General features: G+C 72.5%; 41 protein-coding genes (1 of these 41 only partly in view). 15 read left to right on the top strand and 26 right to left on the bottom strand.

The genetic code is table 11. The features are described 5' to 3' along the window. The first annotated feature begins 143 nt into the window (after positions 1 to 143). On the top strand, positions 144 to 1,490 hold the full coding sequence (locus ACWCXC_RS22980; RefSeq protein ID WP_450890401.1) for a tetratricopeptide repeat protein: 1,347 nt from the start codon (positions 144 to 146) through the stop codon (positions 1,488 to 1,490). A 201-nt stretch (positions 1,491 to 1,691) separates the two neighbouring features. On the opposite strand, the gene ACWCXC_RS22975 is transcribed toward ACWCXC_RS22980, so the two are convergent. Next, the gene (locus ACWCXC_RS22975; RefSeq protein WP_450682660.1) at positions 1,692 to 3,254 is read right to left on the bottom strand and encodes a glycoside hydrolase family 53 protein; all 1,563 of its coding nucleotides are present in this window, start codon (positions 3,252 to 3,254) and stop codon (positions 1,692 to 1,694) included. 59 nt (positions 3,255 to 3,313) lie between these two features. Further along, positions 3,314 to 5,359 (bottom strand): beta-galactosidase, encoded by a 2,046-nt coding sequence (locus tag ACWCXC_RS22970; RefSeq protein ID WP_450682659.1) that lies wholly within the window; start codon positions 5,357 to 5,359, stop codon positions 3,314 to 3,316. Positions 5,360 to 5,540: 181 nt separating this feature from the next. Between ACWCXC_RS22970 and ACWCXC_RS22965 the strand changes: the two genes are divergently transcribed. The 4 genes from ACWCXC_RS22965 to ACWCXC_RS22950 are packed head-to-tail and all read left to right on the top strand — an operon-like array spanning position 5,541 to position 9,725. Beyond that, entirely contained in the window at positions 5,541 to 6,863 is a 1,323-nt protein-coding gene (locus tag ACWCXC_RS22965; protein ID WP_450682658.1) for an ABC transporter substrate-binding protein, read from the top strand. After that, on the top strand, positions 6,860 to 7,786 hold the full coding sequence (locus ACWCXC_RS22960; protein ID WP_450890400.1) for a carbohydrate ABC transporter permease: 927 nt from the start codon (positions 6,860 to 6,862) through the stop codon (positions 7,784 to 7,786). Before ACWCXC_RS22965 ends, ACWCXC_RS22960 begins: the two co-directional genes overlap by 4 nt. Continuing rightward, positions 7,783 to 8,649, top strand: a complete 867-nt coding sequence (locus ACWCXC_RS22955) for a carbohydrate ABC transporter permease (RefSeq protein ID WP_450682656.1) — start codon at positions 7,783 to 7,785, stop codon at positions 8,647 to 8,649. Before ACWCXC_RS22960 ends, ACWCXC_RS22955 begins: the two co-directional genes overlap by 4 nt. A gap of 41 nt (positions 8,650 to 8,690) precedes the next feature. Further along, positions 8,691 to 9,725 carry a LacI family DNA-binding transcriptional regulator gene (locus ACWCXC_RS22950; protein WP_450890399.1) on the top strand — a complete coding sequence of 345 codons (1,035 nt, stop codon included), beginning with the start codon at positions 8,691 to 8,693 and terminating at the stop codon, positions 9,723 to 9,725. Between the two features lie 66 nt (positions 9,726 to 9,791). On the opposite strand, the gene ACWCXC_RS22945 is transcribed toward ACWCXC_RS22950, so the two are convergent. Continuing rightward, positions 9,792 to 10,865 (bottom strand): alkene reductase, encoded by a 1,074-nt coding sequence (locus ACWCXC_RS22945; RefSeq protein ID WP_450890398.1) that lies wholly within the window; start codon positions 10,863 to 10,865, stop codon positions 9,792 to 9,794. A gap of 230 nt (positions 10,866 to 11,095) precedes the next feature. On the opposite strand from ACWCXC_RS22945, the gene ACWCXC_RS22940 reads away from it, so the two are divergent. Beyond that, complete coding sequence (locus ACWCXC_RS22940) at positions 11,096 to 11,581, top strand: MarR family winged helix-turn-helix transcriptional regulator (RefSeq protein ID WP_450682653.1); 486 nt, start codon at positions 11,096 to 11,098, stop codon at positions 11,579 to 11,581. Positions 11,582 to 11,600: 19 nt separating this feature from the next. On the opposite strand, the gene ACWCXC_RS22935 is transcribed toward ACWCXC_RS22940, so the two are convergent. The 9 genes from ACWCXC_RS22935 to ACWCXC_RS22895 form a co-directional block, all read right to left on the bottom strand. Further along, entirely contained in the window at positions 11,601 to 12,665 is a 1,065-nt protein-coding gene (locus ACWCXC_RS22935) for an aminotransferase class V-fold PLP-dependent enzyme (RefSeq protein WP_450890397.1), read from the bottom strand. Between the two features lie 233 nt (positions 12,666 to 12,898). Continuing rightward, positions 12,899 to 13,618, bottom strand: coding sequence for a DsbA family oxidoreductase (locus ACWCXC_RS22930; protein ID WP_450682651.1), 720 nt, complete (start codon positions 13,616 to 13,618; stop codon positions 12,899 to 12,901). Positions 13,619 to 13,736: 118 nt separating this feature from the next. Further along, entirely contained in the window at positions 13,737 to 14,456 is a 720-nt protein-coding gene (locus ACWCXC_RS22925; protein ID WP_450890396.1) for a hypothetical protein, read from the bottom strand. 104 nt (positions 14,457 to 14,560) lie between these two features. Then, the gene (locus tag ACWCXC_RS22920) at positions 14,561 to 17,146 is read right to left on the bottom strand and encodes a Tox-REase-5 domain-containing protein (protein WP_450890395.1); all 2,586 of its coding nucleotides are present in this window, start codon (positions 17,144 to 17,146) and stop codon (positions 14,561 to 14,563) included. A 146-nt stretch (positions 17,147 to 17,292) separates the two neighbouring features. Continuing rightward, the gene (locus tag ACWCXC_RS22915) at positions 17,293 to 17,862 is read right to left on the bottom strand and encodes an N-acetyltransferase family protein (RefSeq protein ID WP_450890394.1); all 570 of its coding nucleotides are present in this window, start codon (positions 17,860 to 17,862) and stop codon (positions 17,293 to 17,295) included. Between the two features lie 14 nt (positions 17,863 to 17,876). Continuing rightward, the gene (locus tag ACWCXC_RS22910; protein ID WP_450890393.1) at positions 17,877 to 18,665 is read right to left on the bottom strand and encodes an NAD-dependent epimerase/dehydratase family protein; all 789 of its coding nucleotides are present in this window, start codon (positions 18,663 to 18,665) and stop codon (positions 17,877 to 17,879) included. A gap of 76 nt (positions 18,666 to 18,741) precedes the next feature. Then, positions 18,742 to 19,578, bottom strand: a complete 837-nt coding sequence (locus tag ACWCXC_RS22905) for an alpha/beta fold hydrolase (protein ID WP_450890392.1) — start codon at positions 19,576 to 19,578, stop codon at positions 18,742 to 18,744. A 122-nt stretch (positions 19,579 to 19,700) separates the two neighbouring features. Next, positions 19,701 to 20,210, bottom strand: coding sequence for a DinB family protein (locus ACWCXC_RS22900; RefSeq protein WP_450682712.1), 510 nt, complete (start codon positions 20,208 to 20,210; stop codon positions 19,701 to 19,703). Positions 20,211 to 20,403: 193 nt separating this feature from the next. Next, a complete protein-coding gene (locus ACWCXC_RS22895; protein ID WP_450890391.1) occupies positions 20,404 to 21,420 on the bottom strand; it encodes an AraC family transcriptional regulator in 1,017 nt (338 codons plus the stop codon). Positions 21,421 to 21,522: 102 nt separating this feature from the next. On the opposite strand from ACWCXC_RS22895, the gene ACWCXC_RS22890 reads away from it, so the two are divergent. Then, complete coding sequence (locus ACWCXC_RS22890; RefSeq protein ID WP_450890390.1) at positions 21,523 to 22,545, top strand: zinc-dependent alcohol dehydrogenase family protein; 1,023 nt, start codon at positions 21,523 to 21,525, stop codon at positions 22,543 to 22,545. A gap of 21 nt (positions 22,546 to 22,566) precedes the next feature. Here the strand turns inward: ACWCXC_RS22890 and ACWCXC_RS22885 are convergent, their stop codons facing one another. Next, the gene (locus ACWCXC_RS22885; RefSeq protein ID WP_450682643.1) at positions 22,567 to 23,181 is read right to left on the bottom strand and encodes a DUF1349 domain-containing protein; all 615 of its coding nucleotides are present in this window, start codon (positions 23,179 to 23,181) and stop codon (positions 22,567 to 22,569) included. Further along, a complete protein-coding gene (locus ACWCXC_RS22880; RefSeq protein WP_450682642.1) occupies positions 23,178 to 24,698 on the bottom strand; it encodes an aldehyde dehydrogenase (NADP(+)) in 1,521 nt (506 codons plus the stop codon). The genes ACWCXC_RS22885 and ACWCXC_RS22880 overlap by 4 nt, the downstream gene beginning before the upstream one ends. Before the next feature lie 155 nt (positions 24,699 to 24,853). Between ACWCXC_RS22880 and ACWCXC_RS22875 the strand changes: the two genes are divergently transcribed. The 8 genes from ACWCXC_RS22875 to ACWCXC_RS22840 all read left to right on the top strand — a co-directional run bounded on the left by ACWCXC_RS22875 (position 24,854) and on the right by ACWCXC_RS22840 (position 33,375). Next, positions 24,854 to 25,627, top strand: coding sequence for an IclR family transcriptional regulator (locus ACWCXC_RS22875; protein ID WP_450890389.1), 774 nt, complete (start codon positions 24,854 to 24,856; stop codon positions 25,625 to 25,627). 390 nt (positions 25,628 to 26,017) lie between these two features. Then, positions 26,018 to 27,298 carry a phosphatase PAP2 family protein gene (locus ACWCXC_RS22870; RefSeq protein WP_450682711.1) on the top strand — a complete coding sequence of 427 codons (1,281 nt, stop codon included), beginning with the start codon at positions 26,018 to 26,020 and terminating at the stop codon, positions 27,296 to 27,298. Between the two features lie 91 nt (positions 27,299 to 27,389). Then, entirely contained in the window at positions 27,390 to 28,406 is a 1,017-nt protein-coding gene (locus ACWCXC_RS22865; RefSeq protein ID WP_450682640.1) for a hypothetical protein, read from the top strand. Then, positions 28,403 to 29,665, top strand: a complete 1,263-nt coding sequence (locus ACWCXC_RS22860) for a sensor histidine kinase (protein ID WP_450890388.1) — start codon at positions 28,403 to 28,405, stop codon at positions 29,663 to 29,665. The genes ACWCXC_RS22865 and ACWCXC_RS22860 overlap by 4 nt, the downstream gene beginning before the upstream one ends. Further along, a complete protein-coding gene (locus ACWCXC_RS22855) occupies positions 29,665 to 30,351 on the top strand; it encodes a response regulator (RefSeq protein WP_450890387.1) in 687 nt (228 codons plus the stop codon). The genes ACWCXC_RS22860 and ACWCXC_RS22855 overlap by 1 nt, the downstream gene beginning before the upstream one ends. Positions 30,352 to 30,446: 95 nt before the next feature. Continuing rightward, entirely contained in the window at positions 30,447 to 31,895 is a 1,449-nt protein-coding gene (locus tag ACWCXC_RS22850) for a peptidoglycan D,D-transpeptidase FtsI family protein (RefSeq protein WP_450890386.1), read from the top strand. A 173-nt stretch (positions 31,896 to 32,068) separates the two neighbouring features. Further along, on the top strand, positions 32,069 to 32,644 hold the full coding sequence (locus ACWCXC_RS22845) for a SigE family RNA polymerase sigma factor (protein WP_450890385.1): 576 nt from the start codon (positions 32,069 to 32,071) through the stop codon (positions 32,642 to 32,644). Beyond that, positions 32,641 to 33,375 carry a hypothetical protein gene (locus ACWCXC_RS22840; protein WP_450890384.1) on the top strand — a complete coding sequence of 245 codons (735 nt, stop codon included), beginning with the start codon at positions 32,641 to 32,643 and terminating at the stop codon, positions 33,373 to 33,375. Before ACWCXC_RS22845 ends, ACWCXC_RS22840 begins: the two co-directional genes overlap by 4 nt. Positions 33,376 to 33,444: 69 nt before the next feature. Here ACWCXC_RS22840 and ACWCXC_RS22835 read toward each other — a convergent pair whose 3' ends face one another. The 12 genes from ACWCXC_RS22835 to ACWCXC_RS22780 all read right to left on the bottom strand — a co-directional run. Next, a complete protein-coding gene (locus ACWCXC_RS22835; protein WP_450682634.1) occupies positions 33,445 to 34,551 on the bottom strand; it encodes a pectinesterase family protein in 1,107 nt (368 codons plus the stop codon). A gap of 131 nt (positions 34,552 to 34,682) precedes the next feature. Further along, the gene (locus ACWCXC_RS22830) at positions 34,683 to 36,023 is read right to left on the bottom strand and encodes a pectate lyase family protein (protein ID WP_450890383.1); all 1,341 of its coding nucleotides are present in this window, start codon (positions 36,021 to 36,023) and stop codon (positions 34,683 to 34,685) included. Positions 36,024 to 36,101: 78 nt separating this feature from the next. Next, positions 36,102 to 36,938 carry a rhamnogalacturonan acetylesterase gene (locus tag ACWCXC_RS22825; protein ID WP_450890382.1) on the bottom strand — a complete coding sequence of 279 codons (837 nt, stop codon included), beginning with the start codon at positions 36,936 to 36,938 and terminating at the stop codon, positions 36,102 to 36,104. A 161-nt stretch (positions 36,939 to 37,099) separates the two neighbouring features. Continuing rightward, the gene (locus ACWCXC_RS22820; RefSeq protein ID WP_450890381.1) at positions 37,100 to 38,434 is read right to left on the bottom strand and encodes an ABC transporter substrate-binding protein; all 1,335 of its coding nucleotides are present in this window, start codon (positions 38,432 to 38,434) and stop codon (positions 37,100 to 37,102) included. A 96-nt stretch (positions 38,435 to 38,530) separates the two neighbouring features. Continuing rightward, entirely contained in the window at positions 38,531 to 40,090 is a 1,560-nt protein-coding gene (locus ACWCXC_RS22815; protein WP_450890380.1) for a family 43 glycosylhydrolase, read from the bottom strand. Beyond that, the gene (locus tag ACWCXC_RS22810; RefSeq protein ID WP_450682629.1) at positions 40,087 to 40,920 is read right to left on the bottom strand and encodes a DUF6807 domain-containing protein; all 834 of its coding nucleotides are present in this window, start codon (positions 40,918 to 40,920) and stop codon (positions 40,087 to 40,089) included. Before ACWCXC_RS22810 ends, ACWCXC_RS22815 begins: the two co-directional genes overlap by 4 nt. Next, on the bottom strand, positions 40,917 to 42,101 hold the full coding sequence (locus ACWCXC_RS22805; RefSeq protein ID WP_450682628.1) for a Gfo/Idh/MocA family protein: 1,185 nt from the start codon (positions 42,099 to 42,101) through the stop codon (positions 40,917 to 40,919). Before ACWCXC_RS22805 ends, ACWCXC_RS22810 begins: the two co-directional genes overlap by 4 nt. A 5-nt stretch (positions 42,102 to 42,106) precedes the next feature. After that, positions 42,107 to 43,027: a carbohydrate ABC transporter permease gene (locus ACWCXC_RS22800; RefSeq protein ID WP_450682627.1), complete on the bottom strand. Its 921-nt coding sequence runs from the start codon at positions 43,025 to 43,027 to the stop codon at positions 42,107 to 42,109. Next, the gene (locus tag ACWCXC_RS22795) at positions 43,024 to 43,953 is read right to left on the bottom strand and encodes a carbohydrate ABC transporter permease (RefSeq protein WP_450682626.1); all 930 of its coding nucleotides are present in this window, start codon (positions 43,951 to 43,953) and stop codon (positions 43,024 to 43,026) included. The genes ACWCXC_RS22800 and ACWCXC_RS22795 overlap by 4 nt, the downstream gene beginning before the upstream one ends. A gap of 179 nt (positions 43,954 to 44,132) precedes the next feature. Further along, positions 44,133 to 45,860 carry an L-arabinonate dehydratase gene (araD, locus tag ACWCXC_RS22790; protein WP_450890379.1) on the bottom strand — a complete coding sequence of 576 codons (1,728 nt, stop codon included), beginning with the start codon at positions 45,858 to 45,860 and terminating at the stop codon, positions 44,133 to 44,135. After that, on the bottom strand, positions 45,857 to 46,759 hold the full coding sequence (locus ACWCXC_RS22785; protein WP_450682624.1) for a dihydrodipicolinate synthase family protein: 903 nt from the start codon (positions 46,757 to 46,759) through the stop codon (positions 45,857 to 45,859). The genes araD and ACWCXC_RS22785 overlap by 4 nt, the downstream gene beginning before the upstream one ends. Positions 46,760 to 46,788: 29 nt before the next feature. Then, positions 46,789 to 47,033, bottom strand: the end of a protein-coding gene (locus ACWCXC_RS22780; protein ID WP_450682623.1) for a GntR family transcriptional regulator. 412 nt of this gene lie beyond the right edge of the window; the window shows 245 of its 657 coding nt (coding positions 413–657); the start codon falls outside the window, past its right edge; the stop codon is at positions 46,789 to 46,791.

The raw sequence follows: 47,033 nt of genomic DNA, 5'->3' as shown, positions 1-47,033 counted from the left end.
CTGGGAGCGGCGAGACGACATCCACGAAGCCTTCCTCGGCCTCGCCACCTGCCTCATCACACACCGGCACGTGAAACGCCTTTGTTAGGACCTCTAAGAGCGTTAAGCGATTAACGCGACCGTGCAAGGGGAGTTGAACGACCGTGGGCACCAGTGAGCCGAACACTGCGCTAGAGCGTCTGTTCCGTGAGACCGGCTGGACGCTGCGCCAGTGCGCACAAGCGATCAACCGGGTTGGTACCGAACGGGAAACCCCCAAGCAGTACCGCGCACCGTCCGTTCACCAATGGATGAGCGGAAGCGTCCCGCGCGAGGATGCCCGGTCGCTGATCTTGGAAGCGTTCGCCCGGAAGTTGGGGCGGCCCGTCACTCATGCTGAAGCCGGCTTCCCAGTCCCGGAGAGCAGAACGGAGGCGGCACCCTCCAGCACGGTTGACGGGATCATTGATCTTGGAAGGCTGGACATGGACCCTTCCCGCCGTAGCGTGCTAAGCGCAGCGCTGTTCTCTGTCGCGTTGACCGTTCCGGAGTGGCCGGACGTAGTGGGGCGGATGGAAGCTGCCCAGAGAGGTATGCGTACTCGTATCGGCATGTCCGACGTTCAGACGGTGGCTGCGATGACGGAACAGCTTTCGTCCATGGACGATCAGTTCGGGGGGCGCACTGCTCGCCCATTGGCCGCAACGTTCCTTGTGAACACGGTCGCTCCGTTCCTACGGACGCCCGGCCCCGAAGACGTGCGGAAGGCCATGATGTCCGCGGCATCTGACCTCTGTTACCTCACGGGGTACATGGCCGTAGATGAGGGGCTGCACGGACTCGCGCAGCGCTACTACCTCCAAGCGCTACAGCTTGCGGGAGCGTCGGAAGATCATCTGACCTTCTGCACGACGCTGCGCGGCATGAGCGTCCAAGCCGTTGACCTAGGTCAAGGCCCCATCGCAATGCGACTTGCCGACGCTGCGGCGGCATCCTCGCCACAAGCTGGACCGCGAATGCGCGCCTTCCTCGCCGGGCAGCAAGCACATGCCGCCGCACAGATCGGCGATCGGCGGTCTGCGCGCATGTACTTGCAGGAGGCCGAAATAGCGATGGACAAGGCGGAATCGCGAGGCAAGGTGTTCGGTTCGTATGACCCTGCCGCGCTCAACTACCACACCGGGCAGGTGCGCTTCGAGCTGGGCGACGTGCATGGCGCGGTTGCCGCCTTGGAGGAATCGGACCGACTCCGATACAGCATCTATCGGCGGACGCGTGTCAAGGAACGCGCGATCCTCGCCGAGCGTCAATTGGCCGTTGGTCATCTTGAAGCGGCTTGCCATACGTGGGGGCTCGCACTAGACGACTATCCACTTGTCAATTCGGGCCGAATCGACAAGCGCATGTCGGACATGTTCAACCTGATCAGCCCGCACGTACGGAATCACGCCGCGCATGCGTTGTACGAACGCGCTCGGACCGTCGTGCGCCCCGACCTGATCCCGGCCTAGCAAGGCCCCCGCCCTCCCCGTCGGAGTGGCGGGGGCTCAGCCCGTACTACGCGGCGAGTCCGTACCGGCGGAACGCTGCGACCGCGAGCAGCGGGGACCGCCCGAGTTCGGGCGTGCGGTCCACCAGGTAGACGCCCCACGCTCCGCGTCGTCCGGGATCTTGCACATGCTCAGCCATACGCCCCGCAGGCGTAGCGTCCGCTACCGGTGGGAGAACCAGGAGGCGGCCGGCAGCAGTTTCGCGTCGTAGCCGAACAGGGCCTGGTTCTCCCAGGCGTTGCCCGACGCGGGGTCGGCCGGGTCCCAGCCGCTGCCGGCGACGGCGGTCCAGGCCGGCTCCCAGTAGACCGCGCCCAGTCCCCGGCCGCCGGGCACGGCCTCGACGACGTTCAGGACGTCGCGGAGGTTGGCGGCCTGCCCGGCCGGGGTGGCGGGATAGCCGCTGACCAGCTGGCCGGCGGTGGCGATGTTGTTCTCCAGCCCGTCGGCGTCGGCGAGGGTGTGGGCGTAGGCGGTCTCGGCGACCAGCACCGGCTTCCCGTAGCGGGCGGCGGCGTCGTCCAGGTTGGTCTGGAGGTCGGAGAGCGGCCCGTGCCAGTAGCCGTAGTACGAGAGCGCGACGACGTCGAAGGGCACCCCGTACGCGACGGCGTTGTCGAACCACCAGCGGGTGCCCGCGTTGTCGCCGCCCTTGGCGAGGTGCAGGGCCACCTTCGTACCCGAGGAGACGGCCTTGGCCGCGTTCGCGCCGGAGGTGAGCAGTCCGGCGAGCTGGGACCAGTGGTCGGTGGAGCCCTCGGGCCAGAGCATCCCGGCATTGATCTCGTTGCCGATCTGGACCATGTCGGCGGTGGTGCCCTGCGCCTTGAGGGCGTTCAGCACGTCGTACGTGTGGGTGTAGACGTCGGTGCGCAGCTGCGCGTAGCCGTGTCCGGCCCAGGCGGCGGGCTTGGTCTGCTTGCCGGGGTCGGCCCAGCTGTCGGAGTAGTGGAAGTCGACGAGGACCTTCATGCCGAGGGCCTTGGCGCGCTTGGCCATGGCCAGGACGTGGGCCTTGTCGTTGTAGCCGTCGGCCGGGTTCACCCACACCTTGAGGCGGACGTAGTTCATCCCGGCGGAGCGCAGCAGGCCCATCGCGTCGCCGGCGGTGCCGCTCGCGGAGCGGTAGGCGGCGCCGTGGGCCTCGTTCTTCGGGAGGGTGGAGAGGTCGCCTCCCTTGACGGTGAGGCCGGTGGAGCCGGGGGCGAAGGCGATGTCGTCGAAGTTGGCCCACTCCCCCGCGTGGGCGTCGGAGTTGAGGCTGAGGGTGCAGGCACCTCCGGTCACCTTCACGGAGGTGGTGAGGCGGATCCAGGCGCCGTTGGGGGTGGGCGGCAGATCGGTGCGCTGTTCGGCGCCGCCGCAGTTGCGCAGGGCGAGGTAGGCGGCGTTCTGGCCGCCGCTGGACCGCACCCAGGCGCTCAGGGTGTACGTGCCGTCGGTGAGGCCGGTGAGGTACTGGTACGTCTCCACCTTGTAGGCGGAGGCGGACCAGTGGCTGAGCCGGGTGCTGCCTCCGTGGCCGCCTGCCTCGGTGAAGGAGGCGGCGTTCTGCCCGGTGGCGGAGTACGTCGACCAGCCGGTGCTGCCGGACTCGAAGCCGGTGTTGACGGGGGTGGGGGTGGCCGCGTGGGCGGGGAGGGCCGGGAGTGCGGCCAGCAGGAGGCCGGAGAGCGAGGCCGCCAGCACCCCCGCTCTCCTTCTGCCGTGCGTCGTTCCGTACATCGTCGATGTCCCTTCGACTGTTGCGCGGGGGATGCGGGGGTGGTGCGGGTGGTGCGTCCTCAGCCGTGGAGGCGGACCACGCGGACGCCGCCCGCCGGGACGGCGAGGCGTCCGGTGGCCGGCTCTCCGGTGAGGAGTTCGGTGCCGGGGGCGTCGAGGGGCACCTTGGCCTCGCTCCCGGTGTGGTTGATCAGGAAGAGGTAGGTGCCGGCCTCGCCGGTGCGGGTGACCGCCTCGACGTCGTGCGGGATCCCGGTGCGGGGGGCGATGCCGGCGTCCTCGCAGACGCGGTCGAGGACGGCGTCCAGGCCCTCGGCGGTCGGCCGGGTGGAGACGTACCAGGCGGTGCCCTCGCCGAGGCGGTGGCGGGTGACGGCGGGCCGTCCCGCCGGGATGCCGTCGGCGTAGGACCACATGGTCTCGGCGCCGCGCGGGACCACCACGTCCGTCCAGAGGTCGGCGGTCAGCTCCGGGCCCCCGGGGGCGCCCTCGGGCGTGATCAGCCGGACCGTCTCGCCCTCCCCGAGCGGGGAGAACTCCTCGACGGTCAGCCCCAGCACGTCGCGCAGCGCCCCCGGGTACGGACCGGGGTGCACGGCGTCGTTGGTGTCGACGATGCCGGAGAAGTACGAGACGACGAGGGTGCCGCCGCCCTCCACGTACCGGCGCAGATTGCGGCCGGTCTCCTCGGTGGCGAGGTAGAGGGCCGGGACGACGACCAGGGGGTGGCCGGAGAGGTCGGCGTCCGGGTGGGCGAAGTCGACGGTGAGGTGCCGGTCGTAGAGCGCGGCGTAGTAGGCGTCGGCGCGCTCGCGGGCGTCGTGGGCCTGGCTGGGCCGCCACTCCAGGGACTGCGCCCACCAGGACTGCCAGTCCCAGACCATGGCCGCGTCCGCGACGGTCCGGGTGGTGCGGATCTCGTTCAGCAGTCCGAGGTCGGCGCCCAGCCGGGAGACCTCGCGCCAGATCCGGGAGTCCGTTCCGGCGTGCGGGACCATCGCGGAGTGGAACTTCTCGGCGCCCTGCCGGGACTGCCGCCACTGGAAGAACATCGCGCCCTCGGAGCCGCGGGCCACGTGCGCCAGGCTGTTGCGGGCCATCTCGCCGGGGCGCTTGGCGGGGTTGCGGGGCTGCCAGTTGACGCCGCTGGTGGAGTGCTCCAGGAGCAGCCAGGGGGCGCCGCCGGCGACCGAGCGGGTGAGGTCGGCGGCCATGGCGAGGTTGACGTGGGTGCGGCGGCCGTCGGTGATCAGGTAGTGGTCGTTGGTGACGAGGTCGACCTCGCGGCCCCAGGCCCAGTAGTCCACCGAGTCGCACTGGCTGAGCGCGGTCATGAAGTTGGTGGTGACCGGGATGCCGGGGGCCAGGCGGTGCAGCAGGTCCCGTTCGGCGCGGAAGTTCTCGCGCATGGTGGCGTCGGCGAAGCGCGCGTAGTCGAGGTGCTGGGCGGGGTTGCCGACGGTCGGGGTGGTGCGCGGCGGGTCGATCTCGTCGAGGCTGCGGTAGCGCTGGCCCCAGAACGCGGTGCCCCAGGCCGCGTTGACCGCCTCGACGGAGCCGTGCCGGCCGGCCAGCCAGCGGCGGAAGCCGGCCGCGCACCGGTCGCAGTAGCAGGCGCTGACCGGGACGCCGTACTCGTTGTGGACGTGCCAGAGGGCGAGGGCCGGGTGGTCCGCGTAGCGGCGGGCGAGTTGTTCGGTGATGTTCGCCGCGGCGGCCCGGTAGTCGGGGTTGCTGTGGCAGATCGCGCCGCGTGAGCCGAAGGCGTACCGGGTGCCGTCCCGGTCGACGGGGAGCGCCTCGGGGTGGGCGCGGTAGAACCAGGCGGGCGGGGCGACGGTGGGGGTGCCGAGGTCGGCCCGGACACCGTTGGCGTGCAGCAGGTCCAGGAGGCGGTCGAGCCAGCCGAAGTCGTAGCGGCCGGGGTCGGGTTCCAGCAGGGCCCAGGAGAAGATCCCGACGCTGACCATGGTGACGCCGGCCTCCCGCATGAGGCGCATGTCCTCGTGCCAGACCTCCTCGGGCCACTGCTCGGGGTTGTAGTCGCCCCCGAAGGCCAGCTGGTGCAGACCCTGCGGAGCGGTCGCGCGAGGGGTGTGCGGCATGGGTGTCTCCTGGGCTCTTTGGTACAACGTCTGGGAACGTGCACAGACCGTCTCGGCGGCACAGACCCAACATAACCGCACAGCAACAACCATTGACAAGTGTCGGTTTCGTTTCTCTACTGTGAACGCTCACAGCGCACATCAGGCGCTGCACCCTCGCTTCTCGTCAGGGGAGACCTCCATGAAGTACCGCATCGTCGCGGCCTGCGCGGCCGCCTCGCTCGCCGCCACCGCCCTGCTCACGGGCTGCGGCTCGTCGGACGACGACGGCAGCGGCGAAGGACCGGCCGCCTCCGGCCCCGTCTCGCTCACCTACTGGGCCTGGGCCCCCGGCCTGGACAAGGTCGCGGACCTCTGGAACAAGGGCGAGGGCAAGAAGGCCGGCATCACCGTCACGGTGAAGAAGCAGGCCAGCGGCGACGACCTGGTCACCAAGATCATCACCGCGGCGAAGGCGCACAAGGCCCCCGACCTGGTGCAGGCGGAGTACCAGGCGCTGCCCACCCTGGTCTCCAACGATGTGCTGGCCGACATATCCAAGGAGGCCGGCGACGCGAAGGACGCGTTCGCCGAGGGCGTCTGGCAGCAGGCGACGCTGGGCTCGGACGCCCTGTACGCGCTGCCGCAGGACTCCGGCCCGCTGATGTTCTACTACCGCAAGGACCTGTTCGAGCGGTACGGGCTGACCGTGCCCACCACCTGGGAGGCGTTCGCCGAGACCGCCCGCGCGCTGAAGAAGAAGGCCCCGGACAAGGACCTCACCACCTTCTCCTCCAACGACTCCGGGCTCTTCGCGGGCCTGGCCCAGCAGGCCGGGGCGCAGTGGTGGACCACCTCCGGTGACACGTGGAAGGTCGCCATCGACGACCCGGCCACCCGCAAGGTCTCGGACTTCTGGGGCGGCCTCGTCAAGGAGGGCGCCATCGACAACCAGCCGATGTACACCCCGGCCTGGAACAAGGCGCTCAACACCGGCAAGCAGATCGCCTGGGTCAGCGCCGTCTGGGCGCCCGGCACCCTGAACACCGCCGCCCCGGACACCGCGGGCAAGTGGGCCATGGCCCCGCTCCCCCAGTGGACGGCCGGCGAGAACGTCACCGGCAGCTGGGGCGGCTCCTCCACCGCCGTCACCAACGACTCGAAGCACAAGGAGGCGGCGGCCACCTTCGCGAAGTGGCTGAACACCGACTCCGCCGCGCTCGCCGCCCTGGTCAAGGAGAGCGGCATCTACCCCGCCGCCACCGCCGCCCAGACCGGCGGCGCGCTCGCGAAGCCCCCGGCCTACTTCTCCAACCAGCCGGACTTCTACACCGAGGCCGCGAAGATCGCCAAGGGCACCGCCCCCGCCGCCTGGGGCCCGAACGTGAACGTCGCGTACACCGCGTTCAAGGACAACTTCGCCACCGCCGCCAAGAACCGGTCGGCCTTCGGCCCCGCGCTCACCGCGATGCAGGACGCCACCGTCGCCGACCTGAAGAAGCAGGGCTTCGGAGTCTCCGAGTGACACGCGCACGCCGCCGGAAGCCGTACGGGGTCAAGAGCGCCCCGTACGCCTTCCTGATCCCCGCCACCCTGCTCTTCCTGCTCTTCTTCGCGCTGCCCATCGGCTACGCCCTCTACCTCAGCCTGCGCAGGACCGAGGTCAGCGGACTGGGCCTCGGCAGGGGCGCGCGCCAGGAGGTCTGGGCCGGGCTCGCCAACTACCGCCAGGCGCTCTCCGACTCCGAACTGCTGCACGGCGCGCTGCGCATCCTCGGCTACGGCGCGATCGTCGTCCCCGTCATGCTGGGCCTCGCCCTGCTCTTCGCGCTGCTCCTGGACACCGAACGGATCCGGCTGCGCGGCTTCACCCGGCTGGCGATCTTCCTGCCCTACGCCATCCCCGGCGTGGTCGCGGCCCTGATGTGGGGCTTCCTCTACCTGCCGGACGTCAGCCCGTTCCACTTCCTGCTCGACCGGGCCGGCCTGCCGCGACCCGATCTGCTCGACGGCGGCCCGCTCTACCTCGCGCTCGCCAACATCGCGGTCTGGGGCGGCACCGGCTTCAACATGATCGTCATCTACACCTCGCTGCGCGCCATCCCCGCCGAGATCTTCGAGGCGGCCCGGCTGGACGGCTGCTCGCAGCTCCAGATCGCCCTGCGGATCAAGATCCCGATGGTCGCGCCATCGCTGGTGCTGACCTTCTTCTTCTCGATCATCGCGACGCTCCAGGTGTTCAGCGAGCCGACGACGCTGAAGCCGCTCACCAACTCCCTCTCCACCACCTGGAGTCCGCTGATGAAGGTCTACCAGGACGCGTTCGTCACCAACGACATCTACGCGGCGGCCGCCCAGGCGGTCATCATCGCCTTCGTCACCCTGGCCCTGTCCTTCGGCTTCCTCAAGGCCGCCAACTCCCGTACGAAGCAGGGGGACGCCTCGTGACCACGACGCACCCGGGAGGGCCCGTGACGGCCCGCCGCCGGTTCGCCCCCGTGCCCACGGCGGCGCTGCTGCTGGGCGCCCTGTACTGCCTGCTGCCGGTGGTCTGGATCCTCGTCGCCTCGACCAAGTCCGGCGGCGAGCTGTTCTCCACCTTCACCTTCCTGCCCGGCTCCGGCTTCGCGGACAACCTCGCCGACCTCTCGGCGTACCGGGACGGGGTCTACTGGAGGTGGATGGCCAACTCGGCCCTGTACGCCGGCGTCGGCGCCCTGCTGTCCACCGCCGTCTCCGCGGTCTCCGGCTACGCGCTCGCGATGTACCGCTTCCGGGGCCGGGAGACGATCTTCAACATCCTGCTCGCCGGGGTGCTGATGCCCCCGGTGATCCTCGCCGTCCCGCAGTACCTGCTGATGGCGAAGGCCGACCTCACCGACTCCGCCCTGTCGGTGATGCTGCCCGTGATCCTCTCGCCGTACGGCGTCTATCTGGCCCGGATCTACGCGGCGGCGGCCGTGCCGGGCGACGTCGTCGAGGCCGGCCGGATGGACGGCGGCGGGGAGTGGCGGATCTTCCGCACCATCGCGCTGCCGATGATGGTGCCGGGGCTGGTGACCGTCTTCCTCTTCCAGTTCGTCGCGATCTGGAACAACTTCCTGCTGCCGTACATCATGCTCGGCGACGACGAGAAGTTCCCGGTCACGCTGGGACTGTTCACCCTGCTCCAGCAGGGCGCGTCCACCCCCGCCCTCTATACGCTGGTGATCACGGGGGCGCTGCTGGCGATCGTCCCGCTGATCGCCCTGTTCCTGGTCATCCAGCGGTTCTGGAGCCTCGACCTGCTCTCCGGGGCCGTAAAGTCCTGACGGGCCCCGCCAGGACGTCACTTGATGAAAGATCACGCACCATGAGCCGCACAGAACAGACCGGATCGGGACGCCGACGGCCGCCGACCATCCATGACGTGGCACGGGAGGCCGGGGTCTCCCGGGGCACGGTCTCCCGAGTGCTGAACGGCGGCCACAACGTCAGCCCGGCGGCCCTCGACGCGGTGAACGCGGCGATCCGCAGGACCGGCTACACCGTGAACCGGCACGCCAGGTCGCTCATCACGGGCCGCTCCGACTCGGTGGCGTTCCTGCTCACCGAACCCCAGGAGCGGTTCTTCGAGGACCCGAACTTCAATGTGCTGCTGCGCGGCTGCACCAGCGCGCTCGCCGCGCACGACATCCCGCTGCTGCTGATGATCGCGGGCACGGAGGCCGAACGCCGCCGGAACATGCGCTACATCGCCGGCCATGTGGACGGGGTACTGCTGGTCTCCAGCCACTCCGGCGACCCGGTCGCCACCCAGCTCCACGAGGCGGGCGTCCCCCTGGTCGCCTGCGGCAAACCGCTCGGGCAGGGGTCGAAGGTCAGCTATGTGGCGGCCGACGACCGGGACGGCGCCCGGGACATGGTGCGTTTCCTGTACGCGTCGGGGCGCCGCCGGATCGGTACGGTCAGCGGCCCGCTGGACACCCCGGGCGGGGTGGAACGGCTCGCGGGCTACCGCGAGACGCTGGCCGAATGCGGGCTGCCCGCCGACGACGCGCTGATCGTACCGGGCGACTACAGCCGGGCGGGCGGGGAGGCGGCGGCAGCGCTGCTGCTGGAGCGGGCACCGGACGTGGACGCGGTGTTCGTGGCCTCGGACCTGATGGCGCAGGGCGTCCTCGCGGCGCTGGAGAAGGCCGGCCGCAGCGTCCCCGACGACGTGGCGGTGGGCGGTTTCGACGACTCCCCCGCGGCGCTCGCCTCCCGGCCCGCCCTGACGACCATCCGCCAGCCGTGGGACCGGATCAGCTCCGAGATGGTACGGGTGCTGCTGGCCCAGATCGGCGGGGAGGACCCGGCCGCGGTGATACTGCCGACGGAACTGGTCCGGCGCGCGTCGGCGTGACCGGCGGCCGGCCGCGCGGCGGTCCGGCCGGAGCGCGGGCCGCCGCACACCGGCCGCTGGCCGCCCTCAGACGCCGCCGAGCACCGGGTAGTCGGTGTATCCGCGGTGGTCGCCCCCGTACATGGTGGCGCGGTCCGGGGTGTTGAAGGGGCCGCCGGCCCGCAGCCGCTCCGGCAGGTCGGGGTTGGCCAGGAACAGCGCGCCGTAGGAGACGAGATCGGCCACACCCTCCTCGACCAGGGCGAGTTCCCCGGGGCCGGTCGGGCCGTCGCTCGCCGGGTTGAGGACGAGCGTCCCGCCGAACTCCTTGCGCAGCGTCTCGGTGAGCACCCGGTCGCCGGGCTTCGTCTCGACGAGGTGCAGATAGGCGAGCCCGAGCGGTTCGAGCGCCCGCACCAGGGCCTCGTACGCGGCCTCGGGGGCGGGCTCGTCGATGTCGTTGTACGGGTTGCCGGGCGAGAGGCGGATCGCGGTGCGGTGGGCGCCGATCTCGTCGGCGACGGCCCGCACGGCCTCCAGGGCGAAGCGGATCCGGGCCTCAGTCGATCCGCCCCAGTGGTCGGTGCGCCGGTTGGAGCCCGGCGCCAGGAACTGGTGGATGAGATAGCCGTTGGCGCCGTGCAGTTCCACCCCGTCGAATCCGGCGTCGATCGCGCCCCGGGCGGCGGAGGCGAAGTCGGCGACGGTGGCGCGGACCTCCGCGTCGGTCAGGGCGTGCGGGGTCACGAAGTCCTTGGGGCCCTCCGGGGTGAAGACCTGTCCGGTGGCTGCGACGGCGGAGGGGCCGACCGGGACGAGGCCGTCGGGCAGCAGGTCCGGGTGGCCGATGCGGCCGGCGTGCATGATCTGGGCGAAGATCCGCCCGCCCTTCGCGTGCACGGCGTCGGTGACGGCGCGCCAGCCCGCGATCTGGCCGGCGCTGTGCAGGCCCGGGGTGGAGGGGTAGCCCTGGCCGACCGGGGAGGGCTGGACGCCCTCGGTGATGAGCAGCCCGGCCGAGGCGCGCTGGGCGTAGTACTCCGCCATCAGGGCCGTGGGTATCCCGCCCTCCCCCGCCCGGCTGCGGGTCATCGGCGCGAGGGCGATGCGGTTGGCCAGCGGGGTGCCGGCCAGGTCGAGCGCGTCGAACGCGGTGGTCATGAGAAGCCCCCAGGAGAAAACGGACACGACAGGAAACGGACACGACGGAACACGCGATATGTGGTCGGCCAACAAAAAGTATGTGGTCGGCCAACGATCTGCGACGCGTGCCACTGTAGCCTATTAATTGGCCGGCCAAGGTAAAGTTGGCGGACCGCCCGGGGCCGGGAGCGCCGGCCGTCCGGGGCCCGGCCCGCAGCCCGCCCGCACCCCCGTCCGAGGAGCCCGCGATGACCTCCGATCCCGCCTGTAGCCACCTGCCCGGCGCCGCCCGGGGCGGCCCGGTCAGCCATGCCGTGTCGCGGGTCGCGCGGCTGCACCGGATCGCGGCGGGCAAGCTGCTCAAGGCCACCGGCCTCTACCCCGGCCAGGAGTACCTGATGATGTGCCTCTGGGACACCGGCGCGGTGAGGCAGTCCGAGGTGATCAAGGCGGTCGACCTGGACCCCTCCACGGTCACCAAGATGCTCCAGCGCCTCGAACAGGCCGGGCATGTGCGCCGCAGCCCCGACCCGGCCGACCGCAGGGCCGTCCTGGTCGAGGCCACGGACAGCAGCTGCGCCCTGCTCTCCGACGTCGAGCGGGCCTGGACGAATCTGGAGGAGCACACCCTGGCGGGCCTGGACGCGGACGAGCGTACGGAACTGGCGCGGCTGCTCGCCAAGGTCGAGGAGAACCTCTGCCGCGAGACGGCGGACTGTCCCGAGACGCCCTGACCGCCCGTCGCGGAGCGGATCAGCGGCCGGCGAGCACCCGCAGGGCCAGGTCCACGTGGGCCTCGGTGTTGTAGAGGTGGAAGGCCGCGCGCAGATGGCCCGCGCGGTCCGAGACCATGACCCCCGCGCGTTCCAGTTCCGCCGCCCGGCCGCCGAGTCCGGGCACCGCCACGACGGCCGTCTCCCCCGGCACCGGCTTGTGCCCCAGCCCCTCCAGCCCGTCGCGGAACCGGGCCGCGAGCGCGGTGGCGTGCGCGTGCAGCGCCTCGACCCCGATCTCGTTCACCAGGTCCAGCGACCGCGCCGCGCCGTGGTACGGCAGGAAGGCGGGCGGCTCGTCGTAGCGGCGCGCGTCCGGGGCGAGCGTGGCGAGCGGCGCGTACATGCTGTCCCACCCGTCGGCGGCGGCGGGCCACCCCGCGAAGACGGGCGGCAGGGACTCCTGCGCCTCGCGGGTGACGGTCAGGAAGGACGTTCCGCGCGGGCAGAGAAGGAACTTGAACCCGGCGGTGACGGTGTAGTCGTACGCCCCCGCGTCGAGCGGGAGCCAGCCGGCGGACTGGGTGGCGTCCAGCAGCGTACGGGCCCCGTGGGCGGCCGCGGCGGCCCGGACGGCGGCGAGATCCGCGAGCCGGCCGTCGGCGGACTGCACCGAGGAGAAGGCGACCAGCGCGGTACGCGGCCGTACCGCCTCGGCAAGCCGCTCCAGCGGGACGACCCGCAGATCGAGGTCGCCCCGGACCGCGAACGGACTGGTGACCGAGGAGAACTCCCCCTCGGGTACGAGGACTTCGGCTCCGGTCGACAGCGAGCACGCGATCAGCCCCACGTGGACCGCCACCGAACTGCCGGCCGCCACCCGGCCCGCGTCCACCCCGGCGATCCGCGCGAACCCCTCCCGGGCCCGGTCCACCGCCTCGAAGTCGCCCGCCCCGGCCCTGCGGCCGGTGGCGTTCTCCTCGGCGAGCGCCTTCACGGCGTCGACGGCACGGCGCGGCAGCAGCCCGCAGGAGGAGGTGTTGAGGTAGGCGGTCTCCGGCGCGAACTCGGCGGCTGCCGCACGGCTGAGCGAAGAGATCATCATGAGCCCAGCGTGAGGCCCCCTCCCCCCGCCGTCAACGACGCGACCGGCGCGGGGGCGGGACGAGGCGGGCGGCGCGGGGGCGAGGCGCGGGACCAGGGTTTGGCGTGGCGCCGGGGGTGCCGCCGGGGCGGAGGCTGGAGCGAGGCGTGGGGCCGGGGTGCCTGTGGTGCGGAGGCGGGGGCGCGTCCCCCGTCGCGCCTGAAGGTCCGGCGCCGACGCTCTCCCGCCGCGCGTCAGGCGGTGGTGCCGGACGCGGGCACCTCGCAGGCGCCGTCCGCGTCGCAGGCCGCCGCGTCACCGCCGATCGCGGTCAGCGGGCGGTCCTTCCACGCCTGCTCCAGCGCCTGGGCGAAGACCTCGGCGGGCTGGCCGCCGGAGATGCCGTAGCGGCGGTCGAGAACGAAGAACGGCACCGCGTTGGCACCGAGCTCGGCGGCCTCCTGCTCGTCGGCCCGCACCTCGGCGGCGTACGCCTGCGGATCGGCGAGCACCGCGCGCGCCTCGGCCCCGTCGAGACCGGCCTCCACGGCGAGGTCGACGAGGACCTCGTCGTCGTAGACGGACCGTTCCTCGGCGAAGTTGGCGCGGTAGGCGAGGTTCAGCAGCGCGTCCTGGCGGCCCCGGGCCTTGGCCAGGTGGAGCAGCCGGTGGATGTCGAAGGTGCTGCCGTGGTCGCGCCCCTCGGTGAGGTAGCCGAGCCCCTCGGCCTGCGCGTTGGCCGCGACGTTCGCCTCCATGGAGCGGGCCTCCTCGACGGTGCGCCCGTACTTCGTCGCCAGCATCTCGATGACCTGGCCGGTGTCGCCCTTGGCGCGCCCGGGGTCGAGTTCGAAGGAGCGGTGGACCACCTCGACCTCGTCGCGGTGGGCGAAGCCCGCCAGGCCCTTCTCGAACCGGGCCTTCCCGATGTAGCACCAGGGGCAGGCGATGTCGCTCCAGATCTCGACGCGCATGACTCTTCTTCTCTCCAGGCTCTCGTGCGGCTGCTCGGGCGGCGGGGAAGGCCGCTCCGCCCCCCGGGAGAACACGCGACGGGGACCGGTCATTCCCGACCCGGCCCGCGTCGCTGTTCTAGAGATGCGTGCGGTTCATCGGCCGGGGCAGCGGCTCCAGCGCTCCGGCGTCGCGCAGCCGCTCGTACGCGGCGACGACGGTGTCCGTGTCGCCGGGCGGGGCGATGTCGAGGAGCACGCCGGGACCGTTCAGTTCCTTGCGGGCGGTGCCGACGCCCTCGGGGGCGAGGGCGGCGCGGCCCGGGGAGAGGTAGCCGAGCCGGCCGACGCAGAGCTGGGAGAGCGTGTAGTCGTAGCCGGCCTCGTCCTCCAGGGCGTCGAGGACGTCGTCGTCGGTGACGTCGCCGATGTCGGGCTGCCAGACGTCGGCGAGCAGGGCGAGGAGCGCGGCCTCGGGGACGTCGGCGGTGTCCGGGGAGACGACGGTGACAAGGAGGGACTGGGTGACGTACTCCGACTCGCCGCCGCCCCGGCCCCGTACGGTGACCTCCCAGCCCGGCTCACCGCTGCTCGACAGGTTCAGCCCCGCCCCGTCGGAGGTGTCCGGGGAGTCGTGGTCGGCCTGGAGCGCGGCCGTCAGCGCGGCCTCCTCGCCGGGGAGCGGGGTCGGCGCACCGGACGCGCGCTGGAGGGTCCATGTCCACGGCTGCCCGGCCGGGGCGGAACCGGCTGCCGGGAGCAGTCCGGTGAGCGCGTCGAGCGTGGCCGCCCAGCGGCCCGCGAGCGCCGCGGGCGACTCCTTCCGAGGTCCCCAGAAGCCCCGCACCACACGTCGCATGTCCTGCCTCCACCGTTCGTGAGCGTTGTGCGTTCCGCCGCCGCAGCGCGTACGGACCGGCGCGCGTCCAGGCTAGTGGACGCGCGCCGGGTGACCTGGTGCCGTCAGTCGAAGGCGCCGGCCTTGCGGGTGCTCTTCTCCGGGTTCTGCTTGGTGTAGACGACCTTGATCGGCAGCCCTTCCTCACGGAAGGCCTTGCGGGCGGCCTTGGCCACGTCGGGGTCGGAGAAGTGCCATTCGACCGCGCGTCCGCCGGACGCGGCGACCTGCTCGGTGGCCTCCTTGACGAACTTCTCCTTGCCGGACTTGGTGAGCGTCGACTTGTCGCCCTTGGTCAGGTAGCTCTTGTACCCGTTCTTGGCCTCCAGGAAGGTCTGCCTGCTGGAGTCCCACCCGTCGTACTCGACCGGGGGCTTGCCCTCCTTGGGGTTGGCGACGATGTACTCCTTGCCGCGCTTGGTGTTGGTGATCTGCTCCTGGTAGCGCAGCCAGGACTCGTTCTTCCAGTTGGGCTTGGGGTTGCGGTCGCGGCTGCCCCAGTAGCCGTCACCGGCGTCGGCCGAGCCGAGCTCCGGGTCGTTCAGGTTCTCGGCCCACTTCGGGTCGTTGTAGTTGCGCGGGTCGGAGCTGTCGTTGCGCTTGGCCTCGGGCCACGGCTTCTTGTCCTTCAGGGCCTTCTCCGCGCGGGCCTTCTCCTCCGCGCGCTTCTTCGCCGTCCAGGCGTCGCGCTCGGCCTTGCGGGCCTCCTCGGCCTTGGCCTTGGCGGCCTCGTCGCAGCCGTCGTCGGCGAGGATCACATGGTCCGGCGGGCCGGCGGCGAGGACACCCGTGCCGGATCCGGCGACCCCGGTGCCTCCGTAACGGGTCCGGGGCCCGAGGGGTCCGGAGGCGATGGAGCAGCCGGTCTTGCGGGCCGCGTCCTCGGCCTCGTCGGCGGCGTCGTCGGCCTCCTTGGCCGCCTTCCGCGCTCCGTCGACGTCTCCGGCCTCGGCGGCCTTGCGGGCCCGCTTCGACGCCTTGCCCGCGTCGTCGGCGGCCTCCGCGACCTCGGAGGCGATCTTCCCGATCTTGCCGAGCCTGCTGGTCTTGCCGATGACCTTGGCGACGTCGTAGCCGGGGATGAAGAGCGAGCCGACGTTCCAGACGACGTCCGTCACAGCGCGGGTCTTTTCGCCGTTGTTCCAGCGCTCGCGCACGTCGTCACCGACGAACATGTCGTCGCCGACCGTCACGACGGTGTTGAACGACGCCTTGCCCCAGTCACCGAGCGCCCCGAGGTAGTCGCCGTCCTTCCACTTGTCGACCGCACCCTTGGAGTCGTCCATCCAGTCGCTGCCGAGCTGCTTGCCGTAGTCGGCGATGCCGGACCAGGTGGACGGCTTGAACAGGTCCACGAACCCGGTGACATCGCCCCAGATGCCGTCGACGAAGAGGCCCTTGCCGACCTGCGCGGTACGGTCCCAGGCGCAGCCGAAGAAGCCCCAGCCGCTGCAGTCCTCCTTGTCGCCGTCGTCGGACCCGCCGTCGTCGCCGGAGTCGTCCTCGCCGGAGACGTTGATGTCGTCGTAGGCGGCCTCGGGCTCCTCCGAGTCCTCGGGGTAGGTGTCGGTGCCGGGGCCGTCGGGACCGCCGGTGCCGCCGGAGTCCGTACCGGCGGTGTCGGTGCCGGCGGTGCCCGTACCACCGTCGGCGCCTCCGGCGGTGTCGGCGCCGCCGTTCGCTCCGGCGCTGGCTCCGCCGTTCGCACCTCCGTTGGCACCGTTCGCGCCCCCATCGGCACCTCCGGCGGTGTCGGCGCCGCCGGCCCCGCCGCCCGTATCGGTGCCTCCGGCACCACCGCTCGCACCGGCCGAGCCGCTCGTGGAGCCGCCCGCGCCGCCGTTGGCGCCTCCGGAGCCCGCGCTGCCGGAGCCCGCGCTGCCGCTACCGGACCCTCCGTCGGCACCGCCGCCGTCCGCGCCGCCGACGACGGTGGCGCCGTCACCGGGCCCGGCCGAGTCGGCGCCGCCCGCGCTGTCTCCCGCGTTGACGGTCTCGCTGCCGTTGCCCTTGGCCGGGCAGGACGTACCGGTGACGGAGCAGACGGCTTCCTGGAAGCGGTCGGCCATCGGGCCGCCCACGCCGCTGAGCAGCAGCGCGACGACGATGGCGGCGACGAGCATGACGAGCCCGACGTATTCCAGGGCGGACTGCCCCCGGTCGCGACGCCAGGTGATCATGTGCGGGAGGGAGAACTCCGGCTTGTCCTCACGCTGGTCGGCCGGCAGCCGGAACCACTCGCGGCTCTGGGGCCGGGTGAGGAAGATCAGGATCAGTACCGGCAGGAAGATCTGCGTGAGCCCGCGCATGGACCCGTCGGCGGCGTTGGATATGCCGCCGATGATCAGCCAGACCTGTACGGCGAGGAGCCCGGCCCACACGCCCCGGCCGCCGGTCCACACCCGCCGCGAGAGCAGCCATCCGGCGACTCCGGGCAGGGCCCCGTAGACCAGCAGCCCGATGACGACCCCGTCGAGCGCGTCCGCCGCGAGCGCCGAACCGAACAGCCCGGCCGCACCCAGGAGCGTCGCCCCGAACAGGACGTGCACCAGCATCCGGACCGCGCCCATCGAGCGCGGCAACTCCCGGCGTCCCGCGCCGGGGGTCGGTCCGAACCCTCCGTACGCGGCTATTCCACCAGTCGCAGACATGACCAGCTCCCCCACCAGCACTGCCCGCAGGCAGAAATCACGACGTCCCAGCTTACGCAGCCCGGGGTTCCGGAGTCATGGGTCCCAGGACCCAACTCACCCCACAACGGGCCCTATCCGCGCCCAACGGCCCACCCGGCGGAAGGTCAGTCCACCGAACCGGAAGCCTCCGGCACCGCGAGACAGAGTGTCAGATGATCGCCCGCACGCGGGAGCCCGGGATCGTCCACCCAGCCGCGCGCCGCGTAGAACGCCTGGGCCCGCAGATTGTGCACGAACACCTCAAGTCGCACCTCCGCCACCCCTTCCCGTCGCCAGGCCGCCACGCACACCTCGTGCAGCGCCGACCCGATCCCCTCCCTCCACCGCTCCGGCGCCACATGAAGCTGCGTCAGATGCATCACCCCGTCACGCACGGAGTACGCCGCCACCCCCGAAAGCCCCCCGCGCTCCTCCTCCGCGACCAAGACCGTGGCCCCCGCCCGCTCGATGGCCCCGGCCCACCCCTCCCGACTCCGCCCGACCTCCGCCACCCCGGCGTACTCGTCCTCCGGCAGATGCCCCCGGTAGTACGTGGCCCGCGCCTCCGTGTGCAGCCGGACGATGGCGTCGAGATCGTCGAGCGTCGCGTTTCTGATCATGCGGTGGGAGACGCGCGGGGCGGCGGAGCGGTTGCCGATCCGGCCCGCGTTCGGCGCCGGAACAACCGTGCACACGGGCCACGGGCGAGTCAGGGCCGGATGTGTGGCAGCGTGAACTCGGGCAGGGCATACGGGCCGGGCTGCGGGGCTTCGGGATCGGCGGGGACATCGGCGTGAGGGATGTGCGACGCATATGTCTCGGCGTTGTCGACGGGTGTGTAGGCCAGTTCGGATTCCGCCGGGAGTTCCCAGAAGCGGCGGGTGTTGGCGGAGACGGCGTACGCCGTGGCAAAGCGTGTGGAGAGCGGGGCGGTCAGCGCGGCGCGGCAGAATCCGACGGCATCACGGTGGCTGAGCCATGTCGCCAGGTGGCGCGACTCGGTGGGCACCTCCTCGAAGCTGCCGATACGCAGGCAGATCACCGACACACCGAATTTGTCCGCGTACAGCCGCCCCAGGGCCTCGATGGCCGCCTTGCTCACCCCGTACAGGCCGTCGGGGCGCACCGGCTCCTGCGGGCCGGTGCGATGGGACACGGGATAGAACCCGCTCACACGATTGCTGCCGACCAGCACGACCCGCGGAATCGCCGCACGGCGGGCGGCTTCCAGGACATGGTGGGTGCCCAGCACATTGACGTCCAGAAGATCCTCGAACGGCGCCTCGTCCGGCAGGCCGCCCAGATGAAGCACGGCGTCCGCACCCGCGAACGCGGCCTCGACGGCTGCCGCGTCCCGAAGATCGACGATCCGAACCACCTCGTTCGCGGCTTCGACCCGGAGCGGAACACGGTCGAGCAGGACGAGGCGGCTCACCTCGCCGCGCAACACCCGGCGCACGACCGAGCCGATGTTCCCCGCCGCTCCGGTGACGACCACTGTTCCCAACTCCACCGCGCGCCTCCCCTGTTCGTCCTCGTCAACACCCTGATCCGCCGAACGTCGGACGACAAGCTCATCCCTTGAGGAAATCGATGATCTGGGGGGCGACTTTCCTCGGGGCCATGACGACGGCGCCGTGGTTGAGTCCGGGCAGGGTGCGGTGGTCGGCCTGCGGCAGGATCCCGGTGATGGCGAGGGCGGCGCGCCGGAACGCGACCGGACTCTTGCCACCGGTCAGCACGCGGGTGGGTACGGCCACCCCGTTCCACTCCTCGGCATCGAGCGGCTTGCCTTGCTGGGTATCACCCATGACCGCGATGTCGTAGAGCAGCGTGCCGGCCAGCTTGGTGAGGTTGGCCCACATCTTCGGCATGAGCCTCATGAGGAACACGGCGATGCCGGGCATGCCCTGCACCCTGGTCATGAAGTACGTGACCGCGTCGCTGTGCCGGCCTTCCGCGAGCAGCGCGGTGATCTGCCGCGCGAGGTCCTTGGGCGGCCCGTCGTCGCCTTCGGCGACCACGAACGGCGGCTCGTACAGAGCCAGGCGGTCGACGTTCACTCCGGCCGCCGCCGCGCGCAGGGCGAGCACCGCTCCGGAGGACGAGCCGAACAGCGACGCCGAACCGCCGACGTGCTCGATCAACGCGGCGATGTCCTCGATCTCACGGTCGGGGGCGTAGGCATCGGCGTCACCACTGGCGCCCCGTCCGCGCCGGTCGTAGTTGATCACAGTGAAGTGCTGGGCCAGGAGGGCCGCGAGCTTGGTCGTGTCCGAGCGGTCCGCCAGTGCCGAGGCGACCAGGACGACCGTCGGCCCGCGACCCACCTGCTCGAAGGCGATCTCGGTGCCATCGGCGGAGACCACACGGGCCTCGGCTGCGGCCGACCGCTCTCGCACTGTTGCCATGATTCTCTCTCCGCTTCACGTAGGGGGCGCACCGCTGTGGTGTGCGTGCTGCCCATGGGACCCCTGCGGCGCGGAAAACTCATCGGCGCGAGGACTCCGACGCTCCTCACCGGGCCGGAGGTCTATCCGGCGTAGGGGTTGCCGCCGAGCCAGGTGGTGCCGTCGAGCAGTTCGCGTGCGGCGTCCAGGTGACCGCTGTGGCAGGCGACCTCGGTGAGCACATGGATGAGGATGCGGCGTACGTCGGGCAGCCGCCATGTCGGCCAGATGTCCACGGGCCACGCGGCGGGCTCCTGGTCCGGGCCGGCGGCGGCGAGCACGACGTCCGCGCGCGCGACGGCCGCCCGGTAGTCGGCGAAGACCTCCTCGGTGCTCATCCCCTCGGGGACGGACCAGTGCGCCTCCGCGCCCGCCGCGAGCTGACCGGCCACATCCGGTTCGCCCGCGATCACCCCGGGGAACCAGAAGCGTTCGACATCCACGGTGAGGTGGCGCAGCAACGCCAGGCAGCTCCAGCCGCTGGGCAGCACCGGCCTCCGCAGATCCTCCCCCGAGAGCCCTTCGAGGATCCCGAGAACATGCGCGCGCTGGCTGTCCAGGGCGCCCTTGAGCGCGTCCAGTTCAGCATGCACCGAACGGTGCCCTGCGCCGGGACCTTGCTGAGCCAGGACGGCGTCCACCACGTTCTCGCCTGTCGTACGTGTCATCCGCGCGCCTCCGTCACCCACAGAACATGATCTGACTCCGGCCCGGACGCTACACCGGGGGTACGACACTCCCTGGTTGACCGGCATGTGCCGGCGGACGCACTGGCCCCGGCCTCCCTCACCCCACCCCCCTCCGGTACCGCCCCGGCGCCACACCGAATTCGCGCTTGAAGGCCTTGGCGAAGGCGAACTCCGATGTGTAGCCGGTGCGTTGGGCGATGACGCGGAGAGGGGTGTCGTCGGTGCGGAGGAGGTGGCCGGCAGTGGTCATGCGCCACCAGGTGAGGTAGGTGAGGGGCGGCTGGCCGAGGAGGGTGGTGAAGCGGCGGGAGAAGGCGGCGCGGGAGAGGCCGGCCAGGGTGCCGAGTTCCTCGACGGTCCAGGGGTGGGCGGGGTCGGCGTGGAGGGCGGAGAGGGCGGTGGAGACGGCCGGGTCCGCGAGGGCGGCCGCCCAGCCGGACGCCTGGCCGGCGGGCCGGCCGGCGGAGGGGCCGGTGACAGGGGTTACGGGGCCGGCGGCAGGGGTTACGGCAACGGTGGTCTCGCCGGGGCGGCTCGGGGCGTGGCTCTCCTCCAGCCACCAGGCGCGCAGGATGTAGAGGAGGAGGGTGTCGAGGAGCGCGGGGACGATGGCGTCGGAGCCGGGCTGCGGGGTGCGGAGTTCGGTGCCGAGGAGGTCGATCGCGGAGCGCAGGGCGGGGTGGGTGCCCACGCGGGCGGGGAGGTGGACCGCGTCGGGGAGGTGCGTGAGCAGGGGGTGGGCGCGGGCGCGGTTCAATTGGTACGCGCCGCAGAGGAGTTGGGTGGTCGGGGCATCCGCGTCCGTGGGCGGCCTGTCGGCCGGGGTCGGCCAGGTGCCGTCCGGGCCGGGGACCACGTCCTCCAGCGGGGTGTCCGGGGCGTCGGCCAGCGCGTGGCCGCGGCCGTGGGCGAGGAAGACCACGTCGCCGACGCCGAGGCGCACGGGCGCCGCGTCCCCCGGCGGGATCAGCCACGCCGTTCCCTCCAGGACCACATGGAACCCGGCTCCCTCGGAGGCCGGGAACCGCATCCCCCAGGGGCCGTGCTTGAGGCGGCGCGAGGAGTGCGGACGGCCCGCCCGCATCGCCGTGATCACGTCACTCAGGACATCCATGGCGGGAGCGTATCCAGCCGGGGACCCGGGGAGCACGATCGGACAGGTAACGGGGACTCCAGGACATGGATCGTCTCGTCCCGCGTTCCTACGGTGGTGCTCATGACGAAGGAACAGATATCAACTCCCGCCACCACTCGCGCCGTACTCTTCCACTCCACCGGTGAGCCCGATGTCCTCACCGTCGAGGAAGTGCCGCTTCCCGCCCCCGGCCCCGGCGAGGTCCTGGTCCGGGTGGAGGCCCTCGGCCTGAACCGGGCCGAGGCGCTCTTCCGCGCCGGAACGTACTTCTACCAGCCGACGCTCCCCGCCTCCCGCAACGGCTACGAGGCCGCCGGCACCGTCGAGTCGGTCGGCGCCGGGGTCGATGGCGTCGCTGCCGGGGACCTGGTGATCGCCACCCCGGCCGGGGAGTTGAGCGTGCACGGTCTGTACGCCGAGCGCCTCGTCGTCCCGGCCGCGCAGGTGATCCCCGTGCCCGAGGGCGTCGACGCGGTGCGGGCCGCCGCCGTCTGGACCACGTACTCCACCGCGTACGGCGCCCTGCTGGAGAAGGCCGGACTCCGCCCCGGCGACCATGTCCTGATCACCGGGGCGTCCAGCGGCGTCGGCACGGCCGCCCTCCAGGTGGCGCGGCTGATCGGGGCCGTGCCCATCGCCACCACCCGTGGCGCGGGGAAGAAGCGGGGGCTGCTCGACGCGGGCGCCGCGCACGTCGTCACCACCGACGACGAGGACGTGGTGAAGGAGGTCGCCCGGATCACCGGCGGGCGCGGGGCCGCCGTCGTCCTCGACGCGGTCGGCGGGCCGGACTTCGCCCGGCTGGGCGAGGCGGTGGCCCCCGGCGGCACCCTGGTCGTCTACGGCTGGCTGGACGGGCGGCCCACCGTGATGCCGATGAACTGGCCGCTGACCGTCGTCGGTTACAGCAACCTCGAACTCTCCGGCGATCCCGTCGTGCGCGGGCGCGCCGCCGCCTTCATCGCCTCCGGGCTGCGCGGCGGCGCGCTCGATCCGGTGATCGCCGCCGTCTTCGAGGGGCTGGAGCGCATGCCGGACGCCCACCGTTTGATGGAGTCCAACACCCACACCGGGAAGATCGTCGTCACCGTCCCGTACGCGTAGGCGCAGGCGGCCCCTGGTCCCTCAGCTGCCGTCCCGCAGGTCCGCCACCCCCGTCGCGCGGAACGCGATCCGGTCGAACGCGACCTCGCAGCCCTCGCCGGTGGGCGACTGGGCGAGGAAGCCGATGGAGGCGGCGGCCGTCTGCTCCGGGGTGCCCAGGGCGAAGACGCGGACGAAGGTCCACTTCTCGCCGTCGGGGGAGGCGTGGTACGCGAAGGCGTTGCCCGTGCGGCTGAGGCGGAGCCAGTACGTATCGCCGTCCACGACGAAGGAGTTGACGTCGTCGGACTGGCCCCGGGTGACGACGGTGCAGACGGTCGGGTGGTCAGGGGAGAGCTCCAGGCAGAGCTTGGCCCAGGCGTCGTCGGCGACGTGGAGGTAGAGGACTCCCGCGTCGAAGGCGGCGGCGAAGCCGACGCGGACCCGGGCGATGAGCTGGAAGTCGCCCTGCGGGGCGGCGCCGAGGAGCCGGGGCGCGTCGCTCACCGATTCCAGGGAGTCGCCGCCCGGCGGGACGAAGCGGTCCTGGCGGGCGCCGGCCCGGGTGGTGAGGACGCCGTCCTCGTAGGCCCAGTCGGCGGCGGGGCCGAACGGCTCCAGGGCGAAGGGGAGTTCGGGGAGGTCGGGGGTGGTCATGCGGGGCGTCCGTTCACGCGGCGGGGCAGGTGGAGGGGGTTGTCCTCGCGCAGCTCGGGCGGGAGCAGGGCTTCGGGGGTGGTCTGGTAGCTGACGGGGCGCAGCCAGCGTTCGATCGCGGTGGCGCCGACCGAGGTGGAGGTCGAGGTGGTGGCGGGGTAGGGGCCGCCGTGGTGCTGGGCGGGGGCGACGGCGACCCCGGTGGGCCAGCCGTTGACGAGGACGCGGCCGGCGAGCGGGGTGAGCGCCGCGAGGAGGGGGGCGGCGGCGCCGTCGGCCTCCGCGTCGGCGATCTGGAGGGTGGCGGTGAGGTTGCCGGGGAGCCGGGAGAGGACGGCGGCGACCTCGTCGGCGGAGGCGTAGCGGGCGACGACGGTGACCGGGCCGAAGCACTCCTCCAGGAGCGCGTCGTGCGGGCCCTCGGCGGTGAGCAGCCGGGCGGGGACGGTGAGGAATCCGGCCGCGACGGTGTGCTCGCCGCCGGCGCCGGGGGTGACGGGGGCGTCGACCTCGGGCAGGGCGGAGCGTTCGGTGACGCCGGCGAGGAACGCCTCGCGCATGCGGTGGTCGAGCAGGACCCCGGCCTCGGTGTCGCTGACGGCGCTCGTGAGCGCCTTCAGGAGCTGGTCGCCGGCCGTGCCGTCGGGGACGAGGACGAATCCGGGCTTGGTGCAGAACTGGCCCGCGCCCATGGTCATCGAGCCGGCGAGCCCGGCACCGATCTGCTCGGCGCGCTCGGCGGCGGCGGCCTCGGTGACGACGACGGGGTTGAGGGAGCCCAGCTCGCCGTGGAAGGGGATGGGGACCGGGCGGGCCGCCGCCGCGTCGAACAGGGCGCGCCCGCCGCGGACCGAGCCGGTGAAGCCGGCGGCGGCGACGAGCGGATGGCGGACGAGTGCGACGCCGGCCTCGAAGCCGTGGACCAGGGAGACGACGTCCTCGGGCAGGCCGGTGCGCGCGGCGGCCCGGCGCAGGACCGAGACGCAGAGTTCGGAGGTGGCGGGGTGGTCCGGGTGCGCCTTGACGACGACCGGGCAGCCGGCCGCGAGGGCGCTGGCGGTGTCGCCGCCGGGGACCGAGAAGGCGAGCGGGAAGTTGCTGGCCGCGTAGACGGCGACCACGCCGAGCGGGATCTTGTAGCGGCGCAGGTCGGGCCAGGGCGGGGTGCGGGAGGGGTCGGCGTGGTCGATGTGGATGTCGAGGTACGCACCTTCCTCGACGACCTCCGCGAAGGCGCGCAACTGGGCGGCGGTGCGGGCGAGTTCGCCGGTCAGCCGGGCCGGTCCGAGGGCGGTCTCGGCGTCGGCGGCCTCGATGACGTGGTCTCCGGCCTCGGCGAGCAGATCGGCCGCGGTGCGCAGGAACTCGGCGCGTACGGTGCGGTCGGCGAGCGCGTCGCGTACGGCGTGGGCGGCCCGGACCGCGCGGTCGACCTCCTCCGCTGTAGCCTCCACGGCAACCTGCTCACGCGGGTTCCCGGTGCGGGGGTCGACGCTCCAGACTGGTGCTGCTGCCACCGTGTTTCCTTCCGCTCCGCTGCCACACATCAGAAGTTGTTCGGTATTCTGAACAGAGTTCCTGATCGTGAATATGAAGCGACTCTATTTCCGGGCGTTCGGTGTTGGCAAGAAGTCGCAGGGTTCTGTAGGCGGGCTGGAAGGGGCGTAGGACGATGTCGGTTGCCGAGTCGGGTGGCGGGGCACAGGTCAAGTCCGCGGTACGGACGGTGGAGCTGCTGGAGTACTTCGCCGGCCGGCCGGGCATGCACTCGCTCGCCGCCGTCCAGGAGGCCGTCGGCTATCCCAAGTCGAGCCTCTACATGCTGCTGCGCACCCTGGTCGAGCTGGGCTGGGTGGAGACGGACGCGACGGGGACGCGGTACGGGATCGGTGTGCGCGCGCTGCTGGTCGGCACCTCCTACATCGACGGCGACGAGGTGGTCGCCGCCGCCCGCCCCACGCTCGACCGGCTCTCCGACGACACCACGGAGACCATCCACCTCGCCCGGCTCGACGGCACGAACGTCGTCTACCTCGCCACCCGCCAGTCCCAGCACTATCTGCGTCCGTTCACCCGCGTCGGCCGCCGGCTCCCCGCGCACTCGACCTCGCTGGGCAAGGCGCTGCTGGCCACCCACAGCGACGAGCAGGTCCGCAAGATGCTGCCCGAGACCCTTCCGGCGCTGACCGAGCACACCCTGACCGACCGCGAGAAGCTCATCGAGGAGCTGCGCGTCATCCGCGAACAGGGGTACGCGGTGGACCGCGAGGAGAACACGCTGGGGCTGCGCTGCTTCGGCGTCGCCGTGCCGTACCGCACCCCGGCCCGGGACGCCATCAGCTGCTCGGTGCCGGTCGCCCGGCTGACCCCGGCGCACGAGCAGATGGTGAAGGACGCCCTGTTCGACGCCCGCGACCGGCTGACCCTGGCGACCCGGCGGCTCTGACCGCGCCCGCCGGCCCGGCACCCGACAAGGCCCCCGCCCCGGCGTACGCGCGACGGCCCGCCCGCCGGTCCCGGCGTACGCGTACCGCCTCCCCGCGCGGCGGACCCGCCCGGTCCGTCGCGTTTTCGGCATGACCTTCGAGGGTCTCGCACACCCCTCCGATAACATGCTCGAATTCATGACGATTGACCTCATCGTTCACCCCTCCACCGGATGAACCGTGCTGCCCGGCGCGCCGAGTGACCCACCTCGTGACGTACTCCCCCGTCACCTGACAAAACGGCCAGACTCTTGATACCTAACGCATCGCGGGTGCTCTCCCGAATACGGGCGTCCTCCCGAATAACCGACGGCGACGAGCCCGGCACGGGGCGCAGCCCCCGGACGGCACTGTGGGTCGCGGTGGGGGTGGTGGGTCTCGGGTTCCTCGTCGCCCTGGAGATCGCCGCACGCCACTACGGACTGCCGGGCCCCATCGTCAACCAGGCACGCGAGGCGGTGTTCCCGCCCGTCTCCGGGTTCCTGCTGTACGGCAGCATGGGGCTGATGATGGTGGTGCTCACGTGGCGCCAGCGATTCATCGCCCTCGGCACGGCGATCGGCATCGACCTCCTCATCCTGCTGATCCGCTGGATCGCCGACGCCCCGGTCACCCAGGGGCACCCCTTCGGCAACGGCGCGCTGTGGGTGATCATCGGCTGCGGCGTCATCGCCGTGACCCGCCGCACCGGCGCCGAACGCCTCCTGCTGCTGAAGGGCGTGGGGCTCGGACTGCTCCTGGTGACCGGGCGCAAGACCGGTGACACCTGGCTGGTCATCACCTCCAAGACCCGGCCGCAGGTGCTCGACCAGTACGTGGCGACCGCCGACCACGCGCTGGGCAACCCCTCCTGGCTGGTCGGCCGGATGGTGCGGTCCACCGGCCACGTCGGCGAGGTCTTCCTCGACTCCGTCTACACCCAGCTCGCCGTGGCCGCCGTCGTCGTCGCCGTCTACCAGCTCCGCAAGGTGGCCGTCGAACGCCGCTTCCCCTCCCACCACCTGGTGCGCACCTTCCTGGTGATCGGGCTGCTGGGGCCGGCCATCTACATGATCTACCCGGTCGTCGGGCCGATCTACGCCTTCGGCGCCGACGGCGGCCACTGGGCCGCGGCGAACATCTGGCCGGACGTGATGCCGCCGCGCGTCGGCCCGGAGCACATGCCGTTCGACGAGATCACCCCGCGCAACTGCATGCCCAGTCTGCACACGGCCTGGGCCACCACGATCTTCATCCACTCCCGCAGGGGTCCGCGCCTGCTGCGGTACGCGGGGGCGTTCTGGCTGGTCGCCACGCTCGCCGCGACGCTCGGCTTCGGCTACCACTACGGCATCGACATCATCACCGGGGTCATCTTCACCCTCACCATCGAGACGGCGCTGCGCGCCCTCGAACGCGGCTGGGACCGGTCCGCGACCCTGCTCGTCGTCCACGGCACGGTGGTGTTCACCGTGATCCTGGTGGCCGCCCGCTATCTGTCGACGCAGCTCGCCGCCCACCCGTGGGTGTTCGGCCCGGTGCTCGTCCTGGCGCTGGTCTCGGTGATCACGCTGTACCTGCGCACCGTCCGGCAGTGGGACCCGAAGCCCGCCGTGGCACCGCAGCCGGAGCTGCGGCCCGAACTGGTCTGACACCGGCCCCGATCCGTCTCCGCCACGCGGCGGAGGCGGATCGTCACGGGGCATGAGGTGCCCCCGCCGTTCACGCGGAAGCCTGGACGGCATGACACGGACCTCCACCGCCGCCGCGCCCGTTGCGGCCGCCGCCCCGCCCGCCGCCGGCCGTGCGCGCCTCGTCCTGCGCACCGTCGCGATCGTCGCCTGCGTCCCGTACCTGGCGCTCAAGACCGCGTGGATCTGCGGGAGCCGTATCGGGATCCCGGACGGCAGCGAACTCCTCGACCACACCGCCGCGCTCGTCGCCGCCAACGCCGGCTCCGCCGTGATGGACAGCGCCGTCGTCGTCCTCGCGCTGCTGCTGACCCGGCCGTGGGGGCGGCGCGTGCCCGCCTGGCTGCTCGTCCTGCCGATGTGGGTGGCGACCGGGCTGCTGCTGCCGATCATGACCGGCTATCCGCTGCAACTGCTGGTGGGCGCCCTGGGCGGGCAGGCCGTCCAGGACGAGTCCGGCCGCCCGTTCCTGCGGGAGTGGGTCTTCGGCGTCGTCTACGGCGGCTTCATCCTCCAGGGACTCGCCCTGGGGACCCTGTTCGTCCTGTACGCCCGCGACCGCTGGGGCCACCTCTGGCGGGGCGCGCTGCGCGACGTGCCCGCCACGCCCACCGCCCCCGCGCTGCGCGCCGCCGCCGTCGTCGCCTCGCTCCTCGCCCTCGCCCCCGCCGCCGCCCATCTGTTCTGGGCCGCCGGCGCGTCCGCCGGGCTCGGCGAAGCCCGCGCCGCCACGCGCGACAGCGGCTTCTACGTACTGGAGGCGGTCCACGCCCTCTTCGTGGCCGCCGCCTCGGCCGGGGTGCTGCTGCTGGCCTTCCGGCGTACGGAACTGCCGCTGCGCGTGCCGCTCGCCCTGGCCTGGGGCGGTTCGGGAGCCACCGCCTGCTGGGGCGGCTGGATGAGCCTCGCCGCGCTGTATCCCCAGGACAACGTGGCCGAACGCCCCACCTCCGTCACGGTGCTGACCTACGCTGTCCAGATGCTGGTGGGGGCGATGGCGGCGACGGCGGGTGCGTACTTCCTGGCGGAGCGCTCGTCCGCCGGGCGGACGGCGGACCCCCGGCCGTGAGACGGCTGCTCGGTCCGCGCGCCCGCCGGCGCTGGCTGCACCTGATCATCGGCGGCGCCCTGCTGATGCCGTACTACCTGGTCGGCGCGGTGGTCGTCGGACTGTTCCGGCCGGACGCCAACGGGTTCACCTCCCTCACCTCCCAGCTCCTCGCCTACGTCTGCGCGCTGCCGATGGCCGCCGTCAGCGGGCTGCTGCCGCTCACCCGGCCGCTGTCGGTGGCGGCGGCCCGCGCGCTGTGCGGGCTGCCGCCCGGGACGCGGCTCGCCGAGGGGACGGCCTGCACCCGGCAGGCCAGGGTCCGTACGGCCGCCTGGTTCACCCTGCACACCGGCGTCGGCACGCTGGTGAGCGGGGCGACCCTGGCGCTCGTCCCGTTCGCCGTCGCCGTCATGGGGCTGCCGTTCTTCCCGGAGCTGCGCGACTCCGCCGCCTTCGGTCTGCCCCCGGAGCTGAACCGGTTCCCGGTCCTCGCGCTCGCCCCGCTCTGTTCGCTCGCCATGCTCGCGGCGCTGGCCGGCTGCGCGGCGGCGGCCGGGGCGCTGCTCGCCGGCCGGGCCCCGGTCCTGCTCGGCCCGACGCCCGAGGACCGGCTGGCCGCCGCCGAGCGCCGCGCCGCCGAACTCGCGGCCCGCAACCGGCTCGCCCGCGAGCTGCACGACTCGGTCGGCCACGCGCTGAGCGCCGTCGCCCTCCAGGCCGGGGCGGCCCGCCGGGTCCTGGACCGCGACCCCGCGTTCGTCCGGTCCGCGCTCATCGCCATCGAGGAGACCACCCGGCGGACCGTCGGCGAACTCGACGCGGTGCTGGGGCTGCTGCGCCGGGACGACGGCGGTCCGGACGGCGGGCAGGGCCCGGCCGGGCCGGGACTCGACGCGCTGGACGCCCTGCTGGACCACTGCGGGCTGACCGTCGCGTACACCCCGCAGGGCGACCCGGCGCGGGTCCCCGCCACGGTCTCCCGGGAGGCGTACCGGATCGTCCAGGAGGGGCTGAGCAACGCGCTGCGCCACGGCGGCCGGCAGAGGCCGGCGCGGCTGCGGATCGCGGTGCGCGGCGAGGAGCTGGAGATCGTCCTGGACAGCCCGCCGGCCGCGCGGCCCCCGGCGGTCCGCCCCGGCGGCGGCCGGGGGCTGCGCGGCATCGCCGAACGCGCCGTCCTGCTCGGCGGCAGCACCTCGGCCGGGGAGCACGAGGGCGGCTGGCGGCTCGCCGCGCTCCTCCCCCTGCACACCCCGACCGCCCCGGAGAAACCCTGATGAACTCTGACGAACCCGGAGAAACCCTGGTGAACACCCCGGTCCGCATCGTCCTCGCCGACGACGAACGCATGGTCCGCACCGCGCTGCGGGTGATCCTGGACGCCGAGGACGGCCTGGAGGTGGTGGGCGAGGCGTTGACCGGCGCCGAGGCCGTGTCCGTGGTGCGCGCCCTGCGGCCCGACGTGGTGCTGATGGACGTCCGCATGCCGCAGACCGACGGGATCCGCGCCACCGAACAGATCCTGGCCGTGCTCGACCCGGCCCCGCGCATCGTCGTCGTCACCACCTTCGAGAACGACTCCTACGTGTACGAGGCGCTGCGCGCCGGGGCCGCGGGCTTCCTCCTCAAGCGGGCGGCGGCCGAGGAACTGGTGCAGGCGGTGCGGATCGTCGCGCGGAGCGACTCGCTGCTCTTCCCGGCGGCCGTACGGGGGCTGGCCGCCGCGCACGGCCGGCACCGCACGGCCGCGCCGCCGTGGGCCGCCCGGCTCACCGACCGCGAGGCCGACGTGCTGCGGCTGATGGCCCGGGGGCTGACCAACGCGGAGATCGCCGAGCGGCTGCGGGTCGGAGCGGCGACGGCGAAGACGCACGTGGCGGGGGTCCTCGCGAAGACCGGCGCCCGGGACCGCACCCAGGCGGTCATCGCGGCCTACGAATCCGGCTTCATCACCCCGGGCTGAACGGTCCTCGCCCGTGCGTCACGCCCCGTGAAAAATCGGTGAGAAGCGGCACAGCGGGGAACGGATGACCTTGTTTCGCACGTCTGCCCGATGGGATGAACAAAACGATCAGGCGCGCCGCCGTCTTCACGCTGCTGCTGGTCCTCGCCCTCCTGGCGCGGGCGACCTGGGTGCAGGCGTACCAGGCGCAGGCGCTCGCGGACGACGACCACAACCGGCGGAAGACGATCGCGCAGTACGCGCAGCCGCTCGGGGACATCATCGTGGCCGGCTCACCGGTCACCGGATCCACCAGGACGGAGGGCAGCGATCTCGCGTACAAGCGGGTCTACAAGGACGGCGACCTCTACTCCGCCGTCACCGGCTACAGCTCCCAGGCATACGGGACCACCCAGCTCGAAGGGATCTACAGCCATGTGCTCGACGGCACCGAGACCGGGCTGCGCGGTCCGCTGGACACGCTGACCGGCAAGCGGAGCGCCCCCGGCGACGTGGTCACGACCATCGACCCGGACGTCCAGAAGGCGGCGTACAAGGCGCTCGGCGACGACAAGGGCGCGGCCGTGGCGATCGACCCGAAGAGCGGGCAGATCCTGGGCATGGTCTCCACCCCGTCCTACGACCCCTCCGACATCAGCGGGACGACCGACGGGGACACCTGGAAGAAGCTCCTCGCCGATCCGGACAAACCGCTGACCAACCGGGCGATGCGGCAGCCCCTCGCACCCGGTTCGACCTTCAAGCTGGTGGTGGCGGCGGCCGCGCTGGAGAACGGGCTGTACGCCTCGGTGGACGAGCCGACGAAGAGCCCCAGCCCGTACACCCTGCCGGGCACCAGCACCCCGCTGCCCAACGAGAGCGCCAGCGCGCCCTGCGAGAACGCGAGCCTGCGGGTGGCGCTGCGGTACTCCTGCAACAACGTCTTCGGGAAGGCCGCCGCCGATCTCGGCCAGGACAAGGTACGGGCCATGGCGGAGAAGTTCGGCTTCAACGACGAGAAGCTCGACGTGCCCGTACGGGCGTGGAAGAGCGTCTACCCGACCGGGATGGACAAGGCCCAGACGGCGCTCACCGGCATCGGCCAGTTCGAGGTCACGGCGACGCCGCTCCAGATGGCGATGGTCTCGGCGGCCCTCGCCAACGGGGGCGAGCTGGCCGCGCCGCACATGGTCTCCAAGGTGACGGACTCCGACGGACGCACGCTGGAGGACTTCGCCGACGGCGACACCGAGCGGATCGTCTCGGCGGACACGGCGCGGCAGTTGCGCAGCGCGATGGTGACCGTCGTGGAGGAGGGCACCGGCACCAACGCCCGGATCCCGGGGGCCGAGGTCGGCGGCAAGACGGGCACGGCGGAGAACGGGGTGGGCAACAGCAACACCCCGTACGCCTGGTTCACCTCGTACGCGAAGGACCGCTCGGGCCGGGAGGTCGCCGTCGCGGTGGTCGTGGAGGACTCCGGCGCCGCCTCCTCCGAGGTCAGCGGCAACGGGCTGGCCGCCCCGGTCGCCCGCGCGATGATGGAGGCCGCGCTCCGGCGGTAGGCCGGCCCCGTCCGGGCCCGGCGCGGGTACGTCTCCCTGGAGGTGTACCCGCGTCGAAGCGCTTGCGGGTGCCGCTGGTACGCTCTCGCCCCGCACGTCCGCCTGGACGGGGCTGTGAACGTACACAACCGCATCGCGCGGGCACGGGGAGCCGAGCGCAAGGAGAGGGAGCCGTGGGCACATCCGTGGAGCGCACCGATGCCGCCACCGAGTTCCACGCGTTCTTCGAGGCCCATTACGCCGAACTGGCCCGGCTGGCCCATCTGCTGACCGGCGAGGCGGACGCGGCGGACGATCTGGCGGCCGACGCGCTGCTGGCGCTCTGGCACCGCTGGGACCGGGTCAGGGAGGCCGACCATCCGGTGGCGTACGCGCGCGGGGTCGTCGCCAATCTGGCGCGCACCCGGATCCGCAGCGCGGTGCGCGAGCGGCGCCGCGTGGCCCTGTTCTGGGGACCGCGCAACGGCCGGGACGGGGACGCGGCCGAGGGGCCCGACGTGTCGGCGGTCGTGGACGTGCAGGGGGCGCTGCGCCGGCTCCCGTTCCGCAAGCGGGCGTGCGTGGTGCTGCGGCACGCCTTCGACCTCTCGGAGCGGGACACCTCGCTGGTGCTGGGGATCTCGGTGGGTACGGTGAAGAGCCAGACGTCGCGGGCCGTCGCGGAGCTCCAGCGGCTGCTGGGCCCGGACACGGACGCGGCGCAGGTCGAGGTGGCGGTCGCGGCGCGGCGCGGCGGAGGAGAGCGGTGAACGACGAGGAGCTTTCCGGCCGGCTGCGCGAGGCCGCCGAGGCCCACCGCCCGGACCGGGAGCGGATGCTGGCCCGGGTCGGGCGCGGGATGGAGGGGGCGCGCACGCCGTCCCGTGCGGTGCGTCCGCCGCGCCGTGCGACGCCGTGGCCGAGGGTCGTCGGGGCGACGGCCGCGGTCTGCGGGGTGCTGGCCTTCGGCGCGTTCGTCGTCTCCCCGGCCGACGGCAACGGCGGCGGGACGCGGGTGGCGGCGCCCCCGGCGTCCTCCCCGGCGCCGCCCTCCCCCGCGCCCACCACCCCTGCCCGGCCCCCCGCGCCCGGGGAGCTGCGCACCGAGGACGGCCCCCTGTGGACGGACGCGGTCGTCGATCCGCACAGCAACCCGTACTGGGCGCAGAGCGATGTCACGGTCAGGACGGCCGAGCCGCTGACCTCGCTCACCGTGGAGCTGCGGATCGCGCTGACCGGCGGGGTGAACACCACCGGGTCCTGGCGGTCGCTGCCGGAGGACGACTTCACCGTGTCGGCGACCGAGGACGGGGGCTTCCTCGTCTTCCGGTGGACGCTGAGGCCCGGCCGGACCGCGCCGGAGGGCACGCACACCTTCGCCGGGCAGTACAACCACGCCGAGGGCGCGCGGGACGCGTCGGGCGACTACGTGACCGTCCGCGCGGTCCGGGCCTCCGGTGAACGGGTCTCGGTGGGCGACCGGTTCGCACCGGCCCGCTGAGGCGGCGGGTCCGGCCCCGCCCTCCCCCGCGAGCCCCGCCGGTGGCGTCCGGCAGGGCTCGCGCCGTTCTCAGGCGTACGGATTCCAGTCACCCAGCCAGGCGGCCGGGGTGTGCAGTCGCGCCTCGGCGGCGGTCAGCAGCGGGCGGTTGGCGGGGACGGTGACGCGGGCGCCGGGTCCGGTGTTGCGGTACTCGGCGAAGCGCTGGTCCTGCCAGGGGAAGCCGGCCGACATGGTCCCGTAGGGCGCGTCGGTGTCGATGCCCGCGCCGAGCACGCTGTCGCGGACGGTCAGCATGGGGTGCGCGGTGACGTCGGACGAGGGGACCCAGGGGCGGGCCAGCTTGAAGTACCCGTCCGGGGCGGTGCTGGTGACACGGGAGCGCAGCACGAGGAAGCCGTGCGGATTGGCCCCGGCGGTGCTGGGCGCGAAGACGAAGCCGTAGGGGGCGGAGGCCAGGTCGGTGCGGGTGAGGGTGCGGAAGTGGCAGCGGTCCAGGACGGCGGTGGCGCGGCCGAAGACGAAGTCGACGTCCCCCTCCACGTAGCAGTCGCGGTAGTACTGCCGGGCGAAGGCGGCGAGGGAGGCGGAGTCGGCGTACAGCGTGTCCTGGTGGCCGAGGAAGCGGCAGCGGAGGAACGCCGAGCGGTCGCCGGTCGCCTTGAGGGCGACGGCCTGGGTGCCGGTGTACTCCGGGTGGTCGGCGCGCAGCCAGTCGTTGGCGAAGGTCAGCGCGTACGCGGTGAGTCCGGCGGGGCGGGCGGTGACGGTGGCGGAGCCGCTGGTGCCGTAGGTGCCCGAACCGTCGGGGCGGGGCGTGCCGTTGGCGTTGTCGTAGACGATCACGGTGTCGCGCGGGTCGCCGCTCGCGCCGATCAGGGTCAGTCCGGTGCGGTCGGCCGGGATGTCGACGGTCTCGCGGTAGGTGCCCGGGGCGATGACCAGGGTGCGGCCGGGGCCGGTAGCGGCGTCCACGGCGGCCTGGACGGTGGTGTGGTCCCCCCGTCCCCGGGCGTCGACGTAGAGCGTGCCGGCGTCCGCGCGGCGGGCGGGCGAGCCGTGGCGTCCGAAGGGGCGGGACGCGGGGAGGGCGCGGGCCTGCGCGGTGGGGGCGGCGAGCGCGAGGGCGGCGCCGCCGCCGGCGAACAGGGTCAGGGCACGGCGTCTGCTGGGCATGGGCGGTCCATCCTTTGCACGGTCGCGGGTGGGGCGTGGTGTGCGCGTACGGGACGCGCGGCGGGCCGGGGCCGGGGCCCGTCCGCTGCCACGTGGGCGGCGGACGGGCCCCGTCCCAAAGGGTCGGCCGGTCAGGCGCCGGGCATCCGGCCCGCGCCCGCCGAGACACCGACGACCAGCGGCACGAGGAGCGGGTGGTCGACGCGGGTGCGCAGGGACGGGCTCCAGCCGGCGCCCGAGGTGAGCTGCTCGGAAGGGACTCCGGCGTTGTGGACGGCGATGAGGTCGGTCCGACGGCCGTTGACGTAGTTGTCCCCGGCGGTCAGCGAGGACTCGGACCACTTCTTGAGGATCTTCGCCTGGTCGAACTCGCCGCTGAGGGAGAACGCGTTGTGCTCCGCGACGAGGTGGGACTCGGCCCCGATGCCGTAGGAGTAGCCGTAGACGCTGCCCCGGGTGGCGACGAAGTGGTTGTTGTAGGAGTCGACCTGGCCGAAGCGGACCCGGGGGGCGCGCTCGTTGAGGTCCTTGAAGAGGTTGTGGTGCAGGGTGACGCGGAGGCGGCCCCGGTCGGTCTCGCCGGCCTTGTCGCTGTTGCCGATCAGCATCGTCTTGTCGTGGTCCTTGAGGACGTTGTAGGACGCGGTGACGAGGTCGGCACCCTTGACGATGTCGAAGAGCCCGTCGTGCTGCTGGTAGAGCTCGTCGAAGTAGCGGGGCTGGTCGGCGTCGTCGCGGTCGCCGTCGCTGAAGGTGTTGTGGTCGACCCAGACGTGGTCGGAGCCGTGGACGACGAGGTTGTCGTACTCGGAGTTCCAGTGGCCGGTGTCCCCGTCGGTGGGGTCCCACTGGGGGAAGCAGTCGTAGGTGTCCTCGAAGGTGATGTTGCGGACGATGACGTTGGAGACGTTCTGGATCTGGATGCTGGCGCCGATGACCGTGGCGTCCTTGCCGACGCCGACGATGGTGGTGTTGGACGGCACGTAGACGTTGACGGCGGCCTTCTGGAGCTTGGCGGAGGCGAGGCGGGCGTCCTCCATCGGCCCGGACGGGACCTCCTCGCGGCCCCAGGTGTCCGGGTCGTAGGCGGCGAGGTACTTGTCCAGGGTGTAGCCGTCGGTCTGGTACGCCTCGCAGCCGATGGGGTTGCCCTCGGCGTCGGCGTTGCCGTGGACGGTGCCGTCGATCCTGATGATCTTCGGCGCGTCCCCGGCCTCCTCGAAGGCGGCGATGAGTTCGGCCCGGTTGGTCACGGTGTAGACGTGGTCGGGGGTGGCCGCCGCGCCTCCGGTGGTGGAGCCCTCGGCGGACGCCCAGCCGTCGCCCTGCGGGAGGACGGCGCGTTCGATGCCCCGGTGGTGGGCCGCGCCTCCGTTCGGGGCGGCCTGGGCGGGGACGGTCAGGGCGAGCGCCAGGGAGGCGCCGCCCATCACCAGGGCTATGGCGCGAGCATGACACATGCGTGCGGGCATGGCGGTTCCTTCGGTCGTGGGGTGATGAGCTGCTGAGGTGCTGGGGGTGGGTGTGCGGACGAGCGGGCGGGCGCGGTCTCAGACCGGCTGCGGCCAGGTGATCCACTCGGCGGGCACCGGATCGTCGGTGCGGCGCACCTCGCGCGGGGCGAGGACCCGGGCGGCGGTCAGGGCCCGCGCGGTGAGCCGCGCGACCTCGATGGCGCCTCGGGGCCGGAAGTGCGTGTTGTCCTGCCGGCCCTCGGGGTAGTTGGGCGACCGGCCGGGCTCCAGCCAGTTGAAGTACGACTGGGTGGCGTCCGGGCCCAGTTCCTGCCAGCGGGCGAGGGTGAGGGCCTGGAGGTCGAGCAGCGGGACGCCCTCCTCGGCGGCCAGCCGTCGCATCGCGTCCGGGTACGCGCCGTGGGTGGGCCTGGCCGTGCCGTCCGCCGCGAAACGGCGGCGCTCGACGGGGGTGAGCAGGACCGGCAGAGCGCGCCGGGCGCGCGCCCCGTCCAGGTACCGGCGCAGGCAGTCCGGGAAGGTGGTGTACGGATCGGTGCCGCGCGCCGGGTCGTCGGTCTTCTCGTCGTTGTGCCCGAACTGCACGAGCACGAGATCGTCCGGGCGGACCTCGTCGAGCAGGGCGTCGAGCCGGCCCTCGTCGATGAAGCTCTTGGAACTGCGGCCGTTCATCGCGTGGTTGGCGACGGCGAGGGTGCGGCCCAGGAAGAACGGCAGGGCCATGCCCCAGCCGGTCTCGGGCGCGGCGTCGGCGTACTTCTGGGCGGCCGTGGAGTCCCCGGCGATGTGCACGGTACGGGGGCGGGGCCGGCCGTTGCGGTCGTCGGCCGCGGCGGGCACGGCGTGGGCCGTGGCGAGGGCGAGGGGCAGGGCGGCCAGGGCGGCGGCGGTCTGCCTGCGGGTGAGTGACACGGTGAAGCTGCCTCTCTCGGGGTGCGTAGCGGGGCGTGCGCGGGCGCACGGCGGTACGGAGGCCGGGGCCGTGCGGGCGCGGGCCTTTCGAGGTGGGGGCCGGCGGCGGGACGGGTCCACCGCCGCCGGCCCCCGGTCACCGGGGTGTCGGGCGGGGTGGATCAGCCGTTGCCGATCTTCTTCCACTCCGCCTGGGCCTTGTTCAGCTCGTCCGCCATCTTGTCGAGGAACGCCTTGGCCGTGACCTTGCCGAGCAGCAGCTTCTGGAACTCGGGCTCGTTGTCCGCCTTGCTGATGTTGTTCCAGTCCGGCAGGTAGTACGGCAGCTGCACGATCTTGGTGGAACCGTCGGTGAGGGCCTTGGCGGCCAGCTCCGTCGGCTGGGCGGCGCTGATCCACGGGTCCTTGGCGGCCTCGGTGTTGGCCGGGATGGCGCCCGCGGACTCGTTCCACTTGCTGTTCGACTCGTGCGAGGCGGCGAACTCGATGAACTTCCAGGCGGCCGTCTTGTTCTTGCTGGACCGGAAGAGGCCGAGCCCGTCGACGGGGTTGGAGACCTGGACGCGGGTGCCGCCGTCACCGATCGGGTTGGGGATGCCGGCGAACTTGTCCTTGCCGAGGGCCTTCAGGTGGTCCTGGTAGGAGCCGAGGTTGTGGCTCAGCATGCCGATGGTGCCGGTGTCCCACTGGGCGACCATCTTGGTGAAGTCGTTGTTGACGTCGGCGGCGGGCGTCGTCTTCTTGTACAGCGCGGCGTACTTCTCCAGCGCGGCGACGTTCTTCGGGTCGTTGAGCGTCGTCTTGTCGCCGTTCCAGAACTCCGTGATGCCGGACTGGCCGTAGGCGGCGTCGATCGCCTGGGCGATGGAACCGGCGCCACCGCGGATGGTGTAGCCGAACTTGTTGTGCTTGGAGTCGGTGAGCTTCTCGGCCGCCTTGTAGAAGTTCGCCCAGGTGGTGGGCGCCTCCAGGCCGGCCGCCTCGAACAGGTCGGTGCGGTACCAGAGGGCGCCGTTGTTCGCGGAGGTCGGCACCGAGTACATCTCGTCGCCCCGGCCGGCCGCGTCCTTGACGCTCGCGACCATGCCCTCGACGAGCTTCCCGTCCAGGGAGGAGCCCTTGATCCGGTCGTTGAGCGGCTCCAGGGCCTCCTGGGAGACCATGTTGGCCAGGTAGGCGGTGCCCACGCCGCCGACGTCCGGCAGACCGCCGCCCGCGATGGCGGTGTCGTACTTGGACTGCACGTCCGCGATCGGGATCGGGACGTACTTGACCTTGATGTCCGGGTACTTCTTCTCGAAGTCCTTGATGATCTCGTTCCAGATCGCGGTGCGCGGACCACCGTTGTTGTCCCAGAAGGTGATCTCGCCCTTGCCGCTGCCCTCGGTGCCGGTGTCGCTGCCGTCGTCACCGCAGGCGGTGGCGGTCAGCACGAGCACCGCGGCCAGCGAGACGGCGGCCGTGGCCCGCCCGCGCCGCGTCTTCGAGATGTTCATGATCGGCTCTTCTCTCTCGTGTTCTCTCGGGTGGTGCGCGTGAGTGGGGGGTTCGGTGCTCCGCGCGGAACCGGCCGGCGGCCGGTCCCACGCCGTTCAGGCGGTGGTGCGGAACTCGGTGAAGCGGGCCGTGCCGGCCGGTCCGGTGCCGTCCGGCGCGGTGGCGAACAGCCCGAGCAGGGCGCCGACCCAGCGCCACGGCATCGCGGCGAAGACCTGGCCCGAGGGCCGGAACCCGGCCCCGTCCCCGGTGTCGGCGAAGAAGCGGCAGCGGGCCCCCGTGCCCACCTCGATCCGCAGCCGGACGCTCGCCCCCGGAGCCGGCCGGGCGTGGGCGGCGTCGCGTTCGCGCTCGGCGACGGACTCGGCGTAGCGGTGTACGAGCCGGACGCCGCCGCCCTCGTCCGGCGCCGCCCGCTCCAGCCCGATCCAGCTGAACGCGTCGCCCAGCACGGCCAGTCCGGCCTTGGCCCCCGGCACCTCGCTGCCGAGGCTCAGCTCCACCTCGGCGGTGAAGGTCTCGGCGGGCAGCCGCTGGACGAGCACCTGGGGCAGCGCCCGCAGATCGTGCGCGTGCCCGGTCCGTACGCAGCTGAGGAGCAGCCCGTCCCCGCCGTGCTCGACGGTCCAGCCGGGGCGCGGATTGGCGGTCCACTGCCACTGCCGGCCGTACCGGCCGCCGGGGAAGCTGTCGCTGCTCGCCGGGGCCGTGACGCTCTGTTCGGGGGCGGCCGGTTTGCGGTGCGCACGGACGGGTTCGCCCTCGTCCCCGATGACCGGCCAGCCGTCCCCGGCGTCCCAGCGCATCGGCTGGAGGTGCACGACCCGCCCGTAGGGACCGCGGTCCTGGAAGTGCAGGAACCAGTCCTCGCCGGAGGGGGTCGTCACCCAGCCGCCCTGGTGGGGGCCGTTGACGTCGGTGGAGCCCTGGGCGAGGACGACGCGCTCCTCGTACGGTCCGAAGAAGTCCCGGGAGCGGAAGGCGCCCTGCCATCCGGTGGACACCCCGCCGGCCGGGGCGAGGATCCAGAACTCGCCGTCGCGCCGGTAGAGCTTGGGGCCCTCCAGGGTGAACCAGCCGGGGATGGTGTCGGCGTCGACGAGCGTCTTGCCCTCGTCGAGGAGTTCGCGTCCGTCGGGGCTCATCCGGTGGCCGGTGAGCCGGTTCTTGATCCCGGAGCGGGACTTGGCCCAGGCGTGCACCAGATAGGCCTCGCCGGTCTCCTCGTCCCAGAGCGGGCAGGCGTCGATCAGGCCCCGGCCCGCCTTGACCAGGTGCGGCGTGGTCCAGGGGCCGCGGATGTCCTGGGCGCTGATCTGCTGGATGCCGTGGTCGGGGTCGCCCCAGAAGATCCAGAACCGGCCGGCGTGGTGGCGCAGCGACGGCGCCCACACCCCCCGGTCGTGGCGGGGCGCGGCGAAGTCGGCGGCCGGCTCCAGCCGGTCCAGGGCATGGCCGATGAGCGTCCAGTTGACCAGGTCGCGCGAGTGCAGCAGGGGCAGTCCGGGGACCCGGCCGAAGCTGGAGGCGGTGAGGTAGTAGTCGTCGCCGACGCGCACCACGTCGGGGTCGGACCAGTCGGCGTTCAGCACCGGGTTGCGGTAGGTGCCGTCGCCCCGGTCGGCGGTCCAGGGGCGGGTGGTGGCGGTGCTCACGCGGTCACCGCCCGGCGGGCGAGGGCAGCGGCGGCGGCGCGGTCGAGCCGCCCGTCGGCGACGACGGTGACGACGCGGCGCACGACGGTGGCGCCCGCCGGTACGGACAGGCGCCGGTCGGCGGCGAGGGAGGAGCCGACGCCCGGGTACTCGGCGCCGCGGACGAACCACGGGTCGCGGCGGGTCTCCCCGGTCGCCCCGGCGAAGACCAGGGTCCAGCCGTCGCCGCTCATCGCGATCCAGTCGGCGGCCCGCCCGTGGACGGCCTCCTCGCCCTCGCCGTCCTCGGTGAACACGAGGGGGGCGTCCGGTTCCTTCGGCGCGCGCCAGAAGAAGCCGCCGTAACCGGCCCCGGGGCGTCCGTTGGTGGCCGGGCTGCCGATCGACAGCTCGCTCGCGCCCCGGTTGGTGAGCGAGAAGGAGAAGTCCAGCGCCCAGGCGGTGTCCCCGAGCGCGACGGTCGCGACCGTGCGGTGCTCGCGCAGCAGCTCGGTCCCCTCGGCCTCCCAGCTCAGCTCCTCCACGAAGCCGTCCGGGTCGCGGAGTTTCCAGCCCAGGTGGCGCTGGACGCCGTGGTTGTCGAGCGCGGTGGGTCCCCGGCCCCGGACGAAGGTGCGCCCGCCCCAGAAGTTGTACCCGGCGACGTCCGGCACGGCGACGGAGGCGCCGAGGTGGTGGACGTGGTCGGCGGGGCGTTCCTCGGTGACGCGGGTGCCGCCGAGCGTGGTGACCGGGTGGAGATAGGGGCGGCCGTCCTCGGCCGGCCCGCGCGTGTAGCGGCCGACGGGGCGGCCGGCGCAGCTCAGCAGGGCGGTGGTGGTCGTGGTCACGGTGAGCTCACCTCGGTAGGGAGTGCCCAGGGGGCGCCTAGTTCGGAGAAGAGCGTGAGGGTGTCGGCGCCGGCCGCGACCAGGGCGTCGATGCCGCGCACGACCCGGCGGGTGGTGCCCGGGTCGGTGCCGGGCGCGGTGTGCCAGGTGCCGTCCGGCAGGGGGCGCGGTTCGGGGGCGGTCCGTACGGCCTCGACGACCTCCATGAACGCGCCGGTGCGGTGCGGCGGTACGAGCAGCGGGGTGTCCCCGGTCAGATGGGCGACCAGGTTCTCCAGCAGGTCGGTCCGGCCGTGGACGGTCTCCTCGGGGCCGTGTCCGGCGCGCTGGACGAGGACGCGGTCCTGCTTGTACCAGAAGGTGACGCGGCCCCGGTCGCCGTGGACGATCACATAGGGTTCCCCGGCCTGTTCGGCGCAGAGGGTCACGGCGGCGGTGACCGGGATCCCGGCGGTGGTGGTGATCCGGACGCACGAGGTGTCGTCGGCCTCGATGGCGTGGGCGCGGAAGAGTTCGGTCTCGATGGAGGCGACCTCGTGCGCGGTGCCGTCGCCGGCGAGCGCCAGGGCGGTGGCGACGGCGTGGGCGAGCGGGTTGGTCAGCACGCCGTCGACGACGTCGGTCTCCCCGATCCTGCGCCGCCCGGCCCAGGGGGCCCGCCGGTAGTAGGCGTCGTCGCGGACCCAGGCGCCGGCGGCCCCGTAGCCGAGGACGGTGCCGAGGGCGCCGCCGTCCACCAGGTCCCGGATGGCGGGCACGGCGTGCGAGCCGAAGGACTGGAAGCCGATCTGGCAGGCGGTGCCGGCCTCGCGCACCCCGGCGAGGATGCGTTCGAAGTCGGCGCGGGAGGCGGCGGGGGGCTTCTCCAGGAGGAGGTGGACGCCCCGGGCGGCGGCGGTGAGCGCCAGTGCGGTGTGGGTCTGGATGGGGGTGCAGATGACGGCGGCGCGGGCCCCGGTGGAGTCCAGGAGCGCGCCGAAGTCGTCCGACTGGGCGGGGGGTTCGCCGGCGAAGCCGGCGAGTTCGGTGGCGTCCAGGGGCCGCAGCTCGCAGATTCCGGCGAGCCGGACGAGGCCCTGGTGCTGGAGGCGGCGGATGTTGGCGAGGTGCCAGCGGCCGTGGCCCCGGGCGCCCGCCAGGACGATCGGGACGGGGGTGGCGGTGGGGGGCAGCGAGGTCATGTCCGTCACCCCTTCACGGCGCCGGCGCTGAAGCCGGTGATCAGCCACTTCTGGATGAAGGCGAAGACGATCACCACGGGGACCGCGGCGATGACTCCGCCCGCGGCGAGCGCGCCCAGGTCGACGCTGTCCGCGCCGATGAGGGTGTTCAGGCCGACCGGGATCGTCTGCTTGTCCTGTTCGCTGAGGAACATCAGGGCGAACAGGAAGTGGTTCCAGCTGTGCACGAAGGCGAAGGAGCCGACGGCGATGAGTCCGGGGCGCAGCAGCGGCAGGACGACCGCGCAGAAGGCCCGGAAGCGCGAGCAGCCGTCCACCCAGGCGGCCTCCTCCAGGGAGGGCGGCACGTTCTTGATGAATCCGCTGATCAGGATGATGGAGAGCGGCAGTTGGAAGACCGTCTCGGCGATGACCACGCTGCCCAGCGAGTTGATCATCTGGAGGTTCTTGAAGATCTCGAAGAGCGGGACGAGCATCAGCGCGCCGGGGATGAACTGCGAGCAGAGCAGCGCCAGCATGAAGCCGCCCTTGATCCTGAAGTCGAAGCGGGCGAGCGCGTAGCCGCCGGCCAGGGCGACGAGGGTGGTGCAGACCAGGGTGCAGACCCCGACGATCATGCTGTTCTGGAAGAAGACGGCGAAGCTGCGTTCGTTCCAGACCTTGGAGAAGTGCTCCCCGGTCATGGGCCACGGCACCAGCGAGGTGGAGCCGGCGGGGCGCACGGCGAAGAGGAACATCCAGTAGAACGGGACGAGGGTGAAGACCAGGTAGATGCCGAGCGGGACGTAGATCTGCCAGCGCGGGACGTCGTCGAAGGCGCGTTCGCGGCCGGGCCGGGGCCGGCGGCGCGGGGGGCGCGCGGCGGGGTCCGGGGCAGGTGGGCGGGTGGTGTCGGTGCCGTTCTTCTCGGCGAGTGCGGCAGTCACTTGTGGTCGCCTCCGAACTTGCTCAGGCGCAGATAGACGATCGAGCAGAAGAGGAGGATCACGAAGGCGACGGTGGTGAGCGCCGAGGCGTAGCCGAAGTCGTGCCCCTCGATGCCGGTGTTGGCGACGTAGAGCGGCAGGGTGGTGGTCTCGCCGGCCGGTCCGCCGCCCGTGAGGGTGTAGAGGAGGTCGACGTTGTTGAACTCCCAGACCCCGCGCAGCAGGGTGGAGAGGATGATCGCGTCCCTGAGGTGGGGCAGCGTGATGTGGAAGAACTGGCGCATCCGTCCGGCGCCGTCGACGGCCGCCGCCTCGTACAGCTCCTTGGAGACGGACTGGAGGTCGGCGAGGATGAGGATGGCGAAGAAGGGGACGCCGCGCCAGAGTTCGGCGACGGTGGCGGCCCAGAAGACGGTGCCGGTGTCGGAGAGCACCGACGTGCCGTACTCACCGATCCCGGCGTCCGCCAGGTACCGGCTGAAGCCGGTCGAGGAGTTGTACAGCAGGATCCAGATGGTGCTGGTCAGCACCCCGGAGACGGCCCAGGGCGAGAAGACCATGGCCCGGGAGATGCCCCGGCCGATGAAGGTCTGGTTGACGATCAGGGCGAGTCCGAGGCCGAGGGCGAGCTGGAGCGCGACCTGGGTGACCACCCACTGGGCGCTGAAGCCCAGCGTCGTCCAGAACTGGTCGTCCTCGGTGAAGATCCGGGTGAAGTTGTCCAGGCCCGCGAAGCCGTTCCGCCACGGCTTGGTGACGTTGTAGTTCTGCAGGCTGTAGTAGAAGACGCTGAGCACCGGATAGGCGATGAAGCCCAGCATGAGCAGCCCCGCCGGGGCGATCAGCAGATACGGCAGGCTGCGGGGGTTCGCGGAGCGGCGCCTGGGCACCTTGGGCGGTGTGGCCGCGGCGGAGGCTTGGGCCATGACACGTCTCCGTTCTCTCTGTGCGGGGGTGCACGGTGGTGCTGAGGGTGCGTGAGGGTGAGGTGGTGCGGGACGTACGTGTGGTGTGCGCGGTGCGTGGTGCGTGTAGTGCGCAAGCGCTTGCCGCATGGCGTTCGGTATGCCGAACGAGGCGGAGCGCCCGAATTCCGTGGGCCCGTTCAGCCGGCGTACGGATCGGGGACTTCTCCCGGCCGGGCCAGGAAGGCGAAGTCGCAGCCGGTGTCGGCCTGGGTGATCTGGTCCTGGTACAGCGCCCCGTAACCGCGCCCGTACCGGGCGGGCGGCGGGGTCCACTCGGCCCGGCGGCGGTCCAGTTCCTCCTCCGGTACGTCGAGGCTCAGCAGCCGCGCCCCGACGTCCAGGGTGATCGCGTCGCCGGTCCGTACGAGGGCGAGGGGCCCGCCGACGAAGGACTCGGGAGCGATGTGCAGCACGCAGGCGCCGTAACTCGTCCCGGACATCCGGGCGTCGGAGATCCGCACCATGTCCCGGACGCCCTGCTTCAGCAGATAGTCGGGGATCGGCAGCATGCCGTACTCCGGCATCCCGGGACCGCCCTTGGGGCCGGCGTTGCGGAGCACCAGGACATGGTCCGGAGTCAGGGCCAGAGCCGGGTCGTTGATGGTCCGCTGCATCTCCTTGTAGTCGTCGAAGACGACTGCGGGGCCGGTGTGGCGCAGCAGGTGCGGTTCGGCGGCGATGTGCTTGATGACGGCCCCGTCCGGGCAGAGGTTGCCGCGCAGCACCGCCACCCCGCCCTCGTCCGCGAGGGGGTTGGAGCGCTCCCGTATGACGTCGTCGTTGTGCACGAGCGCCCCGTCGAGCTGTTCGCGCAGCGTGTCGTGGGCGACCGTGGGCCGGTCCAGGTGCAGCACGTCCGCGATCCGGGCCAGGAAGCCGGGCAGCCCGCCCGCGAAGTGGAAGTCCTCCATCAGGTACTTTCCGCCGGGGCGCAGATTGGCCAGCACCGGCACGGTGCGGGCGATCCGGTCGAAGTCGTCCAGGCTGAGCTTCACCCCGGAGCGGCCGGCCATGGCGATCAGATGGATGACCGCGTTGGTGGAGCCGCCGAGCGCGAGGACGGTGGCGACGGCGTCCTCGTACGCCTCCGCCGTGAGGATCCGCGAGAGCCTGCGCTGCTCCCACACCAGGTCGACGATCCGCAGCCCGGAGGCGGCGGCCATCCGGTCGTGGCCGGAGTCCACGGCCGGAATGGACGAGGCCCCGGGAACGGTGACGCCCAGCGCCTCGGCGGCGGCCGTCAGCGTGGACGCGGTGCCCATCGTCATGCAGTGGCCGGGAGAGCGGGCGAGGCCGCTCTCCAGTTCGCCCATCTCGCAGTCGCCGATGAGTCCGGCCCGCTTGTCGTCCCAGTACTTCCACATGTCGGTGCCCGAGCCGAGCACCTCGTTGCGCCAGTGGCCCGGCAGCATCGGCCCGGCCGGTACGAAGACCGTCGGCAGGTCGACGGAGGCGGCGCCCATGAGCAGCGCCGGCGTCGACTTGTCGCAGCCGCCCAGCAGCACCGCCCCGTCCACCGGGTAGGAGCGCAGCAGCTCCTCGGTCTCCATCGCCAGCATGTTGCGGTAGAGCATCGGGGTCGGCTTCTGGAACGTCTCCGAAAGCGTGGAGACGGGGAACTCCAGCGGGAAGCCGCCCGCCTGCCAAACCCCGCGCTTGACCGCCTGGGCGCGGTCGCGCAGGTGGACGTGGCAGGGGTTGATGTCGGACCAGGTGTTGAGGATCGCGACGACCGGCTTGCCCAGGTGCTCCTCGGGGAGGTAGCCGAGCTGGCGGGTGCGGGCCCGGTGGCTGAACGAGCGCAGCCCGTCGGTGCCGTACCACTGGTGGCTGCGCAGCTCCTCGGGAGCGATGCGGCCGGTCATATGGACCACCCGGCGATCTCGTCGGCCACCTCGGCGCGCTGGGCCTCGGGCAGCACCCGGCTGGGCGGGCGCACCGCGCGGTCGCACAGTCCGAGCGAGGCCAGGGCCTCCTTGACGACGGTGACGTTGTTGGCGGACTGCCGGTCGGCGCGCAGTTCCTCGAAGCGGCGGATGCGCTCCCACACCTTCATCGCGGCCGCGTGGTCGCCGGCCCGCAGCGCCTCCAGCATGGCCAGGGAGACGCCGGGCGCCACGTTGACGAGGCCGGAGGTGAAGCCGGTGGCGCCGGCCGAGAAGTAGGAGGGGGCGTACAGCTCGGCGAGGCCGGCCACCCAGACGAACCGCTCCAGCCCCGCGTCCCGGGCGAAGGCGGCGAAGCGCGCGGCGTCCGGGACGGCGTACTTGACGCCCACCACATTGGGGCAGCTGTCGGCGAGCGCCGCCAGGCAGGAGCCGTCGAGGTGCGGATTGCGGATGTAGGGGACGACCCCGAGTCCGGGGACCGCCTCGGCGATCGCCCGGTGGTAGTCGATCCAGCCGTCCTGCGAGACGTACGGGTGGACGGGCTGGTGCACCATCACCATCGCCGCCCCGGCGTCCCGGGCGTGCTCGGCGGCGGCGACCGCGGTCGGCACGTCGTGCCCCACCCCGACCAGGATCGTGGCGCGGTCCCCGGCCTCGTCGATGGTCAGCTCGGTGACGGTGCGCCGCTCCTCGGGGGTGAGGGCGTAGAACTCCCCGGTGTTGCCGTTCGGGGTGAGGATGCGCACGCCGCCGTCGAGGAGCCTCCGCAGCAGGGCGCGGTGCCGGGCGGTGTCGATGGTGCCGTCCTCGGCGAACGGGGTCACCGGGATCGCCACGACATCTGCGAGGGCCGCCTTGAGCGGGGTGAGGTCCATGCGGACAGGCCTTTCGTCGGTGTGCCGGTTCACGCCGCGTCACCCCCGTCTTCGTCGTCGGGGAACGCGCGGCGGACGAACGACGCGATGTGGTCGTGCAGAGCCCGGACCGCCGCGTCCGCGTCGGCGGCCAGCGCGAGCCGCAGGATCTCCCGGTGCTCGGCCGCCTCCCGCTCCCAGGACGGGTTGGCCGACCAGGCCACGGTCGACACCAGGGCGGCCTGGTCGCGGACCTCGTCCAGCATCCGGGCCAGCAGCGGGTTGCCGCAGGGCA

Source organism: Streptomyces sp. NPDC001515, from assembly GCF_053597115.1.
The sequence above is the reverse complement of the archived record's forward strand: the minus strand, read 5'-3'. Positions and strand labels throughout refer to the sequence as shown.

Coding starts and splice junctions, on each gene's coding strand:
- ACWCXC_RS22850 (WP_450890386.1), top strand. CDS start 30,447: ATGAACAAAACGATCAGGCGCGCCGCCGTCTTCACGCTGCTGCTGGTC.
- ACWCXC_RS22930 (WP_450682651.1), bottom strand. CDS start 13,618: ATGCGCGTCGAGATCTGGAGCGACATCGCCTGCCCCTGGTGCTACATC.
- ACWCXC_RS22795 (WP_450682626.1), bottom strand. CDS start 43,953: ATGGCCCAAGCCTCCGCCGCGGCCACACCGCCCAAGGTGCCCAGGCGC.
- ACWCXC_RS22875 (WP_450890389.1), top strand. CDS start 24,854: ATGTCGGTTGCCGAGTCGGGTGGCGGGGCACAGGTCAAGTCCGCGGTA.
- ACWCXC_RS22965 (WP_450682658.1), top strand. CDS start 5,541: ATGAAGTACCGCATCGTCGCGGCCTGCGCGGCCGCCTCGCTCGCCGCC.
- ACWCXC_RS22970 (WP_450682659.1), bottom strand. CDS start 5,359: ATGCCGCACACCCCTCGCGCGACCGCTCCGCAGGGTCTGCACCAGCTG.
- ACWCXC_RS22855 (WP_450890387.1), top strand. CDS start 29,665: ATGAACTCTGACGAACCCGGAGAAACCCTGGTGAACACCCCGGTCCGC.
- ACWCXC_RS22890 (WP_450890390.1), top strand. CDS start 21,523: ATGACGAAGGAACAGATATCAACTCCCGCCACCACTCGCGCCGTACTC.
- ACWCXC_RS22975 (WP_450682660.1), bottom strand. CDS start 3,254: ATGTACGGAACGACGCACGGCAGAAGGAGAGCGGGGGTGCTGGCGGCC.
- ACWCXC_RS22830 (WP_450890383.1), bottom strand. CDS start 36,023: ATGCCCGCACGCATGTGTCATGCTCGCGCCATAGCCCTGGTGATGGGC.
- ACWCXC_RS22895 (WP_450890391.1), bottom strand. CDS start 21,420: ATGGATGTCCTGAGTGACGTGATCACGGCGATGCGGGCGGGCCGTCCG.
- ACWCXC_RS22885 (WP_450682643.1), bottom strand. CDS start 23,181: ATGACCACCCCCGACCTCCCCGAACTCCCCTTCGCCCTGGAGCCGTTC.
- ACWCXC_RS22785 (WP_450682624.1), bottom strand. CDS start 46,759: ATGGACCTCACCCCGCTCAAGGCGGCCCTCGCAGATGTCGTGGCGATC.
- ACWCXC_RS22820 (WP_450890381.1), bottom strand. CDS start 38,434: ATGAACATCTCGAAGACGCGGCGCGGGCGGGCCACGGCCGCCGTCTCG.
- ACWCXC_RS22805 (WP_450682628.1), bottom strand. CDS start 42,101: ATGACCTCGCTGCCCCCCACCGCCACCCCCGTCCCGATCGTCCTGGCG.
- ACWCXC_RS22945 (WP_450890398.1), bottom strand. CDS start 10,865: ATGACCACCGCGTTCGACGCGCTCGACCTGGCCGGCACCCCGCTGGCC.
- ACWCXC_RS22920 (WP_450890395.1), bottom strand. CDS start 17,146: ATGTCTGCGACTGGTGGAATAGCCGCGTACGGAGGGTTCGGACCGACC.
- ACWCXC_RS22950 (WP_450890399.1), top strand. CDS start 8,691: ATGAGCCGCACAGAACAGACCGGATCGGGACGCCGACGGCCGCCGACC.
- araD (WP_450890379.1), bottom strand. CDS start 45,860: ATGACCGGCCGCATCGCTCCCGAGGAGCTGCGCAGCCACCAGTGGTAC.
- ACWCXC_RS22905 (WP_450890392.1), bottom strand. CDS start 19,578: ATGGCAACAGTGCGAGAGCGGTCGGCCGCAGCCGAGGCCCGTGTGGTC.
- ACWCXC_RS22835 (WP_450682634.1), bottom strand. CDS start 34,551: ATGCCCAGCAGACGCCGTGCCCTGACCCTGTTCGCCGGCGGCGGCGCC.
- ACWCXC_RS22935 (WP_450890397.1), bottom strand. CDS start 12,665: ATGATGATCTCTTCGCTCAGCCGTGCGGCAGCCGCCGAGTTCGCGCCG.
- ACWCXC_RS22925 (WP_450890396.1), bottom strand. CDS start 14,456: ATGCGACGTGTGGTGCGGGGCTTCTGGGGACCTCGGAAGGAGTCGCCC.
- ACWCXC_RS22940 (WP_450682653.1), top strand. CDS start 11,096: ATGACCTCCGATCCCGCCTGTAGCCACCTGCCCGGCGCCGCCCGGGGC.
- ACWCXC_RS22865 (WP_450682640.1), top strand. CDS start 27,390: ATGACACGGACCTCCACCGCCGCCGCGCCCGTTGCGGCCGCCGCCCCG.